The organism is Flavobacterium sp. HJSW_4, from assembly GCF_042436695.1.
GTDB lineage: Bacteria > Bacteroidota > Bacteroidia > Flavobacteriales > Flavobacteriaceae > Flavobacterium.
On the sequence record NZ_JBHNPP010000033.1, the window covers coordinates 1 to 43,392 of the forward strand.

Annotated in this window: 41 protein-coding genes and 2 tRNA genes; 25 read left to right on the forward strand and 18 right to left on the reverse strand. The window is 33.6% G+C overall.

Going from position 1 to position 43,392, the window contains the following annotated elements; translation table 11 throughout:
- The 8 genes from ACE01P_RS21090 to ACE01P_RS21125 all read left to right on the forward strand — a co-directional run.
- The coding region (locus tag ACE01P_RS21090) for a topoisomerase C-terminal repeat-containing protein (RefSeq protein WP_379701020.1) at nucleotides 1-996 on the forward strand (996 nt) is incomplete at its 5' end.
- 8 nt (nucleotides 997-1,004) lie between these two features.
- The gene (locus tag ACE01P_RS21095; RefSeq protein WP_379701021.1) at nucleotides 1,005-2,156 is read left to right on the forward strand and encodes a formimidoylglutamase; all 1,152 of its coding nucleotides are present in this window, start codon (nucleotides 1,005-1,007) and stop codon (nucleotides 2,154-2,156) included.
- Between the two features lie 262 nt (nucleotides 2,157-2,418).
- Nucleotides 2,419-3,813, forward strand: coding sequence for a gliding motility lipoprotein GldK (gldK, locus tag ACE01P_RS21100; protein WP_379701022.1), 1,395 nt, complete (start codon nucleotides 2,419-2,421; stop codon nucleotides 3,811-3,813).
- 55 nt (nucleotides 3,814-3,868) lie between these two features.
- A complete protein-coding gene (gldL, locus tag ACE01P_RS21105) occupies nucleotides 3,869-4,516 on the forward strand; it encodes a gliding motility protein GldL (RefSeq protein ID WP_379701023.1) in 648 nt (215 codons plus the stop codon).
- Between the two features lie 52 nt (nucleotides 4,517-4,568).
- Nucleotides 4,569-6,107 carry a gliding motility protein GldM gene (gldM, locus tag ACE01P_RS21110; protein ID WP_379701024.1) on the forward strand — a complete coding sequence of 513 codons (1,539 nt, stop codon included), beginning with the start codon at nucleotides 4,569-4,571 and terminating at the stop codon, nucleotides 6,105-6,107.
- A gap of 44 nt (nucleotides 6,108-6,151) precedes the next feature.
- The gene (gene gldN, locus ACE01P_RS21115; protein WP_379701025.1) at nucleotides 6,152-7,141 is read left to right on the forward strand and encodes a gliding motility protein GldN; all 990 of its coding nucleotides are present in this window, start codon (nucleotides 6,152-6,154) and stop codon (nucleotides 7,139-7,141) included.
- Nucleotides 7,142-7,320: 179 nt separating this feature from the next.
- Nucleotides 7,321-8,310 carry a gliding motility protein GldN gene (gldN, locus tag ACE01P_RS21120; protein WP_379701058.1) on the forward strand — a complete coding sequence of 330 codons (990 nt, stop codon included), beginning with the start codon at nucleotides 7,321-7,323 and terminating at the stop codon, nucleotides 8,308-8,310.
- Between the two features lie 75 nt (nucleotides 8,311-8,385).
- Entirely contained in the window at nucleotides 8,386-9,459 is a 1,074-nt protein-coding gene (locus ACE01P_RS21125; RefSeq protein WP_379701026.1) for an NAD(P)/FAD-dependent oxidoreductase, read from the forward strand.
- On the opposite strand, the gene ACE01P_RS21130 is transcribed toward ACE01P_RS21125, so the two are convergent.
- Complete coding sequence (locus ACE01P_RS21130) at nucleotides 9,440-9,823, reverse strand: DUF983 domain-containing protein (protein WP_379701027.1); 384 nt, start codon at nucleotides 9,821-9,823, stop codon at nucleotides 9,440-9,442. The two genes, ACE01P_RS21125 and ACE01P_RS21130, sit on opposite strands and share 20 nt — an antisense overlap.
- 436 nt (nucleotides 9,824-10,259) lie before the next feature.
- On the opposite strand from ACE01P_RS21130, the gene ACE01P_RS21135 reads away from it, so the two are divergent.
- A complete protein-coding gene (locus tag ACE01P_RS21135; RefSeq protein ID WP_379701028.1) occupies nucleotides 10,260-12,179 on the forward strand; it encodes an ABC-F family ATP-binding cassette domain-containing protein in 1,920 nt (639 codons plus the stop codon).
- A 160-nt stretch (nucleotides 12,180-12,339) separates the two neighbouring features.
- On the opposite strand, the gene ACE01P_RS21140 is transcribed toward ACE01P_RS21135, so the two are convergent.
- Nucleotides 12,340-13,302 carry an App1 family protein gene (locus ACE01P_RS21140; protein ID WP_379701029.1) on the reverse strand — a complete coding sequence of 321 codons (963 nt, stop codon included), beginning with the start codon at nucleotides 13,300-13,302 and terminating at the stop codon, nucleotides 12,340-12,342.
- Nucleotides 13,303-13,360: 58 nt separating this feature from the next.
- On the opposite strand from ACE01P_RS21140, the gene ACE01P_RS21145 reads away from it, so the two are divergent.
- Nucleotides 13,361-14,230 carry a diacylglycerol/lipid kinase family protein gene (locus tag ACE01P_RS21145; protein WP_379701030.1) on the forward strand — a complete coding sequence of 290 codons (870 nt, stop codon included), beginning with the start codon at nucleotides 13,361-13,363 and terminating at the stop codon, nucleotides 14,228-14,230.
- Nucleotides 14,231-14,232: 2 nt separating this feature from the next.
- Here the strand turns inward: ACE01P_RS21145 and ACE01P_RS21150 are convergent, their stop codons facing one another.
- Together ACE01P_RS21150 and ACE01P_RS21155 are read right to left on the reverse strand one after the other, a co-directional pair.
- Nucleotides 14,233-15,378 (reverse strand): 8-amino-7-oxononanoate synthase, encoded by a 1,146-nt coding sequence (locus ACE01P_RS21150; protein ID WP_379701031.1) that lies wholly within the window; start codon nucleotides 15,376-15,378, stop codon nucleotides 14,233-14,235.
- A gap of 119 nt (nucleotides 15,379-15,497) precedes the next feature.
- A complete protein-coding gene (locus tag ACE01P_RS21155) occupies nucleotides 15,498-15,986 on the reverse strand; it encodes a DUF1761 domain-containing protein (RefSeq protein WP_379701032.1) in 489 nt (162 codons plus the stop codon).
- A 156-nt stretch (nucleotides 15,987-16,142) separates the two neighbouring features.
- Here ACE01P_RS21155 and ACE01P_RS21160 point away from each other — a divergent pair, with 156 nt between their 5' ends.
- From ACE01P_RS21160 to ACE01P_RS21170, 3 genes are all read left to right on the forward strand, one after another.
- Nucleotides 16,143-16,691 (forward strand): adenylate kinase, encoded by a 549-nt coding sequence (locus ACE01P_RS21160; RefSeq protein ID WP_379701033.1) that lies wholly within the window; start codon nucleotides 16,143-16,145, stop codon nucleotides 16,689-16,691.
- Nucleotides 16,692-16,878: 187 nt separating this feature from the next.
- Nucleotides 16,879-17,721, forward strand: a complete 843-nt coding sequence (locus ACE01P_RS21165; RefSeq protein ID WP_379701034.1) for a Two component regulator three Y domain protein — start codon at nucleotides 16,879-16,881, stop codon at nucleotides 17,719-17,721.
- A gap of 233 nt (nucleotides 17,722-17,954) precedes the next feature.
- Nucleotides 17,955-18,260 (forward strand): hypothetical protein, encoded by a 306-nt coding sequence (locus ACE01P_RS21170; RefSeq protein ID WP_379701035.1) that lies wholly within the window; start codon nucleotides 17,955-17,957, stop codon nucleotides 18,258-18,260.
- Nucleotides 18,261-18,370: 110 nt separating this feature from the next.
- Here the strand turns inward: ACE01P_RS21170 and ACE01P_RS21175 are convergent, their stop codons facing one another.
- Together ACE01P_RS21175 and ACE01P_RS21180 are read right to left on the reverse strand one after the other, a co-directional pair.
- Nucleotides 18,371-19,570, reverse strand: a complete 1,200-nt coding sequence (locus ACE01P_RS21175) for a PQQ-binding-like beta-propeller repeat protein (protein WP_379701036.1) — start codon at nucleotides 19,568-19,570, stop codon at nucleotides 18,371-18,373.
- Nucleotides 19,571-19,797: 227 nt separating this feature from the next.
- Nucleotides 19,798-19,869, reverse strand: a tRNA-Glu gene (locus tag ACE01P_RS21180).
- A 437-nt stretch (nucleotides 19,870-20,306) separates the two neighbouring features.
- Here ACE01P_RS21180 and ACE01P_RS21185 point away from each other — a divergent pair.
- The gene (locus tag ACE01P_RS21185; RefSeq protein ID WP_379701037.1) at nucleotides 20,307-21,074 is read left to right on the forward strand and encodes a hypothetical protein; all 768 of its coding nucleotides are present in this window, start codon (nucleotides 20,307-20,309) and stop codon (nucleotides 21,072-21,074) included.
- Between the two features lie 61 nt (nucleotides 21,075-21,135).
- Here ACE01P_RS21185 and ACE01P_RS21190 read toward each other — a convergent pair whose 3' ends face one another.
- The gene (locus tag ACE01P_RS21190; RefSeq protein WP_379701038.1) at nucleotides 21,136-21,540 is read right to left on the reverse strand and encodes a helix-turn-helix domain-containing protein; all 405 of its coding nucleotides are present in this window, start codon (nucleotides 21,538-21,540) and stop codon (nucleotides 21,136-21,138) included.
- A gap of 288 nt (nucleotides 21,541-21,828) precedes the next feature.
- On the opposite strand from ACE01P_RS21190, the gene ACE01P_RS21195 reads away from it, so the two are divergent.
- Nucleotides 21,829-22,206: a DUF4440 domain-containing protein gene (locus ACE01P_RS21195; RefSeq protein ID WP_379701039.1), complete on the forward strand. Its 378-nt coding sequence runs from the start codon at nucleotides 21,829-21,831 to the stop codon at nucleotides 22,204-22,206.
- Nucleotides 22,207-22,287: 81 nt separating this feature from the next.
- Here the strand turns inward: ACE01P_RS21195 and ACE01P_RS21200 are convergent.
- From ACE01P_RS21200 to ACE01P_RS21215, 4 genes are all read right to left on the reverse strand, one after another.
- Nucleotides 22,288-22,360, reverse strand: a tRNA-Met gene (locus ACE01P_RS21200).
- A 91-nt stretch (nucleotides 22,361-22,451) separates the two neighbouring features.
- Nucleotides 22,452-22,976 (reverse strand): DUF4269 domain-containing protein, encoded by a 525-nt coding sequence (locus ACE01P_RS21205; RefSeq protein WP_379701040.1) that lies wholly within the window; start codon nucleotides 22,974-22,976, stop codon nucleotides 22,452-22,454.
- The gene (locus tag ACE01P_RS21210; protein WP_379701041.1) at nucleotides 22,969-24,501 is read right to left on the reverse strand and encodes a glycosyltransferase family 39 protein; all 1,533 of its coding nucleotides are present in this window, start codon (nucleotides 24,499-24,501) and stop codon (nucleotides 22,969-22,971) included. The genes ACE01P_RS21205 and ACE01P_RS21210 overlap by 8 nt, the downstream gene beginning before the upstream one ends.
- A gap of 145 nt (nucleotides 24,502-24,646) precedes the next feature.
- The gene (locus ACE01P_RS21215) at nucleotides 24,647-25,195 is read right to left on the reverse strand and encodes a DUF4494 domain-containing protein (protein ID WP_379701042.1); all 549 of its coding nucleotides are present in this window, start codon (nucleotides 25,193-25,195) and stop codon (nucleotides 24,647-24,649) included.
- A 424-nt stretch (nucleotides 25,196-25,619) separates the two neighbouring features.
- On the opposite strand from ACE01P_RS21215, the gene ACE01P_RS21220 reads away from it, so the two are divergent.
- Nucleotides 25,620-25,838 (forward strand): hypothetical protein, encoded by a 219-nt coding sequence (locus tag ACE01P_RS21220; protein ID WP_379701043.1) that lies wholly within the window; start codon nucleotides 25,620-25,622, stop codon nucleotides 25,836-25,838.
- Nucleotides 25,839-25,866: 28 nt separating this feature from the next.
- Here the strand turns inward: ACE01P_RS21220 and ACE01P_RS21225 are convergent, their stop codons facing one another.
- Nucleotides 25,867-26,805, reverse strand: a complete 939-nt coding sequence (locus tag ACE01P_RS21225) for a hypothetical protein (RefSeq protein WP_379701044.1) — start codon at nucleotides 26,803-26,805, stop codon at nucleotides 25,867-25,869.
- An 88-nt stretch (nucleotides 26,806-26,893) separates the two neighbouring features.
- Entirely contained in the window at nucleotides 26,894-27,433 is a 540-nt protein-coding gene (locus tag ACE01P_RS21230; protein ID WP_379701045.1) for a helix-turn-helix domain-containing protein, read from the reverse strand.
- Between the two features lie 187 nt (nucleotides 27,434-27,620).
- Between ACE01P_RS21230 and ACE01P_RS21235 the strand changes: the two genes are divergently transcribed.
- A complete protein-coding gene (locus tag ACE01P_RS21235) occupies nucleotides 27,621-29,087 on the forward strand; it encodes a glycoside hydrolase family 130 protein (protein ID WP_379701046.1) in 1,467 nt (488 codons plus the stop codon).
- A gap of 103 nt (nucleotides 29,088-29,190) precedes the next feature.
- Here ACE01P_RS21235 and ACE01P_RS21240 read toward each other — a convergent pair whose 3' ends face one another.
- Nucleotides 29,191-29,967, reverse strand: a complete 777-nt coding sequence (locus ACE01P_RS21240; RefSeq protein ID WP_379701047.1) for a TIGR03915 family putative DNA repair protein — start codon at nucleotides 29,965-29,967, stop codon at nucleotides 29,191-29,193.
- 5 nt (nucleotides 29,968-29,972) lie between these two features.
- Entirely contained in the window at nucleotides 29,973-31,229 is a 1,257-nt protein-coding gene (locus tag ACE01P_RS21245; protein WP_379701048.1) for a putative DNA modification/repair radical SAM protein, read from the reverse strand.
- A gap of 297 nt (nucleotides 31,230-31,526) precedes the next feature.
- Here ACE01P_RS21245 and ACE01P_RS21250 point away from each other — a divergent pair, with 297 nt between their 5' ends.
- On the forward strand, nucleotides 31,527-31,772 hold the full coding sequence (locus ACE01P_RS21250) for a hypothetical protein (RefSeq protein WP_379701049.1): 246 nt from the start codon (nucleotides 31,527-31,529) through the stop codon (nucleotides 31,770-31,772).
- Here the strand turns inward: ACE01P_RS21250 and ACE01P_RS21255 are convergent.
- Both ACE01P_RS21255 and ACE01P_RS21260 read right to left on the reverse strand, forming a co-directional pair.
- Complete coding sequence (locus ACE01P_RS21255) at nucleotides 31,769-32,530, reverse strand: alpha/beta fold hydrolase (protein WP_379701050.1); 762 nt, start codon at nucleotides 32,528-32,530, stop codon at nucleotides 31,769-31,771. The two genes, ACE01P_RS21250 and ACE01P_RS21255, sit on opposite strands and share 4 nt — an antisense overlap.
- Nucleotides 32,524-33,426, reverse strand: coding sequence for a DMT family transporter (locus tag ACE01P_RS21260; RefSeq protein WP_379701051.1), 903 nt, complete (start codon nucleotides 33,424-33,426; stop codon nucleotides 32,524-32,526). Before ACE01P_RS21260 ends, ACE01P_RS21255 begins: the two co-directional genes overlap by 7 nt.
- A gap of 161 nt (nucleotides 33,427-33,587) precedes the next feature.
- Here ACE01P_RS21260 and ACE01P_RS21265 point away from each other — a divergent pair, with 161 nt between their 5' ends.
- The gene (locus tag ACE01P_RS21265) at nucleotides 33,588-34,046 is read left to right on the forward strand and encodes an Lrp/AsnC family transcriptional regulator (RefSeq protein WP_274255558.1); all 459 of its coding nucleotides are present in this window, start codon (nucleotides 33,588-33,590) and stop codon (nucleotides 34,044-34,046) included.
- Nucleotides 34,047-34,120: 74 nt separating this feature from the next.
- On the opposite strand, the gene ACE01P_RS21270 is transcribed toward ACE01P_RS21265, so the two are convergent.
- Nucleotides 34,121-35,701: a hypothetical protein gene (locus ACE01P_RS21270; protein ID WP_379701052.1), complete on the reverse strand. Its 1,581-nt coding sequence runs from the start codon at nucleotides 35,699-35,701 to the stop codon at nucleotides 34,121-34,123.
- 439 nt (nucleotides 35,702-36,140) lie between these two features.
- On the opposite strand from ACE01P_RS21270, the gene ACE01P_RS21275 reads away from it, so the two are divergent.
- The 6 genes from ACE01P_RS21275 to ACE01P_RS21300 form a co-directional block, all read left to right on the forward strand.
- Nucleotides 36,141-37,367, forward strand: a complete 1,227-nt coding sequence (locus tag ACE01P_RS21275) for a DcaP family trimeric outer membrane transporter (RefSeq protein WP_379701053.1) — start codon at nucleotides 36,141-36,143, stop codon at nucleotides 37,365-37,367.
- A gap of 58 nt (nucleotides 37,368-37,425) precedes the next feature.
- The gene (locus ACE01P_RS21280; protein WP_379701059.1) at nucleotides 37,426-38,850 is read left to right on the forward strand and encodes an aspartate ammonia-lyase; all 1,425 of its coding nucleotides are present in this window, start codon (nucleotides 37,426-37,428) and stop codon (nucleotides 38,848-38,850) included.
- A 23-nt stretch (nucleotides 38,851-38,873) separates the two neighbouring features.
- The gene (locus tag ACE01P_RS21285) at nucleotides 38,874-39,941 is read left to right on the forward strand and encodes a type II asparaginase (protein ID WP_379701054.1); all 1,068 of its coding nucleotides are present in this window, start codon (nucleotides 38,874-38,876) and stop codon (nucleotides 39,939-39,941) included.
- A gap of 58 nt (nucleotides 39,942-39,999) precedes the next feature.
- Entirely contained in the window at nucleotides 40,000-41,013 is a 1,014-nt protein-coding gene (gene glsA, locus ACE01P_RS21290) for a glutaminase A (protein ID WP_379701055.1), read from the forward strand.
- Nucleotides 41,014-41,066: 53 nt separating this feature from the next.
- Entirely contained in the window at nucleotides 41,067-42,167 is a 1,101-nt protein-coding gene (locus ACE01P_RS21295; protein WP_379701056.1) for an amidohydrolase family protein, read from the forward strand.
- Between the two features lie 112 nt (nucleotides 42,168-42,279).
- Nucleotides 42,280-43,392, forward strand: a 1,113-nt coding sequence (locus tag ACE01P_RS21300; RefSeq protein WP_379701057.1) for a hypothetical protein, incomplete at its 3' end; no start/stop codon positions are given.

Consider the following 43,392-nt stretch of genomic DNA (forward strand, 5'->3'; position numbering starts at 1 on the left):
GGAAAATTAGTTCCAACAGATATTGGAACTATTGTTACAGATTTCTTAGTAAAGAATTTCGGAAACATTTTAGATTATAATTTCACAGCAAAAGTAGAGCAAGACTTTGACGAAATTGCTGAAGGAAATATTGACTGGGCTAAAATGATGCAGGAGTTCTACAATCAATTTCACCCAAATGTAAAAGAAGTTGAAGCAAATGCTGAACGTGAAAGTGGTGAGAGAATTCTAGGAAAAGATGCAGACGGAAGACAAGTTTCTGTTCGTTTAGGAAAATTTGGGCCAATGGCGCAAATTGGAGAAGCAGATGATGAAGATAAAAAGTTTGCTAGTTTAATGGCAGACCAAAATATAGGAAACATTACACTTGAAGAAGCTTTGAACTTGTTCTTGCTTCCGAAGAGTTTAGGTGAATATAAAGGGGAAGAAGTTGAAGTGAATAATGGTCGTTACGGTCCTTATGTTCGTCACGGAAGCGTTTTTATTTCATTGCCAAGAGGAGAAGATCCGCTTAATGTTTCTAAAGAAAGAGCTCAGGAGTTAATTGACGAAAAAGCACTAGCTGATGCGCCAATTGCAGTTTACAAAGGAGAAGGAGTTCAAAAAGGAGTGGGACGTTTTGGACCATTTATTAAATGGAACGGACTTTTCGTGAATGTGAGTAAAAAATACAATTTTGATAATTTGTCTCAGGCTGATGTTGAGGAATTAATTGAAGATAAATTACAAAAAAACATTGACAAAGTTCTTCATAACTGGGAAGAAGAAGGAATTGTAGTAGAAAAAGCCCGTTGGGGACGTTCTGTGATTCTAAAAGGGAAAATCAAAATTGAATTAAGTAAAGATGTTGATGCAACAAAATTAACATTGGCTCAGGTTCAAGAAATGATTGCCGCTAAAACACCAGCGAAAAAAGCGCCTGCAAAGAAAACCGCAGCTAAAACAACAACGGCTAAAAAAGCACCAGCTAAAAAAACAGCTACTAAAAAGAAATAAGTATATAAATGGAATTTGATTTTCTAGAACCAGTTAATGACGGAATTGTAAAATTCGTCGGAGCACTGTCTTCACAAGAGCTTGGAAGCAAAGTTGTCTTCCATACCCAAGATCAGTTTCCTGATATTGCACAGATTAATATTGCTATAATTGGTGTTTTAGAAGACCGTACAAATATTAATATGATTAACGAAGTTAATCTTTCTGCTGTACGTAAAAAACTATATGGTATGTTTCCTGGCAACTGGGACGCTTCAATTGCTGATTTAGGAGATATACTTGCAGGTGATTCTGTAGAGGATACTTATTATGCATTAAAGAAAGTAACTTCTGCCTTAATTAAGAATAAAGTCATTCCTATAGTCCTGGGAGGTTCTCAAGATTTGACCTATGCTTTATATCGTGCTTACGATGACTTGGAGCAGATGGTAAATCTAGTTGCTGTTGATAATAAATTTGATTTTGGTAAAGAAAATGAGTCGGTTTCGGCTAATTCTTACCTGACTAAAATTATTATTGATGAGCCAAATAACCTTTTCAATTACTGTAATATAGGATATCAAACCTATTATAATTCACAAGAAGAAATCGACTTGATCGAAAAGTTGTTTTTTGATGCTTATCGTTTGGGTGAGATTTCGAATAAAATTACTTTGGCGGAGCCAGTTTTTAGAGATGCGGACTTGGTAAGTATAGATTTGAATTCTGTAAAATCTTCTGCTTCAGCAAACATGGTTACTTTTGAGCCAAATGGATTTAACGGAAAAGAGATTTGTGCTTTGGCTAGATATGCCGGCATCAGTGATAAAGTTTCTTCTTTTGGGATATTTAATCATAATAGTACAACGGCAGAATCGGCTATTATTGCTCAGATTACATGGTACTTTATTGAAGGATATCATTATCGCTCTAAAGAATATCCTTTTGGAAGTCGAGCAAACTATTTAAAGTATATAGTTCCGCTTGATGATGAAGAATTGATCTTCTATAAAAGTGACAAAACTGATCGTTGGTGGATAGAAATTCCATTTGAATCAAACGGTAACAATAAATTGAAAAGAAATACGTTATTACCATGTTCTTACGACGAATATTTGTCGGCTTGCAATCAAGAATTGCCAGAAAGATGGTGGAAAGCGCAACGAAAAAATGCTTTATAGATCGAAAATTTAAGCGAAATCTTAAATTTTTAAAATCAGTTTAAAAATGTTAAAATTAATTAGTAAGAAAAAATATACAATATATAAAAATTAACGTTTTACATCGGTTTTTTGTCACAGTTTATCGATGAAATATTTTTTTTTTATTTTATTTAACATTATTTTTGAACGGTAAAATAAATTCGCAAGTAGTATTGTTTTTTAGATAAATAATAAATACGTTTACGGACTTTTAATAATGAATAGATAATCCCAAATTTATATGAAGAAGTTTATTGCATTTGCAGCAATGTTAACACTAGTAATCGGCTGTGGTAAGTCAGGTGACAAAGGTGAATTAGTTGGTGTTACAGGAGGGAAATGGCATCCCGAGAAGCCTTATGGAATGACATTAGTTCCGGGTGGATCTTTTATTATGGGTAAATCAGATGCTGATTTAGCTAACGTAGAAGATGCTCCAACTAAAACTGTAACTGTTCGTTCATTCTACATGGATGAAACTGAAATTACAAATAGTGAGTATCGTCAATTTGTGGAATGGGTAAAAGATTCTACAATGAGAGTTCGTTTAGCAATCTTAGCTGACGAAACAGGGCAGAAAGCTGCTGATGGAAAAGGTAAAAAGACAGGAAGCATTGCTGACTACGCTTTTAATGATTCTGATCCAGAAAAAATGACAGCTTACGATAAATATATGTATGACAACTATTATAGTGTTGGTACAAAAGATGATCCGTATGCTGGAAGAAAATTAAACAGAAAAGTTAAGTTAATTAAAGATACAAAAGCATATCCAGATGAGTATTACACTGAGGTAATGGATTCTATGTATTTGCCAATTGAAGAATCATACAATGGTTTAAGAACAATTGATGTAAATAAATTGAAATTCCGTTATTCTTGGATGGATATTCAAGCTGCTGCAAAAGCAAAAGTTGGAAAAAGAAGTGACTTCGTAAAAACTGAACAAGTAAATGTTTACCCTGATACTGCAGTTTGGATTAAGGATTTTGCTTACTCATATAATGAGCCAATGCATAATGATTACTTCTGGCACAAAGCTTATGGAGATTATCCTGTAGTTGGTGTTACTTGGAAACAAGCTAAAGCATTCTGTGCTTGGAGAACTTTAAATAAAAACAGTTATATCAAATCTAAGAAAAAAGGACGTGACTTAGTTAACTCTTTCAGATTACCAACTGAGGCAGAGTGGGAGTACGCTGCTAGAGGAGGTCTGGAGTCTGCTACTTACCCATGGGGAGGTCCTTACACTAAGAGTGATAGAGGTTGTTTCTTAGCAAACTTTAAGCCAAGTAGAGGAGATTATGCTGCTGACGAAGCTTTATATACAGTTGAAGCTAAATCTTACGACGTAAACGGTTACGGATTATACAACATGGCAGGAAACGTTTCTGAGTGGACAGATTCAGCTTATAATCCAAATGCTTACGAATACGTATCAACAATGAATCCAAACGTAATTGACGGTAAAAACCAAAGAAAAGTAGTTCGCGGAGGTTCTTGGAAAGACGTTGCTTATTTCCTACAGGTAAGTACACGTGACCACGAATACGCAGATTCTGCTAGAAGTTACATCGGATTCAGAACTGTACAAGATTACATGGGAACGCAAGTTACCGGAAACAGAAAAAAGTAATTTATAATTTTATCAATATCCAACAAATCTATTTTAAACCTAAAAAAAAAGTATTATGGCATTATTAAGTAAAAAAGCAATGAATTTCGCTTATGGTATGGGAGCGGCAGTGGTAATCGTTGGAGCGTTATTCAAAATTACTCACTTCGAGATTGGACCTTTAACAGGTACAGTTATGCTTTCAGTAGGATTACTTACTGAGGCGTTAATTTTCGCGCTTTCTGCTTTCGAACCAGTTGAAGACGAACTAGATTGGACTCTAGTTTACCCAGAATTAGCTAATGGACAAGCTAGAGAGAAAAAAGCTAAAGCTGAAAACCCAACTGAAGCTCAAGGATTATTATCTCAAAAATTAGATTCATTATTAAAAGAAGCTAAAATTGACGGTGAATTAATGTCAAGTTTAGGAAACAGCATCAAAAACTTCGAATCTGCTGCTAAAGGAATTGCTCCAACAGTTGATTCTATCGCTTCTACTAAAAAATATGGTGAAGAGTTGTCTTTAGCTGCTGCACAAATGGAATCATTAAACAGTTTATATAAAGTACAGTTAGAAAGTGCTTCTAGAAATGCTGAAGCTAACAAAGAAATTGCTGAAAACGCTTCTAAATTGAAAGAACAAATGGCATCTATGACTGCAAATATCGCTTCTTTAAACAGCGTTTATGGTGGTATGCTTTCTGCAATGAGTAACAAAGGATAATTAGTTTTTAACTAAATATTAAATTTATTAATAAAGAACTAATTAGAAAAAAATGGCAGGAGGAAAATTAACCCCTAGACAGAAGATGATCAACCTGATGTATCTGGTTTTCATCGCAATGTTAGCAATGAACGTATCAAAAGAAGTTATTTCTGCTTTTGGTTTGATGAATGAAAAATTCGAAGCTGCAAATACTTCATCGGTTACAACAAATACTTCTTTACTTCAATCATTAGATCAGAAGGCTAGTGAAGCAAAAGGTGAGTTCGCAATTGCTGCGGTTACTGCTCACAAAGTTGAAACTATCTCTAAAGAATTTTATGATTATATCGGAAGCTTAAAAGCTCAGTCTATCAAAGGTTTTGAGGTAGAAAAAGAAACTGGAAAATTACCTTACGAGGCAATGGATAGAGGTGATAATATCGACGACTGGTTCACAGGAGACGGTTACACTAAAAAAGGTAACGAAATTATCGCTAAAATCGAAAAATATAAAGCGGACATGAAAGCTGCTTTAAGTGATAAAAAATATGCTCCAATTATCGCAGAGATTAATAAGAAATTTGATGTTTCTGACGTAAAAAATAAAGAAGGTATAAAAGAAAAATACTTAGCTTACCACTTTAAAGGATTTCCTGCAATTGCATCAGCTGCAAAGCTTTCAGCTTGGCAAAATGATGTTAAAAAAGCAGAAACTGACGTTTACAACAGTGCTTTAGGAAAAGCTGCGGTTGCTGCTGCTTCTTATAGCAACTACCAAGCGATTGTTGTATTAGACAAAAATGCTTATTTCCAAGGTGAAAAAGTTACAGGTAAAGTTGTTTTAGGTCGTTACGATGAAAACACTACACCTACTTCATTCCAGGGTCCTGGACAAATTGTTAACGGACAAGCTGTTATCTCTTTAACTGCAGGTGGAGTTGGAGAACAAGACATCAATGGACAATTTACTTTCTTAGAGGATGGAAAAAATATTCCATTAAAATTCTCTGGAAAATATGTTGTAGTTCCAAGACCAAACGCAGCTACAATCTCTGCAGACAAAATGAACGTTGTATATAGAGGAGTTGTTAACCCAATCTCTGTATCTTTTGCAGGTGTTGATGCTAACAAAATTGTTGCTAGTGCTCCAGGTTTAGCTTCTGCTGGAAAACCAGGAAAATATAACATGAGCCCAGGTCAAGGTACTGAAACTACAATTTCTGTAACTGGTACTTTACCAAACGGTGATAAAGTAACTGATAAGAAAACATTCAGAATTAAAGGTATTCCTGGGCCAACAGGTACAATTAGAGGTGAGATGGGAGTTGTTAAAGGTCCTAAATCTAACTTAGAGATTGCTACTATTGGTGCTAAACTTCTTGATTTTGATTTTGAAGTTGGTTTAGATGTTGTTGGATTCAATATGAAAATTGCTGGACAACCTACAGTTGTTGTTACAGGAAACAAAATGAATGCACAATGTAAACAAGTACTTTCAAGAGCAGGTAAAGGAGACCAAGTTACTATTTCTGAAATTAAAACTAAACTTGTTGGAGCTGGTAGTTATTTATTACCAAGAACTGCTCCTGTAATTTACGAAATACAATAATAAAGTAGTGTAAGCTACATTCAATATCTTATAACGATACCACGATGAAAGTAAGAAATTTATTAATAGCTATTGTTTCTATCGCTGGAGGTTTTGCTTCTAATGCGCAATCTAATTTGCTAAACGCTAAAACTCCTGCTCAGATTGGACTTAAAACTCCAGCTCAATTGATATCTGATAATGATAAGCCATTGGCTTATGGTTATGTGGATGATAGAGATGTCTTGATGGGAAAAACAACATGGGAAATCATTGATTTAAATGAGAAAATTAACTTTCCAATGTACTTTCCGGTAGATACAGCTAATATTGGTCCAAACAGACGTTCTCTTTATGATGTTTTAACTAAGGCTATTAAAAGTGGAAAAGTTACTGAAGTGTATACTGACAGTTATTTCAACACTAAAAAATCTATGAAAGACATCGAAGGATCATTATCTCGTATTGATACAACAGATGCAGGTAGAGAGTTAATTAACCAATATCCAGATGACTACAAATCACGTGTTGTAAAGAAAAAAGTTGTTTCTGGTAAAGGTAAAAATAAGTCAGTTTCTTATGTTGAAGAGACAGTTGGGCCAACTAGAACAGTTCCTGCTGAATATATCTTAAAACAAGATTTAACTGCTGCAGATGTTACTCAGTATAAAATTAAAGGATACTGGTATTTTGATAAACGTCAAAGTGAATTGAAATATCGTTTACTTGGAATTTGTCCAGTAACTCCAGACGTTTATACAATGAATAGTGATGAAAAGGATTATATTGAATTGTTTTGGGTATTTTTCCCTAATGCCAGAGAAGCATTGCATGAAGCAAAAGCTTTCAATGACAACAACTCAGCTCTTCCAATCTCATTTGATCAGATTTTAAATTCTAGACGTTTTAATGCTGTTGTTTACAAAGAAGAAAACCTTTATGGAGACAGAGCAATTAGCGATTACATGAAAGACAACGCACAAAATCAGTTGTTAGAATCTGAAAGAGTGAAAGAAAAAATTCGCAACTTCGAACAAGATATGTGGAACTACTAAGTTGATACATAGCATAATAATTAAAAAACTCTTATTACCTTTGTAGTAAGAGTTTTTTTTATGTCTATAAATTTATAATAGCTAATTGAATTGCACTAAAAGCATTATTTTTATTTATGTAAGAAAAATAACAATATTTATGATAAAATTTCGTTTAATGTCTTGTAAAAATTATAATGATGGAAGTAAGAAATTTATTAATTGCTATTGTTGCTGTTCTTGGAAGCGTATCTTCTAATGCTCAGTCTAATTTACTTAATGCCAAAACTGCTGATCAGATCGGGATTAAGACACCAGCTCAAATGATATCTGACAATGATAAACCGCTAGCTTATGGTTATGTAGATGATCGAGATGTTTTGATGGGAAAAATGGTTTGGGAGATTATCGATTTAAATGAAAAAATTAATTTTCCGTTGTATTTTCCTGTGGATACTGCTAATATTGGACCAGATAGGCGTTCGCTTTATGATATCTTGACAAAAGGGATCAGGGATGGAAAGATAACTGAAGTGTATACAGACAGTTATTTTAATACTAAAAAATCTTTAAAAGACATACAAGGAGCATTATCGCGTGTCGATACTACAGATGCTGGCCGAGAACTTATTAATCAATACCCAGATGATTATAGAACGCGTGTTGTTAAAAAGAAAGTCATTACTGGGAAAGGAAAAAATAAAAAAGTCACTTATGTTGACCAAACAGTTGGACCAACGAGAACGGTTCCTGCTGAATATATTTTGAAACAAGATTTGACCGCCGCAGATGTTAGTATGTACAAGATTAAAGGATTTTGGTATTTTGATAAAAGACAAAGCGATTTAAAATATCGTTTGCTTGGAATTTGTCCTGTAACTCCTGATGTTTATACGATGAACAGTGACGAAAAAGATTATATTGAACTGTTTTGGGTTTTCTTCCCTAATGCCCGAGAGGTGTTGCATGAAGGAAAAGCTTTTAATGATCAAAATTCAGCACTGCCCATTTCATTTGATCAAATCTTAAATTCGCGACGTTTTAATTCTATAATTTATAAAGAAGAAAATGTATATGGTGATCGTGAGATTAAAGATTACATTAAAGACAATGCGCAAAGTCAGCTCTTAGAATCTGAAAGAGTAAAAGAGAAGATTCGTAATTTAGAACAAGATATGTGGAATTACTAAATCTCTAAATCTACAATTATAAGAAAAACTCTTGCTACCTTTGCAGTAAGAGTTTTTATTTTATCTATATTACCAATGCTTGATTATTTAATCGTCGGATCTGGGCTTGCCGGAATTTCCTTTGCAGAAATCGCCCTTAAGAACAATAAATCTATTTTAGTTGTTGATGACAAATCGCAAAATTCTTCGCGAATTGCGGGAGGCTTGTATAATCCGGTAATTTTAAAACGTTTCAGTGAAGTTTGGAATGCAAAAGAGCATTTGGTTTTAATGAACGAGTTTTATGATCAGGTTGAAGATAAACTGCAAGAAAAATTCAACTACAAAATGCCTATTTTAAGAAAGTTCTTTTCGATTGAAGAACAGAACAATTGGTTTGCCGCTTCAGACAAAATTAATTTAGCGCCTTTTTTGTCTACAAAACTGATTACAAAAAAATATCAAAGTATTGATTCTCCTTATGATTATGGAGAAGTTTTGCATACTGGCTATGTTAAGACCGGTCAATTATTAGAAAGCTACAGAGAGTATTTAAAAGAGAATAATTTACTTCTGGAAGAATCTTTTCATAGTTCTTTCCTGGATATTCTTGATTCAGGAATTCAATATAAAAACATTAAAGCCCGTAATATTATTTTTGCAGAAGGCTTTGGCTTGCATAAAAATCCATATTTTAATTATCTGCCTTTGGATGGAACAAAAGGGGAGTTGTTTTTAATAAAAGCACCTGATTTAAAATTAGATGTTATTGTTAATACAAGTGTTTTTATTTTGCCAATAGGCGGTAATTTGTTTAAAGTTGGAGCGACCTATAATTGGCATGACAAAACAGATCTTCCGACCGAAGAGGGTAAACAGGAACTTTTGGATCGTATAAAAGAGATTATTACCTGCGATTTTGAGATCGTAAAACACTTTGCTGGCGTTCGTCCAACAGTTGCCGATAGGCGACCATTAGTAGGAACTCATGAAGCCTACAAGAGTATTCATCTTCTTAACGGATTAGGAACACGTGGTGTGATGTTAGGGCCTGCTTTGGCAAAAATGTTATATGAGAATATTGAAAATGAAACTCCTATAGATAAAGAAGCCGATATAAAACGTTTCCACAAAAGATATTTAAAATCTCTTAATTTTGACCAGCGTTAGGATCATAAGAAACAAACATATTAATGTATAAGTTTCTTGAAAGGCGTAATACAAACGGAAACAAAACAACCAATGTCACGATAATTGAAATGAAAGCTTGTTCTATTGTTGCTCCAAAAAAGACAAAAGAAACAATAAAAGCTGCAATTCCTACGGCAACATTTAATCCGTAACTAACATACATTGCGCCGTAAAAAAAAGAAGGTTCAATTTGGTATTTGAATCCGCAGTGGCTGCAATTTTCATTCATTTTGAGAACTTTGCTTAAATGAAGCGGATTTTTGTCTTCATACATGCTTTCTTTTTGGCATTTTGGACAACTTCCTGTTATTATGCTATTTAGTTTGGAACCTCTTTTGAACATTTTAAGTAAATTTTTATTGTCTTTAATTCACCTCGATTGTACTTAGGATTACAGTGTGAAAAGGAGAATTTATTTAAGGCAAATATAAGGTATTTTCAAGGTTTAAGCTATTTAATCAGGATAAAAACTTACAGTCTCTTAAACTGAATTTTGAATATAATGTTTGTTCTCCCTATTCCTTTTTTTCTAAAATGTATATTGGTAGTATATTTTTCAGTAGAATTGTTTTTGGTTTGATTAAAGAAAGAAAATTGAAAATTACACGAGGCTTTTAGTTTTGAATTTTCCAAAAGCTATTGTTTTTCAGTATAAAAACTTCAATTAAAAGTTATACTTTTGCACTTTCAAAATTGTAACAGGATAATTCACTTGTTTACAGTTTATTTATTTAATGAATAAAAGGTTTTTTTAACCTTTAGATTTACAGCAATATATTATGCTTAACATACACAATCTTTCCGTTTCTTTTGGAGGAACCTATTTATTTGAAGAAGTTACTTTTCGTTTAGGCGCCGGCGACCGCGTAGGTCTTGTTGGTAAAAACGGAGCAGGTAAATCTACAATGCTAAAAATGTTAGCAGGAGATTTCAAGCCAGATTCAGGAGTTATTTCTCAAGAAAAAGATATCAGAATGGGATTCCTTCGTCAGGATATTGATTTTGAGCAAGGGAGAACTGTTTTGGAAGAAGCATACGAAGCTTTTACTGAGATTAAAGTTGTTGAGAAAAAATTAGAAGAAATCAATCATCAATTGGTTACTAGAACTGATTATGAAAGTGAAGAATACGGACAGATTATAGAAGATTTGTCTGATTACACACACCGTTTTGATCTTCTTGGAGGTTATAATTATGTTGGAGATACAGAGAAAATCCTTTTAGGTTTAGGTTTTAAAAGAGAAGTTTTTAATAATCAAACGGAAACATTTTCTGGAGGATGGAGAATGCGTATCGAATTGGCTAAATTGTTATTGCAGTCAAATGATGTATTGCTTCTGGATGAGCCTACCAACCACTTAGATATTGAGAGTATCATTTGGTTAGAGAATTTCCTTCGTAATTATCCTGGAGTTGTGGTAATCGTTTCGCACGATAAAATGTTCTTAGATAATGTTACCAACAGAACAATCGAAATCTCTTTAGGAAAAGCATACGATTTCAATAAACCATATTCTCAATATTTAGAACTGCGTCATGAAATTCGTGAGAAGCAATTAGCAACTCAAAAGAATCAGCAGAAAAAGATTGAAGAAACAGAAAAATTAATCGAGAAATTCCGTGCAAAAGCTTCAAAAGCTTCGATGGCACAATCGTTGATTAAAAAATTAGATAAAGTAGAAAGAATCGAAGTGGACGAAGATGATAATTCGGTAATGAATATTTCTTTCCCAGTTTCTAAAGAACCAGGAAAAGTAGTTATTGAAGCTGAACACGTAACAAAAGCTTACGGAGACAAAACGATTCTGAAAGATATTAGTTTATTAGTTGAAAGAGGAAGTAAAATTGCTTTCGTTGGACAAAACGGACAAGGAAAATCGACTTTCATCAAAGCTCTTGTAAACGAATTTGAATATGAAGGAAATATCAAATTGGGACACAATGTACAATTAGGATATTTTGCTCAAAATCAAGCGGAATATTTAGACGGAGAAATTACTTTGCTTCAAACAATGGAAGACGCGGCGACAGACACAAACCGTATGAAAGTTCGCGATATGTTAGGTTCTTTCCTTTTTCGCGGAGACGATGTAGAGAAAAAAGTAAAAGTACTTTCTGGAGGAGAGCGTAACCGTTTGGCGCTTTGTAAACTATTGTTACAGCCAATCAACGTATTGCTGATGGATGAGCCTACGAACCACTTAGATATTAAATCTAAAAACGTTTTAAAAGCGGCACTTCAAAAATTCGGCGGAACTTTATTATTAGTTTCTCACGACAGGGATTTTCTTCAAGGAATGTCGAATATCGTTTATGAATTTAAAGATCAGAAAATTAAAGAATATCTTGGAGATATCAACTTCTTCTTAGAACAACGCAATTTGGAAAATATGCGTGAAGTGGAGAAAAAAGATGTTGTAAAAGCAGCGGCTCCAAAAGAGAAAGAGGTTTCTAAAGTTTCTTATGAAGATCAGAAGAAAACAAAAGCGCTTCAAAATAGATTAAGCAAAATCGAAAGTCAGATTCAGCAATTAGAAAAAGACATTCAGCATGACGATAAAGCGCTAGAAACGAACTACGATAAGCATATCGAAGACGCTTCGTTTTTTACTGCTTACAACAAAAAGAAAGAAGATTTAGATAAATTGCTAGCAGACTGGGAAATCGTTCAAGAAGAGATTGATAGTTTTAATGCGTAGTTTGCAGTCGCAGTCTCAGTTTTCTGTCTCAGTAAAATATTTAAAAAAACCTTTGTCAAGTTCTAACTTTTGACAAAGGTTTTTTAGTTTTAGATTATCCAAAATAAAGTCCATCAAGAGACTGAAAACCGAGACTGCGACTGATATAACTAAAAAAAATCTACTTAATAATTCCAATAGATCTAGAATGTTCAATCGCTTTGCTACTTTCTTTAAAATAACAAACCGAAACATTCAGGCTTTCTAAATTGTTTAAAATCTTTTTTACTTCATTTTTTTGAGTTTTGCCTGTTTGTCTAATATAAACAGCAATTACTGTAACTGGAAATATTTTGCAAATTCTCTCGTAAAGCATTGGATCGTGCTGAGAATCATCGCCCATTAAAACGTATTTTAAAGTAGGGTAGAATTCAACGACATGTTTGATTTTATCATATTTATGATCGTGATTTCCTCTTCCGCTCATAAAGAAATCGGTAATTCCTCTTTTGATGTCTTTTAGAAGGAAAACCGCTTTTGGCAGTTTGTGTATTTTGGTGAATTTGGCAATAAATCGGTATAAATTCCATTCGCTGCTAGAGATGTAGAAAAAAGCATTTACTTCTTCTTCGCTATCTCTTCCTGCTGAGCTTAAAGCTTGATAATGAGGAACAACATCCTTGAAAACTTTTCGATCGTTTACATTTTTAAATAATAAAATATAAAGTTTTCGAAAGAAGTTATTTGTGTGCGAAATCAGAAAAGTGTCGTCAATATCAGATATGATTCCGAGTTTTCCTTTGTGAGGTCTTATAAAACTGCCTTTGCAAGTTACGGTTTCATTGTTGTATTTTAGACTCACTTCATAAGTCATCCATCCAAAATGTGTTTCTTTTTCTAACGGAATGCAAAAGTTGAAAAAGCCGTCGTCTAATGTTTTAGTGTGAATTACTTCTCCATTATAATGAAGATAAACATCAAAATTTTTAATGGTTTTTATTCGGAACAATTTGAGAATCGAAGTGGCGTTTTTTAATTTCCTTTTCTCAAAATCATATTTATGTTCCCTTTTTAAAACATGTCCCATTACAATTAACTCTTGCTCATTTGCATAACCTCGATATAATTGTAGAATTGGTTTCATTTATGTACATTTATGTAACTGTAATTTACTTAATTTAATTGGTTTTAAAAATAAAATTTTGAAAAAGAATATTCTGTTTGTTGTAAATCCTATTTCTGGAGACTTGGATAAATCAGATTTAATTGATGCTGTTGAAGAATTTGCAACAACCAATCATTTTGATTTAGAAGTCTATGAAACGACGGGAAAAAATGATTTAAAAGCGATACAATCTATATACGATCAATATGTACCAGAACGAATTATTGTTGCTGGAGGTGACGGAACGATAAAAATGGTAGCCGAAGCAATGGAAGATCAAGATGTTATAATCGGGATTTTGCCTGCTGGTTCTGCAAACGGACTTTCGGTTGACTTAAATCTTCCTACTGGAATAGAGGAGAATCTTAAAATAGCCTTTTTGCATCATTATATCGAAATGGATATGATTTGCATCAACGGTAAAAAAAGCATTCATTTAAGCGATCTTGGTTTAAATGCAAATCTCGTTAAAAACTACGAGCAAAGTGATGTTCGAGGTTTTTGGGGTTATGCATTGCAGGCCTTTACAACGCTGAAAGAATCTGAAGATCCGTTTGTGGCTACAATTTCAGCAAATAACAAAACAGTTGAACATGTAGCAAGAATGATTGTAATTGCTAATTCGCAGAAATATGGAACGGGAGTAATTATAAATCCGAATGGTGCTATGAATGATGGCAAGTTTGAATTGGTGATTTTAAAAAGTCTCGATCTGCTTTTAATCGGAAAAATAATTACGGGAAATATGCCAATCGATTCTGATGACATTGTGATTATTTCAACTGATAGAGCAGAAATAAAAACAGATTATCCAGTTAATTTTCAAATTGATGGAGAATATTGTGGAGCGCAGACTTCGTTAGAAATCGATATTCTGCACAAACAAATGAAAATTGCTGTTCCTTGATTTTATTTAAATGGATTGCGTTCTTGCCATTCCGTTTTGGGTTCCAGATAATTGAAAAATCTAGAAATGTTATGGTTTATTAAAGCATTGCTATGCGTAATTAAACCATACATTTTTACAGGTTTTGCTCCAACAGAACTTTTGATTTCAAGAGCGGTTCTAGCAAAAACAATTTCTTTGAAACCTTTTTTGATCGAATAAGCAATCATATCATAAAGCATGTTTAAATACAGCATTTTTTCGCGCTGAACACTTTCATCATAACCAAGAAAATAAGTGTCCATTATGTCTCCGTTTTTGATTAAAGTATTGAAACCAATTAGTTTTTCGTCTAAGAAATAACCATAGAGAAGAAATTTTTCTCCCATGATTTCTTTGAAAAAACTGAAATGATTTCGAGCCAGAAAAAAAGTATTGAAAGGGGCATTTTTAGCCACATGAAAATACAAATCGTAAATTACATCTTCATATTGTTTAATGTCAGAAAGCGACATCTGCTGTTTTATAATTCCTTCCGATTTTTTACGAGCACGTTTGTATTGATCACGATATTTTTTTAATAAAGCATCGATATAATCTTGTTCGGTTTTCCAGTTTTCGTTGATTTCAAAAATCATATTCGGCTGCGTCGAAAACGTGTAATTGTTTTTGAATTCAGCTTGAAGCGGTTCGATTTCTTTTGCTGTAAAGTCTTTAATGCTGGTAATATGAACTTTCTTTCCGCTTTCTTTTAAATCCTTTTTTAGCTGATTAATTGCTTTATGAAGTGTTTTAATTGCTTTTGATTCTTTGATTTTTTCATCAAAAACAAAAGCATTCTGACCAGTAAGCATATTGTTTCCAACGAATAAAACGTGTGAAGCAAAATTCTTTAAGGCGAAATTACGAACAGAAGTTTTTAAGCATTTATCGCGTTCGCCAAAAGACTCTAATTTTTCTGCAAATAAGAACTGCGTTAAAACAATTCCGATTAGTTTTTCTTCTTCAAAAAGTCCGATAAAATGGCAAGTCATGTTTACTGGACAAGAGTTTTCCAGTACTTCGAGATATTCTCGTGTCAAAAAAATATTATTTGCTGCGAGCGAGTTCCATTCTAAAGGCAATAACGATGCGCTTTTGTAAATTTGGAAAGAATATGTTGTATTCAAAAGAGTGAGCTAATTTCTTCAAAATTAGATAATATTTATAATAACTATCCAGCTTTAAGTTATTATTAAGAAAAACCCGTTTGAAATGAGTTTTTCAAACGGGTTCTGTATGTTGATTTTTAAGCAAATCCGCAGATGATTCCGCCCATAAGAGTCAAGGTTAGCGTCCAATATCCAGCATGAATGAAAATATATTTCCAAGATTTTCTTTCGAATAAACCATTAATTCCAATTAGCGGAAATGCGAAAAATAATCCAGACATAAAACCGTGAAGCGCGCCATGTTTAAAAGTTCTGTAAGCCATTCCGTAATCTGCCATAAAAGCTGCAAATGAAGGTTTTGCACTATCGATCAACGGCGGTCCACCAACCATTCCGATTGCTCCAGACTGATGGATGGTTAGTGACATTAGAGTCATCGTAATCATTAGTGAAAAAAGATACGTTAATCCGAAGATTTTAAGCATATTTCCTTTTTTTAACTCTTCTTGAGTCAGATTGTTTTCTTTCATCCAGATCGTTCCAAATACTTTTTGGTTGTACCAGATAAAACCAGTTACTAATGTTACAATTGCTGCAATAAATAAAGCGGCGAAGTTAATTTGCATGATATGAGGTTTTTAGAATTAGTTGTTCAAATGTAATAAAAATATTGAGCACTAAATTGTTTTGATATTTATTAAACCGAGTCTTGGTTGTCAAGATCCAAATTTGAAGGTGCTGAAGTTATTTTTTGTAATATTGACAAGGTAAATAGTTGTAAAATGAAGATTCATATTTTTGGTGCGTCCGGAAGTGGCGTTACAACAACAGGTAAAGCATTAGCTGAAAAAATGCATTTTGAATATTTAGACAGTGATGATTATTTTTGGGAAACTACAGGTGTACCATTTACCTTAAAAAGAGATCCCGAAGTGAGAAACTCAAAAATAAAATCGGATCTCGAAAGTTTGGGAAATTGGATTTTAGGCGGTTCTATATTTGAATGGGGAGAAAATGTTTTCCCAGATTTTGATTTAGTTGTGTTTCTATGGATTCCATCTCAAATTAGAATGGAAAGGTTGAAGAAAAGAGAATTTGAAAGGTATGGAAACGTAATTTATAATGATCCTGAGAGAATACAGCAATTCGAAAATTTTATCAAATGGGCTGAGGATTATGATAACAATACTGGAATTGCAAGTAGAAATTTTGAGGCTCATAAAAAATGGCTAGCCTCTATTAACTTTGATGTTTTAGAGATTTCAGGTGATTTAACGTTAGAACAGCGAATAGATATCATTCTAAACAAAATTAAAAATCTAAATAAATAGCACGAGTTTTTGAATCAAAAGAGTTTCTTTTAAAATTGAAATTTAGATGTACTGCAATTAGGCTTTAAGAAAAGTGTTAGGATAGTTGTGAAAAGATTGTTTATTTGTTGGTATTTTGTCGATGTTTTTATGAATTATGTCGAACGAATTATATAATTTTACACTCGTAACAAATCCCAAATCTGTTATGAAAGTTTTAATTACGATTTCTTTTGTATTTGCTTTTTCGCTAAGTGTTTTGGCAGATACCGTTTCGGATAAAGAAAAAGAAGCGCTTATAAAATTGTATCATGCAACAAATGGTTTGCAATGGAAAAAACAGTGGAATTTAAATCTGTCTGTTTCTACTTGGTACGGTGTTAAAGCTGAAAATGGAAAAGTGATTGGGTTAAATTTGGCAGACAATAATCTGCAAGGAGAATTACCCGAAGAGCTTTACGATCTTGTAAATTTAGAATCGCTCAATCTGGAAAAGAATAAAATTGAAGGAAATTTGTCTTCTTCAGTTTTTAATCTAAAAGAACTGGAATTGCTTAATATTGCTGATAATAAATTATCTGGCGCAATTCCGACTTCAATTTGCCAATTAGGAAAATTGAAAGATTTAGAGCTTTTTATGAATAATATTTCAGGAGAGCTTCCTTTGGAAATTGGAAAGCTGAATCAGTTGGAAGTTTTGGCTGTTTTTAATAACGAGATTAACGGAAAACTGCCTGTTTCGATTTATAAAATTTCAGGTTTGAAAGTACTGTTGCTGAACAATAATAAGTTCTCGGGAAGTTTGACAAATGAAATTATTAATTGGAACGCGCTTGAGAATTTTAGTTTGTTTGATAATGATTTTACAGGCGAAATTCCTCTGGAAATTGAAAAGCTTGCCCGTTTGGAAGAATTGAATCTTTCGTATAATAAATTTACAGGCGAAGTTTCAAAAAAGATAGCGGTGTTAGACGCTTTAAATATGACAATGATGGATGAAAACGGAAATCCATTTTTATTAGAAATAAACCAAGAAAATAAATTACAATAGTTACCAAAACCAATCGATGCTTATGAATGAATTTTACATTTAGTTAATTATTAAAACCGTAATTTCTTACGGTTTTTCGTTTTTTAGACGTGAAGGTTTCTTGAAAAAATAACATTTAATTTAGAATGGAATTCTTTATGTTTGTCTAAAATTTTTATAACTTTAATAAAAGTATCAGAGAACCAAAAACCGAGTAATTGGCGGTATTACTAATCACTTAATAAAAAGAAATCATGACGCTACAATATCAGGGAGAACAATACGGAAAACCAACAACTTTTACAATTAGAATTATTGGTAACAACTTGTCAAAAAGCAGTTCAAACTATCAGATTGATCTTTTGGTTGGAGATAAAAAATTGCCAACTTTCACAAGTGAAATTCACCAAAGTCTTTCTAACTGCTTAAAAGAAATTTATTTGTTTAGAAAACATAACGGAATCAAATTTGAAGAATCAACAGAGAAAATAGTTTCGCTTTATGTTCCTTATGATAAAGTTTTGTACAGCCACAATAAATATGCTTTATTCAGAGCATAAATTTTTCTCAAAACAGGATAGCAAAAAAAGACCAATTATATTGGTCTTTTTTATTTTATTACGATCAAAAAAAGAGAAGTTTTTTCATCTGAAATCACTTCTCTTTTTTGTTATCGAATTATCTTCAAATAAGCGCTATAAGGATTGTCTGTAATTGAGGTGCGCATATAATATACATTTTCGTCTTTTTCTTTTAAATCGAACTGAATTAAGCCTGCATCGCAATAATAGTAAAGCAAATTGTCGTCAGCAGGAAATTCAATATTTGAAATTGGAAGCGTTGTTAGTTTTTCTTCAAAAGCTATTTCGCCGTTTGATAAGTCCAATTCAAAAAGTTTCTTATTGCGAGTGTATCCCCAAAGATTATCAACTTCTTTAACGATATATTCTACATTGTCGCCTTTAAAATCAGTTTTCCAAAGCTGAGTTCCTGTTTTAGAATCAACAGCGTAAATAGAAGAAACTTCAGAGCCTTGTGATGCAAAATATAGTTTTTTGTCGTGGCAAACTATGCGTTCTTTAACGTTGTTTTGATTTTCCTCTATTTTAAATTGCCATAAAACATCTAAGCTATTTGGCTTTAATGCATATAGCCAATTTTTGTCGCCAGCTATAAAAATACTTTCGCCATCTGTAACCGGTTTCCCAGTCATGGTTTCGTCAAAACTTTTTTGGTTCAGCAGTTTTCCTGTAGAGGCTTCAAAACAATACACATTATTTCCGCTTTGAGTGAAAATCTTATTGTCGAAAAATAATGGCTCAATATCGTTGTTTGGCGTGTCTAATTTGTAGTTCCAAGCCAAGCTTCCGTCTTTTAAATCCAAAGCATACAAATTGCTGCTCTGATTTTGATTTTGAGCAGTAATAAATAGTTTTCCGTTAGCTATAATTGGAGTCTGATCTTTTAGAACAACCTGATCTTTGATATTGCCTAATCTCGATTTCCAAAAAATAGTTCCTGTACCGTTGTCTACTGCGTAAATTTCGCCATTAATAAAAGGAATATATACAACTCCATCATGAATAGTTATTTTATTGGCACACATTTCAGCATGAGCATCTGAAGCTTTTACAGTCCAAACAATGCTTTCTACTTCTAGATCCCAAGAAAAAAGAGAACCGTCGTAATCGTAAATTAAAATAGAAGTATCGTCTAAAGAGATTTTTTTCAGCGGTTTTAAAGACTTGTTGGTTACAGCTTCTTCCACAGGTAATTTACTGTTAGTATAGTTAGTTTTGCTGGCGGGCGCTTGTCCAGACATATTTGCAAAGGCGAATACAAATAAAAGGGCTATTAATTTGTGTTTCATTTTAAGATTTGGGTTGATTTTTTGATTGTTTTATATAATCAGAAATTACTCATTTATAACTTTTTGTTTGCTTTGTTATTGTGTTTGATGTGTTGTGTTTCCTAATTTAGGGCTTATTTGTAGGTTTTGTAGCCTTTCGATATTCTTCTCAAAATATTCAAACATTTAACGAAGTAAATATAAACAAAAAAAGCTCCAGATTTCTCTAGAGCTTTTGACTTAGTAAGTAGTCCGTGGGGGAATCGAACCCCCCTTACCAGGATGAAAACCTGGCGTCCTAACCGATAGACGAACGGACCTGCTTTGCTATTGCGGGTGCAAAAGTGCAACTATTTTTGGATTGTACAAAGCTTTTTTGAAAAAACTTTTTTAGAAATTTTGAAGAAAGAGCGGCTTTGATCCATTTTTGTTTATTGATAATCGAAGTTAATGGTTTTGTATTTATTTGATTAATAAATATTTGTTTTGAGATTAGGAAGCTAAAAAACGTCAATTGTAGGTTCTTTTTGAAAGAAAAATATTTTTTAGAAATATTGAAATATTTTTGTTTTGAAAGAATATTCGTATGATTGTGACTGGTTGTTTTTATTGGTTTTGAAGTTAAAACTAATAAAAATGAGAATGAAAACATTTCCTATATTCGCTTGAATAAAAATGAAGCTATCCTACAAATTCAATTTCACAAAAAAACTGGAAAGTTAATGGCAATTTTAAATTGTATTTAAAAGATTAAACTATGGAGATAATAATTAGGAAATCCTATTTGTTTTGGGATGGCGATGCCTACAAATATGGTGGATTTGGACAAATAATTCAGAAATGCTCTTCTGTTTCTGAAGCCGAAGATTTAATCGAAAAACTGACTGTCGATTTTCTAAGAAATGACAATCCGATGATTAAAGATTTTGTTTATTCGAATAACGATTATGTTGCATTGATCGAAAAGGTATCTTCTTTTTTTGAACAAGAATTTAAACTAAATTTCGATACTGATTTTTGGTTGCCAGCAAGTGCAACTGATAGTCAGGTATTAGAATTATCAAAGCTTTTTTCATTTCCTTTTTACTCTGTAATTGAAAAAGAGAATGATCATTTTTATATAAACGAATTAAATGACGCTTTTTGGACTGAAAGTGAAATAACGGCAATAAAAATCTCCGCTTGGGATTTTACTACTATTTGTCCAGGAATGACAGGTGCAATAAAGCAACTGTACAATGATGCAGAAACTGCCAAAAAGGATGGAAGCAAAAAGTTACTTTCTCATCTTGTTAATGAAAATTATGGACTTTTCAGCAAACTCGAAAATGTAAATGAATTGCAATTTGTGCATGACTGGCATAATCAAGTAGATTATTATGCAGAGATTTTACCAAACAATATTGTAAGTGAAAAAACAGATGAAATTATGAAAAGAATTAAAAGAATCGTAAATATAGAAGATGCTTTTAAAACTAAAGAAATTTCATTTGAAGAAGCAATGGCATTTGAAGAGATTATGTAAAAAAAGCTCCAGATTTCTCTGAAGCTTTTTTTTATTCTGATTAAAAAATTAGAATAGCACTTTATTTATTGATTAGCTTTTCAAGTCTTGCCATCATTTCATCTTTCTCTTTCAGCATACGCTCAAATAAAGCAATTTTCTCTTCGTGAAGTTTTTTTAATTCTTCAATAGGATTGAAGTTGAAAGTTGAATTAGGATTTCCAACGCAAGCATTATCTCCAAAAGTATTGGCAATTACATTTATCGCTTGTTCTTCATCAAAATTCTGAAAAGCTTCAACGGGAATTTTTAAAGAATTTGAGATTTGTTTAAGTAGAGAATCCTCGATTATATCTTTCTGCTCCAGCATAGAAATTTTCTTCTGGTTCCAATCTTCGCCCAGATCATAAGCCAATGCTTCTTGTTTGATGCCAAGCATTTCTCTGAATCGTTTTACGTTTCTTCCCTGATGAATTTTCTGTTCCATAAATGAATCTTGATTTTCTGAAGGCTCAAAGATAAAGCCATTTCGATTAAAAAACCTGAATTTCAAAGATAAAAAAATATCTGTAAATATTCTTTTTGTCAGATATTATATCGAAATTTGAGATGATTTATCCTTTTGAAAGGATGTAATTTTCTCTTCACTTCGTTTAATTTGTACAAGATAGTATTAAGAAGTTTTCTTATGAAAATTAAATCTATGTTAAAGGAGCGGTTTTAATTCAATATTAATTTTGAAATTTGTGAAATGTCTAATTAACAACGAGATAATATGGAAACACAGATTATAGAGCTAGAAAAAAAATACTGGCACGGAGTTGAAAATGATGATTATGAAACAGTAAAAAACTTGACGATGTTTCCTTGCGTAGTTGCTGGAAAAAACGGTATTCAGAGTATCAACGAGGAGGAATTTAAAAAAATGTTTGACTCGGGACAGACCAATAAAATAAAAGTGCTTAATATTTATGATGTAAAAGAAAAACTAATTTCTGAGAACACTGTCGTAATAGGATATCTTCTGGATTTTACAATATTAGATGACAGTCAAAAAACGCCTATAAAGTGTGTTTGCACTTCTACTTGGATTAAAGAAAATAATAAATGGGCTTGTGTAATGCATACCGAGACAGAACTGGAAAAAAGTTAGTAATGTGAAGTATTTGCACTTGTGAATGTTACAAGATATAATAAAAAAAGCTCCAGATTTCTCTGAAGCTTTTTTTATTAGTAGCGGGAACAGGACTCGAACCTGTGACCTTCGGGTTATGAGCCCGACGAGCTGCCTACTGCTCTATCCCGCGATGTTTCGGGTGCAAAGATACACACTAAATACGGTTATGCAAGTTATTTTAGGATTTTATTTTTCTTAATTTAAAAAAAGAACGTCTTTTTTTATAATTTATAATGCAGTAATTCTTCGTAAACATTTCCTTTTAAGCCTAGTAGCAAGCCAAAAGCGGGTTCGGTTTTTATGCCACTTTTTTTTAGTTTAATGACCTCCAATCGGAAGTTTTCGTCTCTGGAACTTAGAATTTGGTGCTCAATGAGCATGTGTCGATAACCATTTTGAAGTTCTGTTGGTGTATTTTGTCCAAAGATTTCGATTTCAAAAGCATCAATAAAGAAGTTGGCAATAACAGAATCTTGATTATTAATAAGTTCTTCTCGAATTGAAAAATGGTTTTCTTTTTCGAAAAGCTGTTTGATTTTTTCAATAAAATCAGATTTGTTTTTCCAATAGCAGACAATATCCAAATCGCTGTTTTCGATATCAATATTTATCGGAATTGTGCCAACTAAAATAGGATCAAATTCAGCAAGATTTTCTAGAATTTTATGTTGGGTTAAAACCATGAGTGCAGCTTGTTGTTTTGGAGTTCCGGTCTTTAAATAAGATATGTTCTTGAAATTAATCATTTATGATTTTGTCTTTTTCTTCGTTGATTTCCTGTTCTACTCTTTTATTGATGTCGATTTTGGCATTCGTGAAAACAAAAATCGTAGCTCCATATTCTCTCGCATACTGATTGGTGATTTGACCGCCAATTGCAGCCGTTTCAAAATACGGACTTGTTTCTTTTAGTTCTTCATTGTTTTCGTCAAATTCCTTAACGCGAATAAGATTTTTATAGGAAATGCTGAGATCGAACCAATTTAAGTAATCTGCATTGAAAGAAACGGCTTTGATTCCTTTTTTAGAATAAAAATTAATCGCGCCAGCTTGCCCGTAATTATCGCAAAGCACAATCGTTTCTTTTTGATTTGGCAGTAAAGCATAAAGTGAATCTGTTTTCCTAGCCAATTCTTTCCAGCCCAACATATCAGCAAAATCTTGAGGCAGATGATGATCTTTTCCGTCTTCCCAGCGAAGCATTCCTAGTTTTTTGTATGGTTCAGAATGTGCAACCATATATTCAGGGCTTTTATTTGGAAAAGCAACATTGTAAATCGGAATAAAAAGCAATAACGGAATCAGAATAAAAACAGGTTTTAGGAAACGTTTCCACCCATTATTTAGAATTTCTGAAATATAAACAGCTCCAAAAGCGAGATAGATGGGGTATAACCCAATGGCATAATACGCTTTTGCTTTGAAGTAAATAAAAATTAAAAGGGTGAAAACAAATGAGGCAAAAAAGAGCTGGTATTTTTTGAAAGACTTATAGAATAAAACGGCGTAAAGTCCGGCTAAAATCACTAATAATCCGCCAATGAAAAATAGAATTTGTTCTTTTAGAAAATCACCTAAATCTACATTAACCAATTGCGTTTCTGCTAATTCCTTCATGTGATGCACAATTGGAAAATGATTGCTGTACTGCCAATATAAATTGGGAAGAATTAGGATCAATCCTAAAATTAGAGCAAAATAAAACTCTTTTGTCGCTAGTATTTTTCGCTGTTTAGAAAGTAAAATAGCAGGAACTAATCCGAGTAATAGAAACACGATATTGTACTTATTTAAGAAGCCTAAAGCAAAAATTACTCCGCCAAAATAAAGCCATTTTGTGTTTTCTGAAGTGAGGTATTGTATTAAAACATAATAAAGCGCAGTCCAGCATAAAATATCAAAAGAGTTTGGCTGATAAAGCATATTTAAACGCAACAAACATGAAAACAAAACGCACAATGCGCCCAAAATTAAAGCGTAAAGATTGCCTTTTAAAAGCTTGATAGTTTTCCAGACAATCAAAAGTGTTAAGGCGCCAAATAGGGCAGGGAAGAACTTCACCCAGAAAACGGAATTCCCAAGCAAAAGAATAAGATACGAAAACCAAGACGTAACTGGCGGAACAGACAAATAGCCCCAAGCCAAATGATGCGCTTGATCTAAATGCAGATATTCGTCGCGCTGTAAATCATATTCGGGACTAATTAAGACATATTGCAGAATGAATTTTAGAATTATAAATCCGAATAAAATCAGGTTCTTTTTGGTCATGTGGTTTTGATTTTTGGTCTTCGATTGGTAATCTACAGCTAATATATTATTTATTTTGTATTAAAGTTAAACAGATGAATTTTAGGGAAATAAAAAAAGCTCCAGATAATTCTGAAGCTCTTTATTTTTTTATGCATTTAGGATATTATTCCTCTGAAGCAGTTTCAAATTCCATGTGATCGACAATTTCAACCTCTGGCTTTTCTGGTTTAGAAGCTTTTAATGTATTGAATCTTTCTAACATTTCTGTTTCGCCTTCTTCACCGCTGAAATAAGGAAAAACATCCATAATTGCAGTTTCTGTAATGGCAGGAATAGAATATTCTCCCATTGTATTTTTCATTATGTGAAGCGTGTTGTCAAAAGCTTCGCGAACATCATTTGCCTGAACCAACATATACATGCTCGTTTTTCTTTCCTTACCACTTTCTTCATCATAAGCAATTAAAGTGATTTTAGATTTAAACCATCTGTCTGCATTTTCAAAAGGATGAATTTCAGCATAATTTGCCACTTTTATAGCTGTGATTTTAAATTCTTCACTAGTATAAGCAGCCATTTCTTCGGTCATTCTTTTTTCAGCTTCTGTATAAGACAAAGCGTCAACCAAATAAGGCTCGGTTAAAACTTTTTGTCCTCCAGTTTCATCTGTTTTTCTATATTTTACTTTGCATTCGTACCAAATTGCGCTCATCTCTTTTAAAATTTTTAAGGATGTCAAAGATAAATGATACTGCAAAATAAACAGTTAAATCTTCAAATAGATATTCACAATTTTGCTTTGTTTTTGGTAACATTTTGATGTTCTGAAAGTTGTGTTTTAAATACCAATTTATCATCATTAGAAAAAAATAAAAATTTTCTGCTTTCTGTTTTTTGTGCTAAAGTGATGTGAAACAAGCACTTTTTTGTTTTGAAACAAAAATTGAAAAAAATGTGAAATTTATTAAATCCAAAAAATCGATTTGTACGTAAGTGTCAAATAACAATGGCTAGGAATGAGGTAAATTCGAGTGGTATTAGTTTTTGGAGCATATTGAATCTTACCACATTTTTGGCCATTGTTTTTTTTATGAATTATTAAAAATAATAGGTTGGGGAAATTAAACGTTCTAAAGTTGAAAGAGACTTTGAAATATCTGGAAAGCAAACAGCGTGAATTAAAAAGACAAAATCAAAACGATACGCGAAGTCTAGAATCGATGATTAAATATTTGAAAAAAGACATGATGGAACAGCACGATTTGGCAGAACATCATCAATTGATCAAACAAGAAATCAAAGACACTGAAAGCTTCATTGAGAACGTCAAAAATATCATTAAAATCAATTCTTAAAACAGTTTATTATTGTAGAATTTTACTCTTATTCCAACTTAAATTTTTCGTTTTTACAATCCAGAATTAATTTGTGATTGAGGAAAAGCTTGTTGCCAATCATTCCCTGCATTCCAGAACGCTTCATTAAAATTTTTTGAAGTTCTGATGTGCCTTCAATGTAGGTAACTTCAGAAAGATCGAAAGTCAGATTCTTAAATTGTATTTTCCTTTTCGCGGAAGCGGAATAAACGCTCAATGTATTTCCCCAAGAATTACCTTTTTCGGTTTTTACAGCGCTGTTTTTAATTCTGTATTTCTGCCAAATTTCTTTTGTTGTTATCAGTTCGTAACCGCTGGATCCAGAATCATACAGCAATTTTAGATTTTCATTTTCGATCTTTGAAGGAATTAAAATCTTACGTTTTTTGAATTCAAAAGGAGTAAAATCAGTTTCTTCAATTTTCTCAATAAAAGAGCATTGATTGTTTTTGAAATCTAAAATGGTAATTCGTTTTTCTAATAAATCGGTTCCGATTGTTCCGATAATATTTTCTGTTTTTGGATTGTCAAAATCGACTTTTTTGCCGTAATCCAAAACTTCAAAATTGTTTGAAATCACTTTCATATTTCCGATTGAAAAAGAACTTGAAATGGGATTGTTTTTAGGATCAATTTTCAGCTGATTTTGAAATTTTTCAGCAATGGATTTTAAAGCTATTTTGTAGAAAACTGTAGAATGTGAACCCGAATCAAATTGCATGAAAAACGTTTGATCGATTCCGTCAATTTTGATTGGCAAAAGCAAAGCAGAATGAGCTTTTTCGTCGCTAGAAATCCATTTTATCGGAATGTTTTCGGCAATTCCTGAAACCTTCAAATAGTTCTCTGGCGGACTGAATTTATTTTGAAAATAAAAATACCCTCCGAACAAGAATAAAACGATACTAACTAAAAATACGATTGCAATTTTCTTAAATAATTTCATGGTTTATTTTTTCTGCAAGATTCGGATTTCGATTCAGATTTTCGTGCAAAAACCATACGACAGTTTTACGCCATTTTTATGACTTGAACTATAAGAAGTTGTTTTTCAGTTTTATAACTAACTCTTGTTTTTGGTTTAAACTGATTCCGTTTAGAATAACGATAATAAGTTTTAAACTAAGAATTGCGATTAATGGAATAATAAAAAGTGGAAATTTTAAAGTAAATGCACTTTGAATAAACGGACTCGCAATCATTAAAACGGAAAGTAAAAGGCTTAAAACAATTTGAAGACTTACAATTTGTTTTCCTAATTCTTTGTTCGCAACATCTTGCGTTTTGTAAGTTAAGATTAAAGGAAAAATAACGCTCCCAAACGGAATAATAAGTCCAGACAAAACAGAAAGATTAATGAGTTTGGCTCTTTCGATTTGAACATTTTCCTTTTTAATGATGAGGTTTTCAGAATTGGTTTCTAGAGCTTCGGCAATAGTTTTTAAGGTAAAGCCTTTCAGAATATTTCCAGCTTCAATTCTCTGAATCGTTCGCAACGAAAGACCCGATTTTTCGGCAAGTTCATTTTGAGTCATGTTCTTCTCTTCTCTCAAAAATTTGACTTTATTTTTCATGGTTTTACGTTGGAGGTATAAAGACGAAATTAGGAAAAAAACTTTTGACGAGAGCATCATAAAAAATCCTTTAATTATAGGCCAATTCGAAGTTTTAATAAAAAATTAAGTTTTTTTCTTTAACAAAAATCATTAACTTGTTGTGTGATAAATAATTCCTAATCTTTTAGTCATAAAATTTCCAGTTATGCGAGTATCCGTTGTTCGAAAAAATATAAAGTTTTTACCAGATTCCAGAAGAGTTGTTGCCCGATATTTTATGAATGGGCAAGAAAGAACCCAACAAATGGTACTTCGGATAATGATGCTGGATGAAAAACAAGTTCTACAGACTTTGGAACAAACACTTCGTGAATTTGCGAGAAGGCATCGAAATATTTCGGCAGTATTTTTTAGACACTGCGAAAGAATAAAACCCATAATTGAAGGCATGCAAATTGATTATGAAGCCATGTCTCTAGACCGAAAAATGCTGATTGGATCGTACTGCACAATGGAATATGCGATAGAATCTGCGGCAATTTTTAATCCTTCAATAGTAGAAGATTTTGATCAGACAGGACTTGAAGTAGGAGAAAAAAGAGTTATTATTTCTTTTCGTGCAACTGGTGAAGGTCATATTTCGTCGATTGTTTTTAGAAGAGCAATTTTAGATCGCGACAATAATCTGCATGTCATGAAAAACGGTAATCATATTGATCAGGCAGAAATTGAACATAAAACCTTATTTAATAAAGAACGATTTTTAAGCAAGTTGTATGAAATGCATACAACAGACAAATATATCGCTCAGATAATGCAGGGACTTCCAGAAGAATTTGAATTTGCTGTTCTTAAAAATATGCTGATTGAGGCTTTGCAAGATCCTTTAATTCGTGAAGAAAGAAAAGTGGCGCTGGAAGAAATTTTGTGGTTGGCGAATTCCTTTTACGATTTACAATTCAAACATGATTCTGATATAACAGAACGCGTTATATTTCCGATTTCTGATTCTGAAAGCCGCGGAATTGAAGATGCACGTTTTGTGCGTTTTATAGATGATAACGATTCTGTTAGGGTTATGGCAACATATACTGCTTATAACGGACATACAATTCTACCAAAGTTAATTTCTACCGAAGATTTTTATAGTTTTAGAGTGATGCCGCTTCACGGAGAAGGAGCGCAGAATAAAAATTTAGCCTTATTTCCTAGAAAAGTAAAAGGCAAATATGCCATGTTGGCCAGAATTGATGGCGTCAATAATTACATTATGTATTCTGATCGTGTAACACAATGGAATACACCAATTCTTTTGCAAAAACCTAAATTTACTTGGGAGTTGACTCAAATAGGAAATTGCGGTTCTCCGTTATGGACCGAAGAGGGCTGGCTTGTTATCACGCATGGAGTGGGTACTATGAGACGCTATTGTATTGGAGCTTCGCTTTTTGATCTCGACGATCCTTCAAAAGAAATAGGAAGACTTACAGAGCCGTTGCTTTCTCCATTAGAAGACGAGCGAGAAGGTTATGTGCCAAATGTAGTTTATTCTTGTGGAGCGATTATTCATAACAACAGTTTAATTCTACCTTACGCCGTATCAGATTATTGCTCAACTTATGCTGTGGTAGATATGGTTGAATTGCTGGAAGCACTTAAGAAAAGCAAGTAATAATCTTGATTCATATTTAATCTTTTTTAATCTGCGTGAAAATCAATGCGTAAAAAGTATTTCACGCAGATTTGAGAAGATTTTAGCAGATCAAATTAGATTTTTATCTTTTGTTGAGGTTTGGGATTTTTTCCGTTAGATTTTTCCAATATCGTTTTGGCATGTGTTTGATATGAAGTTTCGTGTTTTTTCTCGATTCTATGTTAACGCTGCTGAAATAGTTGCGCCATAAATTCTGGAAAAATTCTTCGTTTTCATCATTTATTTCGGCTAAAAAACTGGATGAAGGATTCGACTCAAACTGCATTTCTACAGTTGAAACATTTTCGAGATCATAGTAAATTCCGTATTTGCGTTTGGAGTCGTAAATCAGCCAGCGCTGGTCTGCGTAACGGTTTTTAAAATGCTGTTCGATAAGTGGTAGAACATCACAATCTGGCTCTACGATGGCATAATACAATTCGTCTTTTGTTAGTTTAAAACGAACAAACGCTTTCATTCTATGACTTTCTTTTCCAGTTAAATGTGCCGCTTTTTTTACATTTAAAACTTCGCTTCGGCTTAAATCTCCTTCGATATTAATCGAACTTGCAAAAACATATTCTACAAAACGAAATAGAGTTTCTTCTATCTGCTCCAATTCAGATAAAAAAGCAAAATAAAGATTGTTGAAACCTTGATGCGAAAGCCGTTGCTGTAAACCATTTAAAACTCGATTTGCTTTTTCATTATCTGTTACAACAGAATGTGTATTGGAAAAAAGCAGCGTATTTGAAATCTCTTTTTTAGCAAAAACAATGTCTTTTAGTTTGTATTCGTAAATTTCAAAAACAGCTGTTAACCAACCTTCATAGCTTCCATCATAAATTATTTGTGTCATTTGAATTAAAATAAAGCAAGCTGATTCGAAAAATTATTCTTGTATTTGCTGTTCTGCAAATTCAAAATCTGATTTTTTATTTGAATGGAAGTCAGGTCTTTCTGCAGATAAAAAGGCGAAGAGAAAGCCAAGAAATATTTCGATCTATTATAGGCAATTCCTAGTTTCTTTAAATCTTCTGGTTGCAATTTTTTGAAAGTTCTAGCTGCAACAATTTTTTTAGCGCTCAAAAATCCTATTCCAGGAATTCGCTGAATAAGTTCTAAATCTGCCGTATTAATATCAACCGGAAATTGATGCATATTTCGCAAAGCCCATCCTAATTTCGGATCAATATCCAAGTCAAGATTGGGCTGGTCAAAACCAACAATTTCGTTAACATTGAATCCGTAATAACGAATTAGCCAATCTGCTTGATACAATCGGTTTTCGCGAATCATTGGAACAGGAGTTCCAATCGCTGGAAGCCTGTTGTCATAGCTTATCGGCACATAACCCGAATAATAGACACGACGCATTTTCATTTGTTCGTAAAAATAATTGGCCATTCCGAGAATTTCCATGTCATTTTCTTTTGTTGCGCCAATCACCATTTGCGTGCTTTGTCCGGCAGGAGCAAAAAGCGGTGTTTTGTAATTGGATTTTTTCTCTTCTTGATAACCGATAATTTCATTTTTAAGATATTCCATCGGTTTAATTACATCCTTATGATTTTTGTCTGGAGCCAGCAGTTTAAGACTTTGTTCTGTAGGCATTTCGACATTTACACTCAATCGATCGGCATACAATCCCGCTTCTTTTAGCAATTCTTCGCTAGCGCCAGGAATTGCTTTTAAGTGAATGTAGCCATTAAAATTTTCTTCGAGTCTTAGTTTTTTGACGATTCTTACCAGACGTTCCATGGTATAATCGGGATTATCAAAGATTCCAGAACTTAGAAATAAGCCTTCAATGTAATTTCTTCGATAAAAACCAATTGTTAAATCGACGACTTCTTGAACGGTAAAAGCAGCACGTTTGATGTCGTTGCTTTTTCGGCTCACACAATACGCGCAATCAAAAATGCAATGATTGGTCAGTAGGATTTTAAGAAGAGAAACGCAGCGTCCGTCTTCCGTATAGGCATGGCAAATCCCGCTTCCAGTATCTCCTAATCCCTTGTTTTTGTTTTTACGGGTACTTTGTCCCGATGAGCAAGAAACATCATATTTGGCTGCATCTGCTAAAATTGCCAATTTTTCCATCACTCTTTCCTGTACCATTTAGCTCTCTTTTTAGTTGTTTTTTTGAAATGAAAATTCAATCTTTCAAAACTAGGAATTCATCTTAAAAAAGGTCTAAAAGAGGCTGTTCTAAATTGTATCAATTTTTTTTTGAAAGGTTATTTTTACATTAAAAAAATAACTATATTTAAAACTCAAAAAACAGGTATAAATACGGGGTTGTAAATTGTTGAAACTTTATACATTCGCCGAAATAGAAAAACTGATCTCCCCCCTTAACATTAGTTTTTCAGATTTAGAAGTATTAGCAAATATTAGAAACAAACGGCTAAAACAATGAAATTTGTAAAAGGACAAGATGTTTCCTACACTGCATTGAGTGGGAGATCTTACAAGGGAACCGTTATCGAAAGAAAAATGGATTTTAAAAAGGGGCTTATAATAAAATCGACTTCGAAAGAAAGAGATTTTCATTATCTCATCGAAATACAAAAAAACGGCACGACCGAGAAAATTCTATGTGCTGAAAATCATCTTAAATTATTAGAAAAGAAAAAACGCACAAGCAAGAAAGCAGCTTAGTTGTTATCTGCTATAAACAAAGCGATTTTATCTAGCACAGCTGCAGGAGTTTCTTTGTGTGGCGTATGTCCTGCGTTTGGAATAATATGTTTTTCAGATTTTCCAGATACTGCATTTATCGTTTTTTCAACTTGATCTAAAGTTCCGTATTCATCTTTTTCGCCTTGAATAAATAGTAACGGAGATTTTATTTGAGGAAGAAGAGATTCTATGTTCCAATTTCTAAAATCGCTTCGCAACCAAGTTTCTGTCCAAGCTTTAAAAATGGTTTCGGTCTTATTTCCGTGGTATTTCTGAAGTCTTTCAGGTAAGTTTGTGTTTTGATATGCTACAACAGCTTCACGAATACCGTTAAGTGTAATTTCTTCAACAAAAATATGTGCCGCTTCGCAAATAACCTTTTCAATTCGGTTTGGATATTTGCTTGCCGCAATCAACGCAATCGAACCTCCATCACTATGGCCAAATAAAATGGCATTTTCAATTTTTAGCTTTTCGAGTATCGTGTTTAAAACGTCAGCTTCTAATTCTAAATAATTTACGGGACGAACATAAGTCGGCATAGGATCCGATTTTCCGTAACCTAATCTGTCATAAATTAAAACGTTGCATTGAGTAAGTTCAGCAATTCTTTTTGGAAAATCTCTCCAAAGTTCCACACAGCCTAACGAATCATGCAGAAAAACAATTGTTGGGCGATTTTCAAAATCATTATAATATTCGGCGTAAAGATTATTTTCGTTGATATGAATTAGCATACAGCAGTTTCGTTTTGAATGATTTTTTCTTTTTTAGCTTTCGAAATATTAAGATAAACAATTGAACCAAGCATTATTGCAATTCCGATAATTTGTAGAAAAGTCACTTTTTCGCCCAAAATAATATGTGCGCAAAAAACAGCTGCTGGCAATTCTAAAGTCAATAAAACAGAACTTAATCCAGCGCCAATTTTAGGCATTCCGACTGTAAAACAGATCGGCGGAATCACTGTTCCGAAAATGGCTAAAAATGTTCCCCATTGCAATAGTCCGAAATCTAAATGTGTACTTGTTGTAATGGCTTCGCAGTTAATTAAAAATATAATCATGGCAGAACCGCTGGTCATTAAAGCGCTTTTTTCGAACATTGGTGTTTCTTTGCCAATTTTGCTCGTAAAAACAATGTAAAGTGTATAAAGCAAAGCCGATAATAAACTCAAAGCTATTCCTGTAAAAGAAATATTAGCATTGTTTAAGTCTAAAAGATTTCCTGCGAGAACAGTTCCTAAAATGATAAAAAGTGCCGAACTCACTTCTACAGTATTGGGTTTTTTCTTAAAAAATATCCAGTCAACCAAAATGCTAAGCCACGTAATTTGCATCAATAAAACAATGGCCAAAGAAGCAGGAATGTAAGCCACAGCTAAATAATACGTAAAAGCAGAAGATCCCATTGTGGTTCCTGCCAAAAGCAACTTCCAGTTTAATGCTAGTTTATGACCGTTTTTTAGTTTTCTAAAAATTACGATTGACCATAAAATTATGGTTCCGGCAAGTGCTTGCGTCAAAGTAATTTCTGCTGGAGAATAACCTTCTCCGTAAGCGATTTTAGCAAAAGAAGATAGCATTCCGAAACTCAATGCGCCAAGAGCAACAATGATAATATATTTGTTCATTTTTGTATTGAAGAATATGTTTTGTACATTCAAAAGTATAAAATGTAGAATAACGGTCGATAATTTAGAATTAAATATGTATTTAATCTTTTTAAATGGATTTATTTGTGTGTTTTGTACGAAATTGAATTATTTTTTATACTTTAACTGGAAAAAATCCGATGCAAGAATTAAGCAAACAAGAAATAGAGTTACTTCGAATCCTTCAGGAGAATGCAAGATTCGATATCACCGATTTGACAGAAAGACTCAATATGTCGAGAACTTCTGTTTATGACCGAATTAAAAAACTGGAAAATGAAGGTTATATTAAAGATTACGTCGCGATAATTGATCCGAAAAAAGTGGGATTAAATTTTACTGTAATTATTAATGTCTCTTTAAATAGCCAGCGTTTAGAATTGGTAGAAGAATTTTCAAGACAAGTTGCGGCACTCGATGAGGTTGTAGAAGGATATGTAACGGGCGGAATCTTCGATTATGTTCTGAAAGTGGTTGTGAAAGATCCAGAATCGTTTAATGATTTTATCAGGAAGCTTTCAGACATTCCGAACATCAGTAAAGTACAGAGTTCATTTGTAATGAGTTACATTAAACAATCTACGAAACTGCATTTTTAACTTTAGAAATAAAACAAAAAACTCCGCAAAGCTTATTTTTAGGCTCTGCGGAGTTTTTTATGTTTTATAAAGAATCAAATATCGTCTTTTAGTCCGATTCTTTTTAAGCTGTTTACCATTCTAAAAACAACCTCATCAGAAAATATAAAACTAGAAAGTATTTCTTTAATTTCTGTTGCAGTTTGAGTTTGTAGTTCTAGAAGGTTATTTAAGTGAATTTTTGCTTTTGCGTCTTCATTCAGTAAAGAAAACGAAACAGCTTTTAGCAAAGAATCCCATATTGTCTCGCTAAAATCCATTTTCTCTGCCCAGTAGAGCGATTTTTGATATTCTTTTTTGTGAATGTAATAGCAGCAATATCCAATATTAATCCACCAAGGATGCGAAGGATTTATGCGTGTTGCATTTTCCAATAAATTAAATCCTTTTTCATAATAGCCAGCAAAAATTAGCATACAACCAATTCCAGAAGCAATTCCAGACGAATTCGGATTTATTTTGATGCATTGTTCTGCAGCAGAAAGACAGTTGTCCTGATCTTTTTTAAAGCAGTTTAGAAGCGTCTGTGCATACCAAGCCTGCTGGCAACTTGGATCTATTTTTAAAGCTTTTGAAATGCAATGACTGCTCTTTTCGATTGTTTTTTTGCAATTATCTATTCCAAGAGCGATAGAAGCCAAATGCATTTCGCCAAGCATTGCCCAAGCAATAGCGTGGTTTGGATCTAATTCTACAGCTTCATTTAAGTTCGATAAAGCATTTGCATAATTCTCGACAGTGTAAGAACATTGATATTCATGATAACTGCAGATCGCTTTTAAAATACTCGAATTGTTGGCTATTTTAGAAGGCGCTGTTTTTACCATTTCTTTAAAAATAATGCCGTAATAGCCGCCCATTGTAGAAACGATATCTTTTACAATTTCATTTTGAATTTTAATTCCGTCATCGATCGTAGCAGGCGTAAACACTTTAGTTAATATAAACTTTCCGGAAGATGAGTCTACTAAATTGATTCTGATTTGCAGTTTATTGTCGATAATTTGAATGTGTCCTGTAATGATAAAATCGGCTCCAACGAGACTGGCAGCTTCCAAAATATTTTCATTAATTTTTGAAATTACACCAGGAGGAAAATGACCTATAACAGAAATGTCTTGAAAACGCGAAAGTTCAGCGCTTATTTCTTCGGAAAGAATTTGCGAAAAAGCTTCTAAATCTGGTCTTTGAGCGATTGATTTGAAAGGAAAAACCGTAATGACCGGATTTGTTTTATGGGTACTGATAGGAAGATCAATGTGTCTCATCTTGTTGTTATGAATAAATTCAGGAACGTAACCACCTTTTGGGACATGAATAATCACCGAATTGTCTTTACCGTCGGTCGAATAATATTCATTGAGTAATTTTCTTAATCTTCCTGCATGAATGCGAACCATCGCATCGTCATGAGGATTAAAATGAGAGGGTCTGCTTAAAGCATTTACAGCTATAGAATATTCTTTAATGAATTGCTGTCTTTCATCAATAGTTTCTGTGACAATATAGCGCAGAAAATTGCTCAACAGCATCGAGTTTTTGAAAGAATAAAACTTTAAAACATTTTCCAGTTCATTATAAATGGTATCCGGGGGGATTTTTTTTATAGACTCCATAATAAATTTATTTAAAATTATTAATGGCGAAAAAAAAGTCACTGGGCGTATAAAATGTTAAATATGATGTAGTTACAAATTTATAAAATTATGTGAATATTTAACATATTAATATTATTAATCTGATTTTTTAACGGTTAAATGTAACGGTTAATAACTCTAATGGTGCATTAGCATTGATTATATTTGTTTGATAATCAGCTGGTGTAGGGTTGTTTTTTTACTTTTTTAACAAAAAAACAAGCGGCATTTATGAAGTTCTTGATTTTTTGTCTACCCAAAAAACGAAATTTCAGGAATATTGAAAAAAACTTTAGGAGCCAAAACCAGTGCTGAGAAATACAGATTTTAAAATAGAGTGACTTTTATTTTAAGCCCAGATTGTAAAAAACAAATGAATAGTTAAGTAGTATCCCACAATAAACAAACTATAATCATTATGAAAAAAAGGTTTTTACAAATGGCAACGATGAGGCATCGAGCCATTATAATTTGTTTTCTCATTTCCGCTTTTGCTCAGGCTCAAAACGAAGGGTCTAAAAGCATGGAAATCTATGGTTTCATTATGACCGATATTGGTTATAATTTCAATCAAATTCAATCCGATTGGTATGATGTGGTAAGACCGACTAAATTGCCTTCATACAAAAATGAGTATGGACCAGATGGAAGTTATTATGCTTCTGTCCGCCAAACGAGATTAGGTTTTAAAAATTATTTTGATACTGGACTTGGAGAATTAAAAACACAATTCGAATTCGAATTATTCGGTACTGGTGTAGATGCTGGACAAACCACTTTTCGTTTGCGTCATGCTTATGCCGAATTAGGAAAATTTGGAGCAGGGCAAACTTGGAGCCCATTTATGGATATTGGCGTGTTTCCGAATTCATTAGAATATTGGGGACCAACCGGAATGGTATTCTTCCGTAACATTCAAATTCGTTATATGCCAATTCAAGGCGATACACGTTTAACCATTGCATTAGAAAGACCTGGAGCAAGTGCCGATCAAGGAGATTATGCTAACCGTGTTGAATTGCAAGGTGTAAAAGCCAGATTTCCATTGCCAGATCTTTCAGCAGAATATCACGTTGGAACGAAATGGGGATATGTGGAGTTAGCTGGTATCTTAAGAAAGATTGAATGGAAAGACCAAAATAATGATCAGTTCGATTTGTCTGGAGATGCTGTAGGATGGGGGCTTAATTTAAGTACCAACATCAACTTTAGTAAAAACGATGTTTTTAGAGGGCAAGTGGTATATGGGGAAGGAATTCAGAACTACATGAATGACGCTCCTGTAGATGTGGCTATCGAAAATACTCCTGGCAATGTGACAAGACCTGTAAAAGGTGTTGCGCTTCCTTTGGTGGGTGTTGTAGCTTTTTTAGATCATACTTGGAGTGATAAATTCAGCACCGCAATAGGATATTCTATGATTGACATAGATAACTCAGATGGACAAACAGATGACGCTTTTAAAAAGGGACAATATGCTCTGGTAAATGTCTTGTATACTCCTGTGAAAAATTGTACGGTAGGAGCAGAATTTCAGTGGGGTGACCGCGAAAATTTCAACGACGGATGGAGTACTTCTATAAGCAAGCTGCAGTTTTCTTTTAAATATAACTTCTCTGAAGCATTTTATAAAAAGAACCAATAAGGCTTCCTGTTTTTAATCAATAAAAAAGAAAAATATGTATAAAACTGTACAATATCTGATGTTGTTCGGATTGTCTATAAGTGCTCTTAATGCTCAGACCCGAACAGAAAAAGATCTTCTAGGAGAAAAACAGATTCCTGCAAACGCATACTACGGAGTGCAGACAGCCCGCGCATTAGAAAATTTTCAGATAAGCGGAATGACAACACAATTTTACCCTGATTATGTAAGAGCTTTTGCCATGGTAAAATTGGCAGCAGCTCGTGCCAATGCCGATGTGGGTCGCCTTAAAAAAGACAGATTAGCTGCCATTGAAAAAGCGTGCCAAGCGGTAATCGACGGAAAATATCACGATCAATTTTTGGTTGATTTGTATCAAGGTGGCGCGGGTACTTCTGCCAATATGAATGTGAATGAAGTTCTAGCTAATATCGCATTGGAACTAAGCGGACATAAAAAAGGAGAATATCAATTTATCGAGCCTCACGATGATTTGAATATGGGACAGTCAACAAATGATGTCTACCCAACAGCTATAAAAGTAGCCTTATTGCTTCATAACGATAAGCTGGTTAAAGAAGCTGATCTTTTAGCGAAAGCATTTCATAAAAAAGGAGATGAATTTAAAGACATTGTAAAACTGGGACGAACTGAAGGTCAGGATGCTGTACCAATGACAGTGGGTCAGGAATTTCATGCCTTTGGGAATCAGCTTGATGCGGAGATTGGAGCTTTAAAGAAATCTGAAGTTTTTTTATGTGAACAAAATATGGGCGCTACTGCTATCGGAACAGGAATTACGGCTTCTCCAGGATATGCTGAAAAAGTAGCGGTGCATCTTGCTAAAATTACAGGAAAACCAATTGTAATGAGCAAAGACCTCATCGCTGCAACAACTAGTCAGCAAGGATTTGTAATGTATTCTTCTACGCTAAAAAGTATGGCGGTTGCCTTATCAAAAATAAGCAGTGATTTAATCATTTTGGCTTCTGGGCCGCGTACAGGACTTTTCGAAATCAATTTGCCAGCACTTCAGCCGGGATCTTCTATCATGCCAGGAAAAGTAAATCCGGTTATGCCAGAACTTATGAATCAATTGTGTTTTAAAGTAATAGGAAACGATCTTACCGTTACGCTCGCAGCTCATTCGGGTTTATTGCAGTTAAATGCTTTTGAACCTGTCGAAGCCATTGCTATGATGGAATCTCAGGGATTGTTTTTTAAAGCAATGCCTTTGTTTAGAAAAAACTGTATCGACGGTATTACGGTTAACAAAGACATTTTAGCGCATTACATGGATAGAAGTGTAGGAGTTGTAACGGCTCTTAATCCTATTTTGGGTTACGAAAAAACAACAGAATTGGCAAAAGAAGCACTTGCAACCAATAAAGGAATTCTGGAGCTTATTCGTGAGAAGAAATTATTGACGGAAGATCAAATTAAAAAACTTCTTGATCCAGCGACTTTGACAGGCCAAAAATAAACTCAAACCAAAAAGAAAAAATCATGAAATCAAATATAAACTTTTGCAGTAAGATGCTTTTGCTGATGATGCTTTCGCTAAGTATCAGCATGTTTGGACAGGCTAAGCCTAAAGTATTAATCTTAGCAACAGGTGGAACAATTGCCGGTTCTGCGAAAAGCGGCGTGCAATCTGGATATACTTCAGGGCAAGTTACCATTGATGCGATGGTAAATGCGGTTCCCGATGCTATGAAATTGGCGGATATTAAAGGTGAACAAATCTCAAATGTAGGATCTCAGGACATGTCATTTGAAATTATGCTAAAAGTTGCCAACAGAATTAACGAATTAGCTTCTAGTAAAGACGTTGATGGTTTTGTAATTACACACGGAACGGATACGATGGAAGAAACAGCTTATTTCTTAAATCTAGTTGTAAAAACAGATAAGCCCGTAGTGCTTGTGGGTTCAATGCGTCCGTCAACAGCCATTAGCGCAGACGGACCTTTAAATCTTTATAATGCTATTGCAGTGGCTGCAGACCCTAAAGCTAAAGGATACGGAGTGCTTTTGGTAATGAACGATTGGATTCATTCGGCACAATCTTTAACAAAAGTAAGTACAACAGCGGTGCAAACTTTTATGTCTCCAATTCGTGGACTTATCGGAACTACTTCTTATGGAGTTAATGATTTCTTTCACCATCCTGATCAAAAATTTGGAAAGAACTCAGAGTTCGATGTTAAAGGCGTAACAGCTTTTCCTCGTGTAGATATTATTTACGCTGATGCGGATATGAAAGCAGACTTAATTGATGCTTCGATTGAAAAAGGAGCAAAAGGAATTGTAATTGCAGGAGTTGGAAACGGAAATATGAATAAAGCTTCTCTTGATGCTTGCGCTAAAGCGAGTAAAAAAGGAATTATAGTGGTAAGAAGTACACGTGTTGCTACAGGAATTGTAGGGCGTAATGTAGAATGTAATGATGACGAATTAGGTCTTATTGCGTCTTACGGATTGAATCCGCAGAAAGCTAGAATTCTATTGTCGGTTGCTTTGCTTAAACAGAGAAGTTTGGCACAGCTTCAAAAGATATTCGAAGAATATTAGACTTTTTTATACAAACCGAATCAAAAAAAATAAAAGCAAACCAATCAAAAAAAGAAAAATGAAAACAAATCTAAAATTCATAATCTTACTTCTATTGATGCTTGTAAATCCATTATTTAAAGTATCAGCTCAAAAAGAATTGGCTTATCAAGCTGCTATTGATCGTGCTTATGATAAATATAAAGATCTGAAAGAAGGTAAAAATGCAGATTACATAAAAGAATTGGCCAATGTTGATCCGAATATTTTCGGAATTGCCATTGTAACAGCTGATGGGAAAGTTTACAGCAAAGGAGATTTGAATCAGCGTGTTTCTATTCAATCCATTTCAAAAGTTTTTACACTGGCACGAGTTATCGAAGAGCAAGGGCCAAGAGTGGTGGCAGACAAAATTGGAGTAGATGCAACAGGTCTTCGCTTTAATTCGATTGTAGCAGTTGAACTTCAGAAAGGAAAAGAAATCAATCCGTTGGTAAATCCGGGAGCAATTGCAGCTGTGAGTTTGATAAAAGGGAATGATTCTGTAGCAAAATGGAAAAGTATTCAAGATACTCATAATGCTTTTGCAGGAACTAAACTGAAATTAAATATGCCAGTTTACATCAGTGAAGCAGGAGATAATTTACGTAATCAAGCCATTGCACATTTACTTTTGGCGTATGGTCGTATGTATTTTGATCCCGTTCAGTCTACAGATATTTATACGAAACAATGCGCTATTAATGCCAATGCAAAAGAACTTGCGGTTATGGCATCGACTTTGGCAAATGGAGGCGTAAATCCAATTACAAAAGAAAAAGTCGTTTCTCCAGAAACTTGCGCTTTTACAATGGGAATTATGTCTACAGCGGGACTTTATGATGATTCTGGACAATGGTTGTATGCCGTTGGTCTTCCTGCCAAAAGTGGTGTAGGAGGAGGTCTAATCGCAGTTTGTCCTGGCAAATTTGGAATCGCTGTTATTTCGCCTCCGCTAAATGCAGCAGGAAATAGCGTAAAAGCCCAAAAAGCCATTTTTGATATTGCAAAAGAGCTTGGCGTAAACCCTTATATCGTGACGCCCAAAAAATAATCTTTTAAGATTTCAAAAGCAATAAACAAAGTTTAATCTAAGCCTATAAACGTATGCAAAGAAAAATAAAGCTAAGTACGATACTGTTTCTTTTATGCATACAGTCTATTGTTTTGTTTGGACAGAAAAAAGACGATTATTTATTTAATGACAGTCATTTTCATTTGACCAACTATATACAGGAGGGAATTTCTGTCGATAAGTTCTTGGAAATTATGGGGAATAAGGCAGGACGTTCTACCTTATTCGGAATTCCGTTGCAGCAGCAATGGTCGTATCAAAACTCGGGTAATTATAGTCCGACGTATTATCTCCAGACCGATGCTCCTTTGTACTATTACTCTTTTACAGACGCTTTTATTGCCATGCAGTATAAATCGCTTAGTAAAGAGAAACAAGCGAGATTAGATCCTATGATTACAGGATTCAATCCGTCAGATATGTATGCTTACAAGCACATCGAACGCGTGTTGCGAACTTTTCCTGGGGTTTTTACAGGAATTGGAGAATTTTCGATACACAAAGAATTCGTGTCTTCAAAAGTAACAGGCGAGGTGGCCAGTTTGACTAATCCGGCTTTAGACAGCATTATGGATTTTGCGGGAAAAGTAGGTTTAGTAGTTATCCTTCACAATGATATGGATATGCCAATGGCCAAACAGAAAACAGAACCTGTGTATTTGAATGATATGAGAGATCTATTAAAACGTCATTCAAAAACAACCATAATCTGGGCGCATATCGGACTTGGGAGAATTGTATATCCTGCAGGTTACGGAAACGATTCTACAACCGATAGACCGCCAAATCATGTAGATATTGTAGAAAATATATTGAACGATCCAGCTTACGCGAATGTCTATTTTGATATTTCTTGGGATGAGGTAGCAAAGTACATTGTCTCTTCGCCAGAAATCATTAAAAAATGCGCAGAATTAATGGATAAATATCCCGACAGATTTTTGTTCGGAACAGATGTCGTAGCTCCTCCAGATCAGAAATTTTATATGGCTGTTTACGAAAAGTATCAGCCGCTTTGGAAAGCCCTTAAACCTGAAACAAGCGAAAAAATTAGAAAAAAGAATTACAACAAACTTTTTGACGAAGCCCGTAAAAAAGTGCGAGCCTGGGAAAAAGCCAATGTAAAACAATGATTTTTTGTTTGTTGAGGTAAGTAAGTTATTCGCAAAATTTTAAAAGCCATTTTATATGAAAATAAGATATCTCCTTTTGTTGTTAATATGCCAATTTTCATGGAGTCAAATTATGAATACAACCATGCCAGACAGCACCTTGGTTAAAGATCCTGAACAAGGACATATCGGAGGTACAGGCTTTAAACTGGCAGATGGAAAATATGGTTCAATGACCCTTTCTTTTTATGTTTTAGCTCGATATTTAAACCAGATGGGTATAGATGACAGTTATACCAACTATAAAGGAGAAGTTATTCCGATTGATAGAAGACAAGATCTTCAGTTTCAAAAAGCTAACCTTTATTTTAGAGGATGGGTTGCCGATCCAAAAATAAGATATACTGTTTTCGTCTGGACTTCAAATGCCACTTTAGGACAAGGCGCGCAAATTGTGGTAGCAGGAAATTTACAGTATAAGTTTAATAAATATTTTGAATTAGGAATCGGTATTAATGGTCTGCCATCTGTTCGTTCTATTTTAGGACAGTGGCCAGAATGGCTCCGATCAGATGCCAGACCAATAGCCGATGAATATTTCAGAGGTTCTTTTACAACAGGTATTTACGCACAAGGGCAAATTGCTGATAATGTTTATTATAAAACAATGCTTGGTAATAACCTCAGCCAGTTGGGTGTAGATGCTGGTCAATTAGATAATAAAATGGATACTTGGAGTGGTGCCATTTGGTGGGTAACCAATAATTTTGGAAGAATTCCAACTTATGGCGATTACGAAAAACATGCTAAACCGGCTACAATTTTGGGAGGAGCTTTTACACGAAGCACCGAGAATCGCCAGTCTCAGCCAGATACAAATGCTCCAGAAAACTCTCAAATTCGATTATCTGATGGTACAGGGATTTTTGCTTTAAATGCTTTTGCCCCAAATACACAGGTTATCAATGCAAAATATGAAATGGCAGCTTTTAATACTGGTGTAAAGTACAACGGTTATTCGCTAGATGCTGAGGTATTTATGCGTTGGCTTTCAAAATTTGAAACTTCAGGAGAAATTCCAGTAGACAAACTTTTTGATTCAGGATTTACAGTTCAAGGTTCTGCAATGTTAGTAGATAAAAAACTACAGGCATACAGCACATATTCTTATATAAATGGAGATTACGGAAAACCTTGGGAAGTAACCATGGGAGTAAACTGGTTTCCGTTTAGAACCAAATTTTTC

Coding starts and splice junctions, on each gene's coding strand:
- gldN (WP_379701058.1), top strand. CDS start 7,321: ATGGAAGTAAGAAATTTATTAATTGCTATTGTTGCTGTTCTTGGAAGC.
- ACE01P_RS21275 (WP_379701053.1), top strand. CDS start 36,141: ATGAAAAAAAGGTTTTTACAAATGGCAACGATGAGGCATCGAGCCATT.
- glsA (WP_379701055.1), top strand. CDS start 40,000: ATGAAAACAAATCTAAAATTCATAATCTTACTTCTATTGATGCTTGTA.
- ACE01P_RS21135 (WP_379701028.1), top strand. CDS start 10,260: ATGCTTAACATACACAATCTTTCCGTTTCTTTTGGAGGAACCTATTTA.
- ACE01P_RS21190 (WP_379701038.1), bottom strand. CDS start 21,540: ATGGAACAGAAAATTCATCAGGGAAGAAACGTAAAACGATTCAGAGAA.
- ACE01P_RS21140 (WP_379701029.1), bottom strand. CDS start 13,302: ATGAAACCAATTCTACAATTATATCGAGGTTATGCAAATGAGCAAGAG.
- ACE01P_RS21255 (WP_379701050.1), bottom strand. CDS start 32,530: ATGCTAATTCATATCAACGAAAATAATCTTTACGCCGAATATTATAAT.
- ACE01P_RS21285 (WP_379701054.1), top strand. CDS start 38,874: ATGAAATCAAATATAAACTTTTGCAGTAAGATGCTTTTGCTGATGATG.
- ACE01P_RS21160 (WP_379701033.1), top strand. CDS start 16,143: ATGAAGATTCATATTTTTGGTGCGTCCGGAAGTGGCGTTACAACAACA.
- ACE01P_RS21205 (WP_379701040.1), bottom strand. CDS start 22,976: ATGATTAATTTCAAGAACATATCTTATTTAAAGACCGGAACTCCAAAA.
- ACE01P_RS21125 (WP_379701026.1), top strand. CDS start 8,386: ATGCTTGATTATTTAATCGTCGGATCTGGGCTTGCCGGAATTTCCTTT.
- ACE01P_RS21215 (WP_379701042.1), bottom strand. CDS start 25,195: ATGAGCGCAATTTGGTACGAATGCAAAGTAAAATATAGAAAAACAGAT.
- ACE01P_RS21265 (WP_274255558.1), top strand. CDS start 33,588: ATGCAAGAATTAAGCAAACAAGAAATAGAGTTACTTCGAATCCTTCAG.
- ACE01P_RS21245 (WP_379701048.1), bottom strand. CDS start 31,229: ATGGTACAGGAAAGAGTGATGGAAAAATTGGCAATTTTAGCAGATGCA.
- ACE01P_RS21130 (WP_379701027.1), bottom strand. CDS start 9,823: ATGTTCAAAAGAGGTTCCAAACTAAATAGCATAATAACAGGAAGTTGT.
- ACE01P_RS21230 (WP_379701045.1), bottom strand. CDS start 27,433: ATGAAAAATAAAGTCAAATTTTTGAGAGAAGAGAAGAACATGACTCAA.
- ACE01P_RS21165 (WP_379701034.1), top strand. CDS start 16,879: ATGAAAGTTTTAATTACGATTTCTTTTGTATTTGCTTTTTCGCTAAGT.
- ACE01P_RS21270 (WP_379701052.1), bottom strand. CDS start 35,701: ATGGAGTCTATAAAAAAAATCCCCCCGGATACCATTTATAATGAACTG.
- ACE01P_RS21235 (WP_379701046.1), top strand. CDS start 27,621: ATGCGAGTATCCGTTGTTCGAAAAAATATAAAGTTTTTACCAGATTCC.
- gldM (WP_379701024.1), top strand. CDS start 4,569: ATGGCAGGAGGAAAATTAACCCCTAGACAGAAGATGATCAACCTGATG.
- ACE01P_RS21240 (WP_379701047.1), bottom strand. CDS start 29,967: ATGACACAAATAATTTATGATGGAAGCTATGAAGGTTGGTTAACAGCT.
- ACE01P_RS21170 (WP_379701035.1), top strand. CDS start 17,955: ATGACGCTACAATATCAGGGAGAACAATACGGAAAACCAACAACTTTT.
- ACE01P_RS21295 (WP_379701056.1), top strand. CDS start 41,067: ATGCAAAGAAAAATAAAGCTAAGTACGATACTGTTTCTTTTATGCATA.
- gldN (WP_379701025.1), top strand. CDS start 6,152: ATGAAAGTAAGAAATTTATTAATAGCTATTGTTTCTATCGCTGGAGGT.
- ACE01P_RS21195 (WP_379701039.1), top strand. CDS start 21,829: ATGGAAACACAGATTATAGAGCTAGAAAAAAAATACTGGCACGGAGTT.
- ACE01P_RS21155 (WP_379701032.1), bottom strand. CDS start 15,986: ATGCAAATTAACTTCGCCGCTTTATTTATTGCAGCAATTGTAACATTA.
- ACE01P_RS21210 (WP_379701041.1), bottom strand. CDS start 24,501: ATGACCAAAAAGAACCTGATTTTATTCGGATTTATAATTCTAAAATTC.
- ACE01P_RS21175 (WP_379701036.1), bottom strand. CDS start 19,570: ATGAAACACAAATTAATAGCCCTTTTATTTGTATTCGCCTTTGCAAAT.
- gldK (WP_379701022.1), top strand. CDS start 2,419: ATGAAGAAGTTTATTGCATTTGCAGCAATGTTAACACTAGTAATCGGC.
- ACE01P_RS21280 (WP_379701059.1), top strand. CDS start 37,426: ATGTTGTTCGGATTGTCTATAAGTGCTCTTAATGCTCAGACCCGAACA.
- ACE01P_RS21095 (WP_379701021.1), top strand. CDS start 1,005: ATGGAATTTGATTTTCTAGAACCAGTTAATGACGGAATTGTAAAATTC.
- ACE01P_RS21225 (WP_379701044.1), bottom strand. CDS start 26,805: ATGAAATTATTTAAGAAAATTGCAATCGTATTTTTAGTTAGTATCGTT.
- ACE01P_RS21250 (WP_379701049.1), top strand. CDS start 31,527: ATGAAATTTGTAAAAGGACAAGATGTTTCCTACACTGCATTGAGTGGG.
- ACE01P_RS21260 (WP_379701051.1), bottom strand. CDS start 33,426: ATGAACAAATATATTATCATTGTTGCTCTTGGCGCATTGAGTTTCGGA.
- gldL (WP_379701023.1), top strand. CDS start 3,869: ATGGCATTATTAAGTAAAAAAGCAATGAATTTCGCTTATGGTATGGGA.
- ACE01P_RS21185 (WP_379701037.1), top strand. CDS start 20,307: ATGGAGATAATAATTAGGAAATCCTATTTGTTTTGGGATGGCGATGCC.